A 55,538-nucleotide genomic window follows, 5' to 3' on the forward strand; every position below is an offset into this window, starting at 1 on the left:
GTGACCGCCAAGTCGCGACCGCCCGGCGTGACCGCCAAGTCGCGACCGCCCGGCGTGACCGCCAAGTCGCGACCGCCCGGCGTGACCGCCAAGTCGCGACCGCCCGGCGTGACCGCCAAGTCGCGACCGCCCGGCGTGACCGCCAAGTCGCGACGCCCCGGCCTGACCGCCGGGTGGCGACCGCCCGGCGGGACGATCAGCGGCAGCGGACCGGAAAAGCTTCCGCGCGCCGGTGTGCACAGCGCTGTGGAGGTCGGGCTTCGTGTGGTGGACAGCGGTCCGCGGGTCGGCAGAAGGGTGGAAGCGTTGAGCTGAAGTGCTTGTGGCGGCTCGCCCGACCAAGCGAGCCCGTTGCGGCTGAATGCGCGTGGCCACAGCGTCCGAATGCGACAGTCGCGTGCGTCCGGATGCGCGTAAAGGGCTTGGTTGCGCGGATTTCGGAGGTCGGGTGCCGTCGGTCGAGTTCGCTGGGCGTGGCCGCTGGCCCCCGATTCCATTGTCCCACAGGGGTACGACAACGCGGATCTTGCGCCCCCTGGGGCTCATCCTGCCAGGTGGGTACGACAGTCCCTCGTGGCGACAGCGTGGCAACGACAACGTGGAAACGGCCCCCGTTGTCCGCGCGGGAGGGGCGGGCAACGGGGGCCGATGTGGTGCCCGCGGACCAGTGCCGGTCGGGGAGGGAAGGTGCACAGCACCGGCCCGCGGATGTCTGTTGAGTTGTTAGCCGGCCGGCGGTCCGTTCGTCGCGGTCGGGGGTTCGCACGTCCCGGACCGCCGGCCAGTAGGCGGGTGCTCGACCGTGTCGCGTCGGGGGAACGACAGGTCGGGGCCGCCCGTCAGTGGGCTCGGAGCACCGCGCGTCTGGTCCGGGTGACCGGAGGGGTCACCGGGGCCGAGCGCAGGTGTCGAGCCGGGCGCGGGGCGAGGCCGCCCGCGACCAGGTGTTCGTACGCGGCGCGCCACACCGAGCAAGGGCTCTTCTGCTGCCGCCAACGACCGGAGCACTCCGGGCAGTTGCCCTTCTCGTCCGGTTCGTGCGCGGCGAGCAGTGCCCGCCAACCCTCGGTCAGCCGAGGGAGCTCGGACCGGGCCACCGACAGGAGGGACGGGGCGTCGGCCTCGTTGGCCAGCTCGGTGAGCAGGTCCAACCTTTCCCACACCGCGTTGCGAAGAACTTGTCCGAGGATCTCGTCCACCGAAACGTCACCGTCACCTTTCCGCCTGCTCGGCGGCCTCGCGCAGCGCGGCCCTGAGCTGTACGAGCTGGTCGGCCGACAGCACCGCGGTCTCACCCGGCGGACCGACCAGGACCACGCGGCCCTGGTCGACCAGCACGGTGAGGCAGCGCTCCCGGTCGACCACGTCGCTGCAGCGGATCCGCCACCAGCGGCGTTGCCCGGTCGAGCCGCGCCATCCGGAGTCGAGGTCGGTCGACTCCCGGACAGTCGGGGAATCCGGAGAAGGGGCCGTGGCGACGGCGCGCGCTGCCGACCCACCCGTGGTGGTCACCGCCCGCTCGATCAGGTCCACTGCCGGTTTCCTCTCCGTGTTCGCTCGCTTACCGAGACTCAGATTGCGATGATTCAACCCGGATCGGGACGTCACAGCGCTAGCCGGTGGCCGTTCCACGGTAAGCGGTCATCGGAGTTCGGCAGGGCCGATCAGCCTCGCCGATCGACACTTCCTGCGGTTGGGGGAGTGCCCCTACTCTGCCGTTGACGCCCGAAGGACTGTGAGGGGGCGCAATTGAACACCATCGGTTCGCAAGGCTCTCCTGTTACACCCGACGTGTGGGACCAGCAGGAGATGCGGGACGCGCTGGCCAAGCGCGAGATCAGCTCGGTGTACCGGCTGCTCCGCAGGCACGGCGTGTCCCAGCGCCAGATCGCGGCGCTCACGGGCCAGTCGCAGTCCGAAGTCTCGGAGATCCTCAAGGGACGTCAGGTCATGGCCTACGACGTCCTGGCGAGGATCGCCCAGGGCTTGGGTGTCCCCAGGGGATACATGGGCCTCGCCTACGACGAGGCCACGGCAGTGCGGGTGGCCGCGACCGCGGAGGCACCCCAGTCTGAGGAGGACGAGTCGGTGAAGCGAAGGAAGTTCCTCGCGCACGCCGCCGCCATCACCGTCGGCGCGGCCGTGTTCGGTACGGACTCCGGGTCTTGGGCCTCGTCGCCCGCGCAGACGCCGGCTCCCGGCCGGATCGGCATGACCGACGTCCGACAGGTGGAAGCGGCCACGAGGGCGCTCCGCACATTGGACTACCAGTACGGCGGCGGCTCGTGCCGCGACGCCGTGGTCGCGCAGCTGTCGTGGGGGCAGCAGATGCTCGGCGCCAACGCGACGGACCTGGTGAAGGAGCGGCTCTACGTCGCCCTCGCCGACCTGCACAACCTGGCCGGCTGGACCTCGTTCGACACCGGCCTCTACGACTCCGCGCGCAACCACTTCGGCCAGGCCCTGGGGCTTGCCAAGCAGGGCCGCAAGGAGGAGCTGGTCGCCAACATCCTGTACCGGATGGGCCGGGTCTACCTGCACCAGGACGCCCCGGACGACGCGTTGAAGGTGTTCCAGCTCGGCCAGCTGGCCGCGCAGAACTCCGGTTCCGAACTCGCGGTCGGCATCTTGTGCGCCAACGAGGCCTGGGCCTACGCGAAGATGGGCTCCGACGACCAGGCGCTGAAGCTGCTGGGCCGGGCGCGCGACGAGTTCGCCCGGGCCAACCTGAACGAAGCGCCCGCGTGGGCGAAGTTCTTCGACGCCAACGACCTGTCCGCCATGATCGGCACGGTGCACACCGAGCTGGCGCAGACGGTGGACGCCCGCAAGTACACGCGCACCGCGATACCGGCGCTGACCAAGGCCATAAACGGTTATGGCGAGGACATGAGCCGCAGCCGCTCGTTCAACCTGACGTCGCTGTCGATCAACCACCTGCTGGAGGGCGACATCGACCACGGCGCGAAGATCGGCCGCCAGGCGATCGACCTGTCCGAGGGCCTGAAGTCGGTGCGCACCAAGGACCGCATGCGCCCGCTCCAGCTGGAGGCGGAGAAGCGCAGCAACAACGCCGACGCGCGCGAACTGGCCGACCGCCTGGCCAAGTTCACCGGCAACGACAGCGCGGCCTGACCCCGGGGAGTCTCGCCTGGACGGCAGGTTCAGCCCGGCCGCGCTCACCGGAGTGCTGGAGCGGCTGTGCGCCCAGCTCGGGTTGACGCACCAGTCGGCGCGGCTGGTGAAGTTCACCTCCAACGCGGTGTTCGACCTCCCCGCCGACCGGGTCGTGGTCCGGATCGTCGGGTCGATGGCGTTGCGGCACCGGGCGGAGAAGGTGGTGCGGGTAGCGCGGTGGCTCCAGGCCCACGACGTGCCCGCGGTGCGGCTGGTGGAGCAGTTCCCGCAGCCGCTGGCCGTGGGCGAGCACCTGGCCACGATCTGGCACACCGTGCGTTCCGACGGCCCACCCGTGGACGGCCGCGACCTCGGCAGACTGCTGCGCCGGGTGCACGAGCTGCCGCCGCCGGACTTCCCCTTGCCGCGCTGGTCGCCGCTGGACGACGTGCGCAAGCGCATCGCGGACGCCGAGGAGCTGTCCGCGCCGGACCGGTCGTTCCTGGAGGAGCGGGTCGCGCTGCTGGAGGACCGGCTCGACGGGCTGCGGACTGTGCTGCCCGAGGGCGTCGTGCACGGCGACGCGCACCTGGGCAACCTGATCCCGAGCCCGGAGGGGCCGGTGATCTGCGACTTCGACTCGACCAGCGTGGGGCCGCGCGAGTGGGACCTGAGCACCCTCCCGGTGGGGGTGGCGCGCTTCGGCCACCCGGACCGCTGGTACCGGCAGCTGGCCCGGGAGTACCGGTTCGACGTCACCCGATGGGTTGGTTTCGGGGTGTTGCGGGACGTGCGGGAGCTGAAGCTGACCACCAGCGTGCTGCCGATCCTGCGCAGTCACCCCGACGTGCGGGGCGAGTTGCTCCGACGCCTCGCGGCCCTGCGCGCGGGCGACACCACCACCCCGTGGACCCCTTACCGCTGAAACCGGGGGGCTTGGGGGAACGAAGCGGTAACGCCCGGGCCGGTTTTTCCGACGCACGCAGCGACGACAGATGCGGGACGTGCGGTGAGGTGCGCGTGATCGGACGGCTGGTGGGTGCACGGCTGGGCGCCTTGGGCGGCGCGCGGCGGTGGAAGGGCAAGCGCGCCTTGGAGGCCGCGCGGATGCTCGACGAGGTCGTGGACACCCAGTTGCCCCTCTTGGCGTCGTTCGACGAGGAGCGCCGCCGCAGGTCCGCCGACTACCTCGCCGAGCTGGTGAAACTCGCCCAGGACTACCGCTACTACGCCCACGGCTGGATCGACGCCCGCGAGCTGGACCGCCGCGGCCACGCCGCCATGGCGACGCTGAGCAAGCTCCGCGAGGACCCGACCGCGCGACTGATCACCGACTAGACCGTTCGGTGCAGCTCGCCGCACCGAACGGTCCACTCACCGACGAGCCGCGTGGCGAACCCGGCCGCGCGCCGTCACGTCATGTCGCCCACGCCCTCGTCGCGTAGGTGGCGAAGTCGACGGCCGCCCGGCCGGTCACGTTCGGCACGTCGTCGGTCGCCTCCCCGTCCTTGAGCTGCGCGAACGCCTCGATCTCGGCTTCTGTCCGCTCCCGGGGCATCCCGATCGCGTCCTGCTGCGCCCGGTACTCGTCCGGGGTGCCGCCGAACCGGATGGGCCGCCCCGACGCGTCGCTGATCAGCGCCAACGCCTCCCCGAAGCTCAACGCCCGCGGCCCGGTGACCTCGTAGGTGCGCCCCGCGTGCCCGTCTTCGGTCAACGCCACGGCGGCCACGGCCGCGATGTCGTCGGCGTCGACGAACCCCTGCCGGATGTCGCCCACCGGCACGGCCAGCGCCCCGGCCTCGATCGCGGGCCGGAAGAACCCCTCGTCGAAGTTCTGGTTGAACCAGTCGGCCCGCACGACGGTCCACTCCACACCGGACTCCCGCACCAGGGCCTCGGCGCCGAGCAGCCGTTCGTCGCCCATCTCCTCGATGCCGCGGCTGGAGAGCAGCACGATCCGCCGCACCCCGTGGGCCACCGCCTCGTGCACGAACTCCGGGTCGACCGGCAGTTCGTGGGGCGCCATCAGGTAGACCGCGCCGGCCCCGGCCAGCGCGGGCCCCCACGTGTCCCGTTCACCCCAGTCGAACCGCACCCGTCCACGCCGCGAGGCCGCACGCACCGCGAGCCCCCGAGCTTGCAGTTCCCGCACCACCCGCTTGCCGGTCGTGCCCGTCGCGCCCAACACCAAGATCTCGTCCATGGTCCGAGTAGACCACCGGGGTACGACATTTTCAGTGCGGCCGGATCGCACCGACTTGGACCAATTCACGAAGGTGTCCCGGTCGGCCTGCTCCTTGATGCCGGTGTAGGTCCTGGCGCACTCGGCGACGAAGATGCTGATGGTCGACTTGGTGTTGGCGACGATCGACGCGAACGACTCGACGCGCGCTCCAGCATCGGCCGGTCGGACGGGACGCGGGCGGACGTGGCCGGCTGCGGCCTCAGGCGACGGGTGCGCGGGACAGGACGACGGCCAGGCCGAAGGCGATGCCCATGATCGTCACCTCGACGGTGGCCCAGCCGACGATCGCGGTCGCCTTGTGCTGTGCGATGTGCGGCAGCAGGCGCCAGCGGATGTTCGCGCCCAGCAACGCGAGGATCACCGCGCACACGACCTTTCCCAGCAGCACCAAGCCGTAGGAGGTGGTGAACAGCGAGCCGGGCAGGGCCACCACCGGGTTGAGGAACAGTTCCAGCAGGCCGTTGAACAGGCCGGTCACCGAGACCAGCACCAGGCTGATCGTGGCCAGCTTGGAGAACTTCGGCAGCGCCTCGGCCAGCAGGCCCCGGCGGTGGGCGACGAGCACGACCAGCGCCGCCAGGCCGCCGGTCCACGCCGCCGCGCCGAGGACGTGCAGCTCCATCGAGATCATGGAGTAGTCGTGGTACTTCCAGTTCGACGCGTGCCCGGTCACCGGCAGCGGCAGCAGGCCGAACATGGAGATCAGGATGCGCAGCTCCGCCGGCACGGACTCGCCGCGCCGCACCGCCATCACCCCGACCACCAGGTACGCCAGCGCGCACACCGCGCTGAACAGCAACCCCTGACCCGCGCCGACCCGTTGGACGTAGTCGACCACCGAACCCATGGTCACCGGCACGTCCGGCCGCGTCTCGTACGCCCTGATCACGATCGACATCAGCGCCGTGAACGCCCACACCGCCGCCGCGACCACCGCCGCCGGCCGGGCGACGCGCATCACCGGCTCGGTCACCGCGGGCCGGCCGAACCCCAGGAGCTTGGGCAGCAGCGACAAGCCGACGACGACCGTGGCGGCCAGGTCCAGCAAGGTCCTGACCAGCGGATGCGCGAACCGGACCACCGCCCCGGGCTCGGCCACGCCCACCGCTTCCGGCGTGGTCGACAGCCCCAGGCCCAGGAACACCCCGGCGAACCCGCCCGCGAGCAGGCCGCCGACGACCCAGGCCCGGGAGGTCGGGGTGGTGGTCCGGTTCACGGTCACCGCCTGGCGCCCGTCCCGCCGCGCAGCGCGAAGTACACGCCGCCGCCCAGCAGCACCACGGCCCCGGCGATCCACACCCAGATCGGCACGCCGCCGTCGTCGGGGCCGGAGCCCGGGGACGGCGCGGCGGCCGTGGACGCGGGCGCCGGGGTGCCGTTGCCGGCGGTGGTGAGCGTGAACTTCAGCGACCCGGTGACGGGGTGGCCGTCGGCGGACAGGATCCGGTAGCCCACCTTGTACTCGGCCGCCGGGCCGAGCGGGCGGACCTTGAAGATCACCGAGTTGTTCTTCACGGTCGGCTCGTCCGGGGCTTCCCAGTGCGTCTCGTCCGGGCCGATGACCGTGATGGTGTTGAACTTCTCGCCCGCCTGGACCGGCTGGTCGAAGGTCAGGGTGATCTCCGCCGGACCGGTCGCCAGCGCCTCGCCGTCCTTCGGGTTGCTGCTGACCAGCACGTTGTGCGCCAGCGCGGTGCCGGACGCGGCCAACGCGAGGCCGCCCGCGAGCAGGGCGGCCAGCAGGAGGGAGAGCGCGCGCCTCATGCCGAAGGAGTACCCGTCGAACGGCGGGACCGCAGGACGGCGCCGATGCCGATGCCCAGGCCGAGCGCGCCGACGGCCAGGCCCGCGCCGCCCAGCCAGCGGGCGGTCTTGTCCGAGGACGGGGCCGCGGCCTGCGGCTCGTCGTGCGAGGCGGCGGTGACGGGGCTGCCGTGCGCGTCGCCGCCGGACTTCTTCACCAGCTTGAGCACGGGCGCGGGCTTGTCCGGCTCCGCGCCGCCCTCGGCGGGCGGCGGCGCGTTCCAGTCCACGACCTCGCCGCTGTCGTAGGTCTGCTTGGTGGGCAGGAGCAGCTGCTCGGTGTTGTCCGGCAGCGGCCCGATGGACAGGTCGAACTCGTTGAACTGGCCCGGCTCGATGCGCACGCCCGGGTCGGCGGTCCAGATCACCGTGCGGACGGCCTCGGTGACCTCGCGGCCGTGGCTCTTGACCGGGGTGTCGAGCTTGGCCTTGATCGCCTCGACCTTCCAGCCCGGCGTGGGCTTGGTGCTGACCGACGCCAGCGGGTACTCGGCGGGCAGGGTCAGTTCGAGCTTGACCGTGCCGTTGTCGGGCCGCTCGTTGGGGACGCGCAGGGTGACCTTGGTGTAGCCGCCCTGGACGGCGTCCTTCGGGGTGGAGGCGGTGACGTGCGCGGACGCCAGGCCCGCGGTGCCCGTGAGGGCGAAAGCGGCGGCGGCCAGCACGGCGCCGCCCTTGGCGAGCGTGCGCACGCCAAAGCGATTTGTCGACATGAAGATGTGGCTCCTGGTGCCAGAGGGATGTGGGTGTCCGTCGGTTCAGGAGCGGTGAGGAGGACCTCGTCGGCCGTGCACGCGTCTGAGCAGCACCGACATCCACACGTCCGGGACGGGGGCCACCCGGACGGATGCCGTCGGCGCGCCGGCGGGCGCGAACGACCACAGCACCGGCAGCAGCCGCGACACCGCCCACACCAGGGCGTCCAGCACGGCGTCCGCGCGGACCAGCAGCAGGCCGGTCAGCAGCGCGGCGACCACGTGGGCGGCGGTCATCGCGGCCGGGCCGAAGCCCAGACCGGTGCCGACGTCCTCGTGGTGACCCAGGTTGAGCAGCGTGTGCTGGGCCACCTGCGCGATGCCGAGGGTCGGCAGGAGCGTCCACGGCCCGCGTCCGCGCATCGCCGTGCTCGCCAGCGCGATGAGCACGGTGAGTGGCAGAGCGGGCGCGAACTCGGTGACCTCGCCGCCCGCGGCGCCGTGTGCGGCCACGCTCAGTGCCGCCGACGTCACGGCCAGCAGCGAAGCCCGCGCGAAGCGGGTCGGAGCCGGACGTCGGGTCATGCACAGAGCGTAGGAGACCGCTGCTCGAAGGTGTGAGTCGCCGGCGTTAACCGCATGTTTGGATTGCTCCACTAGGGGGAACAGGCGTCCGGTGAAAACCGCACAACACTCCATCGACCAGTCGCTGCCCGGCGAGCCCCGCGCGGACCGACCCGGCCGCACCGATCCCGTCGTGTTCGGGGTCGCGGCGGCCGTGGCCCTCGCGTTCGTCGCGTGGGGCGTGTTCGGCACCGACTCGCTCGCGGGTGTGTCGAAGACCGTCCTGGACCGGGTCATCGGCCACCTCGGGTGGGCGTTCGTGCTGGTGGCCTCGGGTTTCGTGGTGTTCGCGCTGTGGCTCGCGGTCAGCCGGTACGGCCGCGTGCCGCTGGGCCGCGACGACGAGCAACCCGAGTTCCGCACGGTGTCCTGGGTCGCGATGATGTTCAGCGCGGGCATGGGCATCGGCCTGATGTTCTACGGCGTCACCGAGCCGCTGTCGCACTTCGTGAACCCGCCACCGGGCACCGCGCCCGCGCAGTCCGACGAAGCGTTGCGGACGGCGATGTCCACCACGTTGTTCCACTGGACGGTCCACCCGTGGGCGATCTACGCCGTGGTCGGCCTGGCCATCGCCTACGGCAGCTTCCGGCGCGGTCGCAGCCAACTCGTCAGCGCCGCGTTCGCACCCCTGCTGGGGACGCGCCGGGCGAACGGTCCGGCGGGCCGCGCGATCGACGTGCTGGCCATCTTCGCCACCCTGTTCGGCTCGGCCGCGTCACTCGGGCTCGGCGCGCTCCAGATCGGCAGCGGCCTCCAGGCGGCGGGGCTCGGCGGGGTCGGCACCGCCGTGCTCGTCGGCGTGATCGCCGTGCTGACCACGGCGTTCGTCGCGTCCGCGGTGTCCGGGGTGGCGCGCGGGATCCAGTGGCTGTCCAACACGAACATGGTGCTGGCCGTCGTGCTGGCGGTGTTCGTGTTCGCGGTGGGCCCGACGGTGTTCGTGCTGAACCTGGTGCCCGCCGCGATCGGCGGCTACTTCGGCGACCTGGCCGAGATGGCGGGCCGGACGGCCGCGTCCGGTGGGGACGCGACGGCGACCTGGTTGTCCGGCTGGACGATCTTCTACTGGGCGTGGTGGATCTCGTGGACGCCGTTCGTCGGCATGTTCATCGCGCGGATCAGCCGCGGCCGGACCATCCGGCAGTTCGTGGCGGGCGTGGTCGGCGTGCCCAGCCTGGTGAGCCTGATGTGGTTCTGCGTGTTCGGCGGCACGGCGGTGTTCCTGCAGCGCGAGGGCGTCGACGTGGCGGGCGCGGCCACCCCGGAGAGCCGGCTGTTCGCGGTCCTGGAGCACTACCCGCTGGCGGGGGTCGCCGTGGTGGTGGTCATGGTGCTGGTCGCGATCTTCTTCGTGTCCGGCGCGGACGCGGCCTCGGTGGTCATGGGGACGCTGTCGCAGCGCGGGTCCATCGCGCCCACGAAGGGCGTGGTCGTGTTCTGGGGCGCGCTGACCGGCGCGGTCGCGGCGGTGATGCTCCTGGTCGGCGGCTCGAACGCGCTGACCGGGCTGCAGAACCTGACGATCATCGCGGCACTGCCGTTCGCCCTGGTCATGGTCGGCCTGTGCGTCTCCCTGGCCCGAGACCTGCGCAGCGACCCGCTGATCCGGCGCGAGGAACGGGTCGCCGAGGTGATGGAGGAGGTCACCGCCCAACTCGGTCCCGAGGAGACGGCGCTGCGCACGGTCGAGCAGCTGGTCAAACCCCGAGGCGTTTGAGCAGTTCGGCTTCCAGCGCGTCGAGGTCGGTGGAGACCGCGCGGTGGGCGGCTTTGCGGCGCGGTGCGGGCATCCGTTCGGAGGCCCGCACCGCAGCCAGCAGCTGGGCCAGCCGGGTCTCGGTGGCCTCGACGAACGGCCGGTCGGTGGCATTGAGCTGGTCCAAGGCTTCCGTGAAGCCGGCGATGCGGGCGTGCAGCCGCGCGCCCCGGCCCGAGTAGCGGGTCAGCTGGTCGACCGGCACGCCGAGCCGGCGGGCGCGGTAGTGGTCGTAGCGGTCGCTCACCAGCGCGGCCGCGCGAGCCGCGAGCGGCGCCACCACCGGGATCAGCGCCGGTGCGACGACCTTCGCCACACCGACCAGGTTCTTCGCCCTGCCGGGGGTCAAGCCCTTGCTCCGTTCGCGTGCCATCGCCCGCGCCACCTCCTGGGAAGTCCCCCCGAACCCTAGAGGTCAACGGGTGCCCGCGCACAAAAGATCCACTGCCGTCCACGAGGTTGCCGGTACAAGTGTCGGTGCGTCGTCATACGCTTCAGCTGTGACTTCCCAGGTGCAGCTGGACGCCGGCGTGGTCACTCGTTGCCGGCGGCGGGTGCACCTCGAACACGATCCAGCGATGCGGGACGCCCCCAAGGCGGCCCCGGACCCCACCGGCCAGCTCCGCAAGGCCGACGCCACCGAACACCGGCGCGCGGTCGCGACCGCCCTCGGCCGGGTCGTCGGCTCGGACCTCATGGAGATCCCGCACGACGTCCCGACCGCCGACCGCGAGCGCGTCACCGCGTCCGCGATGCGGGCGGGCGTGCCCTACATCTGGGGCGCCGCCCTGCCCCGCGACGAACGCGGCGGCCGGCGCGGCGGGATCGACCTGCTGGTGAAGGACTCCACCGGTTACGTGCCGGTGCTCGTCGTGCGGCACAAGGTCACCGACCCCGGTTCGGGCGCGCGCACGTCCCCGCTGTCCCACCCGCTGCCCGGCGGCGCGCGCGTGGACCCGCTGCGCAAGGTCCGGCCCCAGCCCCGCGACCAGCTGAGGTTGGCGCACGCCCAGCGGCAGTTGCAGGCGTCCGGGTTCGCCGCGCGCGGGCGGTCGTACGGCGGCGTGGTCGGCATGGACGGCGACGTCGTGGTGTGGCACGACCTGGAGGCCCCGACGTGGCCCGGCGGCCGGACCGCGCTCGCCGAGTACGACTCCCGGTTCTCGGACCGGTTGGCGGTGGCCGCGGCGGCGGTGTCCGGCGCGACCCCGTTGGCGCGGCCGTCGCGGATCGTCGAGTGCCGGAGCTGCCCGTGGTGGCCGGTGTGCGAGGTCGACCTGCGGTCGGCGCGGGACGTGAGCCTGGTGGTGCGGGGCGAGGACGCGGTGGCGCTGCGGAAGGTCGGAGTGTCCACAGTGGACGAACTGGCGGCACTGGACCCGCAGGACGAACCCGCGACACCGCTGGTCGGGATGCTGTACTCGGACGCGGTCATCCTGGCCCGCGCGTGGCTGCGGGACCTGACCGTCGTGCGGCGCGTGCCGTACATGGACGTGCCGCGCGCCGACGTCGAGGTGGACGTCGACATGGAGAGCTTCGGCGACCTGGGCGCGTACATGTGGGGCTGCTGGCTGTCCGGGGAGGACGTGGGCGAGGAGCACGGGTACCGGGCCTTCGCCACGTGGGACCCGTTGCCGTGCGACGACGAGGCCCGGTCGTTCGCCGAGTTCTGGGGCTGGCTGACGGGGATCAGGCTGCGCGCCCGCGCGCGTGGTTTGACGTTCCGGGCCTACTGCTACAACGAGCTGGCCGAGAACCGGTGGCTGATCGGGTCGGCGGAGCGGTTCAAGGGGCGGCCCGGGATTCCGACGGTGGGGCAGGTGAAGGAGTTCATCGCGTCGGACTCGTGGGTGGACCTGTTCGGCATCGTGCAGGACCAGTTCCTGTGCGCCCACGGGAAGGGCCTGAAGACGATCGCGCCGGTGGCGGGTTTCGCGTGGCGCGACCCGGAGGCGGGCGGCGAGAACTCGATGCGCTGGTACCGGGATGCCGTCGGCATGGACGGCGCACCCCCGAACCCGGCCCAACGCCGCCGACTGCTGGAGTACAACGAGGACGACGTCCGAGCCACCCACGCCCTCCGCGAGTGGATGACCTCGGACGCCATGAACAACCTCCCCTTCGCGGGCGACCTCTGAGGCACGGCGCTGCTGCCGGAGCCCGGATGCTGCTCCGCGCGGAGACTCCGGTTTCGGGCGTTGTCGCTGGTAGAGTGGTTACTGGGTGATCTTCCGACATGTCACCCCATCGTGTGACATGTCGGATCGGGAACCGATCGCCGACTCGCGCATCCCGTAAACAAGGAGCGCGGGACCACGGCAGGCAACGCCCTCCGGAGACCCGGCCGGCGCGATGCCGGAGAAACCGGCCGGCGCAACCCGGCTCCGGCCCGGCCCGGCTCCGGCCCAGCCGCGGCCCGGCCCAGCCCAGCCGCGGCCCGAGACCAGCGTGTCCGCGGCCGTGGCCCGAACCCGGCACGCCCGGTCAGGTGTCAGCCCACTCAAATCGGGCTGGCCCGGATAGGACCGGCCCACCTGGGGGCCAGCGCGTGCCGGGAGCCCGGGCTGGCGGGAGCGCCCGGCCTCGCGGGAGCCCGGCCTCGCGGGAGTCCCACCAGGCGCGGGGAGTGCGTGAGCCGCGCCGGGGGGACATGCCGGCGCGGGTCACCTGGGTGTGAGGGCTAGCGGGGGGCCATGCGGAGGGCGCCGTCCATGCGGATGACCTCGCCGTTCAGGTAGTCGTGTTCGACGATCGACACGGCCAGCTGGGCGTACTCCTCCGGCAGGGCCAGGCGCTTCGGGAACGGCACGCCCGCCGCCAAGCCCGCGCGGAACTCCTCCGAGACCGTGGCCAGCATCGGGGTGTCGACGATGCCCGGCGCGATCGTCATCACCCGCACGCCCACCGACGACAGGTCGCGCGCCGCCGGGAGGGTCATGCCGACGACCGCCGCCTTCGACGACGCGTACGCCACCTGGCCGATCTGCCCGTCGAACGCCGCGATCGACGCCGTGTTGATCACGATCCCGCGCTGGCCGTGCTCCAGCGCCTCCGTCTTGCCCATCGCCGCCGCCGCCAGGCGCAGCACGTTGAACGTCCCCACCAGGTTCACGTCGATGACCTTGCGGTACAGGTCCAGGGGGTGCGGGCCGGACTTGCCCACCGTCCGCGTGGACGGGCCGATGCCGGCGCAGTTCACCACGATCCGCAGGGGGTGGCCGGAGCCGGCGGCCGTGTCGACCGCGGCCTGGACGTCCTCCTCCGACGTGACGTCGGCCGCGAGGTACGTGACGCCCTCGACCGCCGGGGCGTCCTCCACCTTGAGGTCCAGGGCGTACACCGACGCGCCCTTCGCGGCCAGCGCCCGGGCCGTCGCCAACCCCAGGCCGGACGCGCCGCCGGTGACGACCGCCGCGGTTCCCTCGATCTTCATGCCAACCTCCATCACCCGGCCGCAGTGCCGGAAAGGGAGGTTAACGGTCGTTCAGCGGTTTGTGCTCGGAGAGGTGCAGCAATGCGACCAACGGCACGGCCGCGAGCAAGGCCAGTCCCGCGAACAGCAACGTGATCAGCAGGAGTTCCATACCTGCACGATGCCCCGCCGACCCGCATAACCGCGTCCGCCGCGAGTGGGGTCTCCATGTACACCCAGGGGACTACCCACCTCACTCTCCGCATACAACTGTTGTTTGACCCACGGCAAACTTCGGCTGCGACCGTCACAAGCATGTTCGTCCGACGGATCGCGGTCGTGGGAACGGGTTACGTGGGCCTGACGACGGGGGCCTGCCTGGCCTCCCTCGGTCATCGGGTCGTGTGCGCCGACGTGGACGTGGTCAAGGTCGCCCGCCTGCGCGCCGGGCAGGTGGACATCCTCGAACCCGGCCTCACCGAGCTGGTCGGGGAGGGCCAGGCGGCCGGCCGCCTGCGCTTCACGCCCGACGTCAAGACCGCCGTCGCGAACGCCGAGGTGGTGTTCCTCTGCCTGCCGACGCCCATGGGCGCGGGTGGCGCGGCGGACTTGTCGGCGGTCGAGTCGGTCGCCCGTGACCTGCGCGAAGTGCTCCCCTACGGGACGGTCGTGGTGTGCAAGTCCACGGTCCCGGTGGGCACCTCGCAGCGGGTCGCCGAGCTGCTGGGCCGCGAGGACGTGGCCGTCGTGTCGAACCCGGAGTTCCTGCGCGAGGGCAGCGCGGTGCGCGACTTCCTGCACCCGGACCGGATCGTCGTCGGCTCGGACTCGCCGCAGGCCGCCGAACGCGTCGCGGCGCTGTTCGCCAAGCTGGGCGCGCCCACCGTCCTGATGGACGCGGCGAGCGCCGAGATGGTCAAGTACGCCGCCAACTGCTTCCTGGCGATGAAGCTGTCCTACGTCAACGCGGTGGCCGAGCTGTGCGAGCTGGTCGGCGCGGACGTGTCGTCGGTGACCGACGGCATGGGCTACGACCGGCGCATCGGCCAGTCGTTCCTCAAGCCGGGACCGGGCTGGGGCGGGTCGTGCCTGCCCAAGGACACCCACGCCATGGTCCGGATCGCCGAGTCGGTCGGGGTGGACTTCGCGCTGGTCAAGGCCACCATCGACACCAACCACCGGCAGCAGCGCCGGGTCGTGGACAAGGTCCGCGAGGCGGTCGGCGGCACGTTGGCCGGCGCGCGGATCGGCATCCTGGGGCTCGCGTTCAAGGCGGGCACGAACGACCTGCGCGACTCGCCGGCCCTGGCGGTGGCCGAACTGCTCGCGTTCGAGGGCGCGGAGCTGGTGGCCTACGACCCGGAGATCCGCGAGCCGCTGGTCGGGATGACCGTGGTGGACGACGCTTACACGGCGGTGCGGGACGCGGACGCGGTCGTGCTGCTCACCGAGTGGCCCGAGTTCCGGACGCTGGACTGGGCGCGGGTGGCCGGCCTGATGAACGGCGTGCTGGTCCTGGACACCCGCAACCACCTCGACGAGGACGCCCTGCGCCGGGCGGGCCTGCTGCGCGAAGGCCTCGGCCGGAAGCTCCCGGCGGCGGCGAGCTGACCGGGAGCGAACTGCGCGACCGGCTGACCGGCGCCGGCCGCCTGGCTGAAGGTGGACTGAACCGTCAGGACACAATTTAGTTAGCCGGGTTAACCAACCGGGTGACGCCAACGTAGGTTGTGGCCCGTGTTCACCACCCGACCCGAACTCGTCGGCACCCACGGCATGGTCGCCTCCACGCACTGGCTCGCCTCCAGCGCGGGCATGGCGGTCCTGGAGGACGGCGGCAACGCGTTCGACGCCGCGGTGGCGGCGGGCTTCGTGCTCCAGGTCGTCGAACCGCACCTGAACGGGCCGGGCGGCGAGGTGCCCGTGCTGTTCGCGGCGGCCGGCGAGTCGACGCCGCGGGTGCTGGCCGGGCAGGGCGTCGCGCCCGCCGGGGCGACGGCGGAGCACTACCGGTCGCTGGGCCTGGACCTGGTGCCGGGCAGCGGGCTGCTCGCGGCGACCGTCCCGGGCGCGTGGGACGGCTGGCTGACCCTGTTGCGCGACTACGGCACCAAGACGCTGCGCGAGGTGCTCGACCACGCCATCGGCTACGCCCGCGACGGATTCCCGCTGCTGGAGCGCGTGTCGGCGATCGTGGACACGGTGTCGGACCTGTTCCGCGACCACTGGACGTCCTCCGCCGCCCTCTGGATGCCCGGTGGCGCCCCGCCCAAGCCCGGTTCCCGCTTCCGCAACCCGAAGCTCGCCGACACCTGGGAGTGGCTGCTTGCCGCCGGCGAGGCGGCCGGGTCGGACCGCGAGGCCCAGATCGAGGCGGCGCGGCGGGCGTGGTCACAGGGGTTCGTGGCGGCGCAGGTCGACGAGTTCTGCAAGACCGCGTTCCGCGACGAGTCCGGCCGCGACCACGCGGGCGTGCTGACCGGCCAGGACATGGCGTCGTGGCAGGCGACCTACGAGGACGCCGTCGCGGTGGAGTTCGGCGAGTGGACCGTGGCCAAGGTCGGCGGCTGGTCGCAGGGACCCGTGCTGCTGCAGCAACTGCTGCTGCTGGAAGGTTTCAGCGACCGACTGTCCTATGTGGACGGTGTGCCGACGGCGGAGACCGTGCACATCGCGGTGGAGTGCGCCAAGCTCGCGTTCGCCGACCGGGAGGCCTGGTACGGCGACACCGGCGAGGTGCCGCTGGACGTGCTGCTGTCCCGCGAGTACGCCGCCGAACGGCGCAGCCTGGTCGGCGACACGGCCTCGATGGAGCTGCGGCCCGGTTCGCCCGGCGGGCGGGAAGTCCTGCTGCCCGAGCACATCCGGGCGGGCCACGCCGCCGCCGGCCGGGAGCGCGGCGGCGGCGCGCTGGGCGAGCCGACGGTCGAGCGGACCGGGGTGTCGCGCGGGGACACCGTGCACGTCGACGTCGTGGACCGGTGGGGCAACATCGTCTCGGCCACCCCCTCGGGCGGCTGGCTCCAGTCCTCGCCGACCATCCCGTCGCTCGGGTTCTGCCTGGGCAGCCGGGCGCAGATGTTCTGGCTCGACCAGGGCCTGCCGAACTCGCTGGTGCCCGGCCGCCGGCCGCGGATCACGCTGTCCCCCTCGCTGGCGCTGCGCGACGGCCTGCCCGCGCTGGCCTTCGGCACCCCCGGCGGCGACCAGCAGGACCAGTGGCAGCTGGCGTTCTGGCTCGCGCACACCGCGGGCGGGATGAACCTCCAGGAGGCGATCGACTCGCCGATGTGGCACACGAACGCGTTCCCGAGTTCGTTCGCGCCACGGGGCTGGACGCCGGGCGAGCTGGTCGCCGAGACCAGGATGGGCACCGCGGCACTGGCGGAGCTGAGCGCGCGCGGCCACCAGGTGGTCGAGGCGGGCCCCTGGACGCTCGGCCGCATGTCGGCCGTCGCCCGGGACGCCCGCGACGGCTTCCTGCGGGCCGCCGCCAACCCGCGCGGCAACCAGGGTTACGCGGTCGGCCGCTGACGGGAGGGGTTCCGGTGGGGGACGGGGTTGGAACGGCCCCGACCCGAGGGGGAGGGGGCCGGGACCGTTCCGGCTCTAGGGGTGCGGCGGGCTCAGATGCCCAGGCCGGTGTCGATGTGCGACGTGGCGTTGTCCTTGCCGTAGCCCAGCATCGAGGCGACCTGCTGGGCGTCGAGGTCGGTGACGACCGCCTTGACGTCCGGCTGCTGCTGGTTGACCAGCTGGAACTTGCCGTGCGGGTCGTCGGTGTCGACGCTGGCGAGCTTGCCGACGCCGCCGACCTTGCCCAGTTCGGTGTCGAGAGTGGGGTCGCTCTGGAGGTCCACACCGGACGCGTGCGCGGTGCCGCCCAGGCCGAGCATGACGGCGGTGCTGCCGAGGGCGACAGCGGCCCCCGAGATGGTCTTCCTGAGGTTCATGGGCGGGAAAGTTTCGTAGTTCGGGTGTCCGGTTCAAGCTCGCTAACTCCAGCGAGTGGATTTCTTCACCCGTCCCGGTGGCGCGTACGTCGGCTGACGTATGCCGGACGCCCGCCTGCGGACCGATGTCCCGGGCGGTCTCCCTCCCGTACGGTCGGCTCGTGGATTGGCTGGCGTGGGTCTGGTTCGCGGCGACGTTCGTGCCGCTGCTCCTGCGTCGCCGCTTCCCGATCGCGGTGGTGGCCGTGACCGGGGCGTCCACGTGGCTGTACTACGTGACCGGGCACTGGGGTCCGCTCATCGCCGCGCCGGCGATCGCGCTGATGTCCCTGGGCCGGGTCCGCAACGCCGAGCGCCGGGACCGCCAGGTGGAGGAAGAGCGGTTGCGCATCGCGCGCGAGGTGCACGACGTGGTCGCGCACAGCCTCGCCATGATCAACGTCCAGGCCGGGGTCGCGGCGCACGTCGCCGACCGGCGCCCGGAGGAGGCCGTGAAGGCGCTCAAGGCGATCAAGGAGGCGTCCGGCCACGCGCTGGAGGACCTCCGCGCGACCCTGGGCGTCCTGCGCACCGGCGAGGGCACCGCCCCCGTGCCGTCGCTGGCCAGGCTCGACGAGCTGGTCGGGCCGGTGCCCAAGGCGCGCGTGGTCGGCGAGCCGGGCGAGCTGCCCGTGCCGGTCGACGCCGCCGCGTACCGGGTGGTGCAGGAGTCGCTGACCAACGCCCTGCGCTACGCGCCCGACGCCACGGCCGTGACGATCACGTTCACCCGGTCCGACGACGCGTTGACCCTGTCCGTCCGCGACGACGGGTCGGGCGCGCCGGGCGGTCGGCAGGGCGCGGGCACCGGGCTGCGGGGCATGCGGGAACGGGTGGAGGCGCTGGGCGGCCGGTTCGACGCCGGTCCCCACCCGGAGGGCGGGTTCGAGGTCCGTGCGGTTCTGCCGTGGGAGGGCAGTCGTGATCAGGGTGCTGCTGGCCGACGACCAGGTGCTGGTCCGGGCGGGTTTCCGGCTGCTGCTGGACACCGAGGACGGGTTCGAGGTGGTCGGCGAGGCGGGCGACGGGGCGGAGGCGGTCCGGCTCGCGCATGAGCACCACCCGGACGTGGTGGTGATGGACATCCGGATGCCCGGCACCGACGGCTTGGCCGCCACCCGGCAGGTGAAGGCCGAGCTGCCGGACGTGAAGGTCCTCGTGCTGACCACGTTCAACGTGGACGAGTACGTCTTCGAGGCGCTCAAGGGCGGCGCGTCCGGGTTCCTGCTCAAGGACACCGACCCGGTCGAGCTGCTGCACGCCCTCCGCGTCGTCGCGGAGGGTGACGCCCTGCTGGCCCCGAGCGTGACCAGGCGCCTCGTCGAGGAGTTCGCCGCCCGGCCCGAGCACCGCCGCCCCGACCCGGCCGCGCTGCGCGAGCTGACCGCCCGCGAGCGGGAGGTGCTGGTCCTGGTCGCGGGCGGGCTGTCGAACGAGGAGATCGCCGATCACCTGGTCATCAGCCCCGCGACGGCGCGCACGCACGTGTCCCGGGTGATGACGAAACTGGGCGCCCGGGACCGGGCGCAGCTGGTCGTGCTCGCCTACGAATCCGGATTGGTGACACCGCGCAGGGCATAACCGGATGGTATGAGCAATTGTTATCGCCGCGGTAACCGGGCGTATTGGTCGCGTCGGACGCAACATTGTCTTGTGCGCAGTGAAAGGGTGCATATTCTCGTCACGCAAGGCAAGCGAAAGTCCACGAAAATGTACGCTCAGTCACCACGACGAAGAGCCCCGCGTTCTCCACGCGGGGCTGCGCAACTGTTGCGTGCTGCCTAGGCGATGGCGCCCGGGGGCAACTTCAGCTTGAACGGCAGCGTTGTGACGACGGCCAGGTCGGACGCCGTCCGCTTCATCAGCGTCGGCGCGTTGCGCGTGCCCGGCTCCGGCAGGTCGAGCAGCCGGTCGACCGCCTCCACGAGCGGACCCTCGTAGATCCAGACCGCCTGCGCGCCCCGCGTCGAGTCCCGAACCGCAGGTAGACGCCCCGCGCGGGCCTCGGTCTCGGACCAGAACAGGATCGAGTCGATGAACCCTCTGCGCTGCTTGAACGCCATGATGCGATCGAGCTGCCCGTCCTCGTCCCGGAGGTGGAGGAACTGGAAACCGCTCTCGCGCAGCTCGATCACCTTGCTCAGTGCGAGATCCATGACGCACCTACCTCTGTTGTGAGGTCCCCTAGCAGGCACAGGTCGTGCGACCCGAAAAAGATCGTACGGCATTCGCACAATCCCCCATAGGGCCTAGGTGGACGTTGTTGTCCCAATGGGCGGGTGGCTCCGGTCGGTTTTCTGTACGGACCGCAGCACCCGAACGGTTCGCACGGAAAATGCGACCGCTCCCAAAGTGACCAGGCTCACAGCGAACCACATGGCCGCTCTCCGGGTTCATCGGGTGGTTCGGGGTCACCTCTACAGACGCCGCGCATGGCGCGGGGGTTGCCGCGGCGGGCCATGATCCAACCCCTACCTCGGCGAATCCGCCGCATCGGGTGAGGGGGCGCGGGTAAGCGGGCCGGCCGCGCGTGGCATCCTTGCGCGGTGGCGCGTGCATTGATCACCGGTATCACCGGTCAAGACGGCAGGTATCTCGCCGAGCTGCTCAACAGCAAGGGCTACGAGGTGTTCGGCCTGGTCAAGGGGCAGAACAACCCCCGGGTCGAACTCATCCAGCAGGAGTTGCCGTTCGTCGAGCTGGTGTCCGGCGACCTGCAGGACCTCCCGAGCCTGGTCGCGGCGCTGGAGCAGACCCAGCCCGACGAGGTCTACAACCTCGCGGCCATCTCGTTCGTGGCGCTGAGCTTCAAGCAGGCCGAGCTGACCGCGAACGTCACCGGCCTGGGCGTCCTGCGGATGCTCGAGGCCATCCGCATGGCGGGCGGCAGCCAGAACAACCCGATCCGCTTCTACCAGGCGTCCAGCTCGGAGATGTTCGGCAAGGTCCGCGAGACCCCGCAGCGCGAGACCACCCCGTTCTACCCGCGCTCGCCCTACGGCGTGGCCAAGGTGTTCGGCCACGACATCACGGTCAACTACCGGGACAGCTACGGCCTCTACGCCTGCTCCGGCATCCTGTTCAACCACGAGTCCCCGCGCCGCGGCCTGGAGTTCGTGACCCGCAAGATCACCAACGCGGTCGCGCGCATCAAGCTGGGCCTGCAGGACACCCTCGTGCTGGGCGACCTGGAGCCGCGCCGCGACTGGGGCTTCGCCGGTGACTACGTGCAGGCCATGTGGCAGATGCTGCAGCAGGACGAGCCCGACGACTTCGTCATCGCCACCGGCAAGACCCACCGCGTCCGCGACTTCGTGGCCGCCGCGTTCACCCACGCCGGCATCGAGGACTGGGAGAAGCACGTCACCCAGGACCCGCGCTTCTTCCGCCCGGCCGAGGTCGACCTGCTGGTCGGCGACGCCACCAAGGCGCACGAGAAGCTGGGCTGGAAGCCCGAGGTCGACTTCGACGGCCTCGTCGCGATGATGGTCGAGAACGACATCGAGGTGGAGTCCCGCAAGGCCGGCCTGGCGTGACCCGGGCCGCCCCGCGGCGAAACCGGCTCACCCCGTGACCGCGCCCCATTACCCTCACGGGGTGAGCACCGACCAGGCGGAGTCCTCGAAGCGGACCACGACGTCCCTCCCGGCCCTGCCCGAGTCCTTCCTGCCCGTCGAACACGCCCTGTACCGGCCGCGGCACAGCGCCCGCCAGCGCACGGCGCGCTACGCCGCGGTCCTGTACTTCTTCCTGCCCCTGGCCATGCTCGCGGTCGGCCTGCGCCCCGCCGAGTTCGAGAACCGCAAGCTGGCCGAGTTCCCGTCGATCACCGACGGCTGGGGCTTCTTCACGGGCCTGGAGAAGTGGGCAAGCGACCACCTCCCCCTCCGCGACCGCGCGGTGGCCGCGGCCGATGGGATCAGTCGCGGCATCTTCGGCGAGGCACCGAAGTTCGAGCGCCCCCAGGGCCCGGTGGGCCCGGTCCAGACGACCCCGCCCAAGGACCCGTCCCTGGACAAGCCGGAGCCGACCGCGTTCGTCCCGGTCGTGGAGGGCAAGGACGACTGGCTGTTCCTCGGCTCGGACGTCAAGCACGCGTGCCGGCCGCTCGTGCCGCAGGCGGACACGCTCGCCCGCATCGAGCAGCTGCGCACGGCGGTCGAGGCGTCCGGCCGGAAGTTCATCCTCGCCGTCGCGCCGAACAAGAGCACGATGGTCGCCGACTACCTGCCTTCCCGCTACTTCGGCAAGGACTGCGCCCAGACCGCGCGCGACCAGTTCTGGCGGGACATCGTCACCAACCCGAGCACGCTCGACCTGCGGCCGGGGCTGCGCGAGGCGGAGAAGCGCGAGGGCCGGTCGGCGTACTCCAAGACCGACAGCCACTGGACGCACGACGGCAGCCTCGTGGTGGCCGAAGCGGTCGCCGAGGCGGTCGAGCCGGGCACCACGAAGACGTGGCAGACCAAGCAGGTGGCCACGCACGACCGGCCGGGCGACCTGTCGGCGCTGCTCGGCCGCCAGACCACCGACCCGGTCCCGAACTTCTCCATCGCGCCGGACGGCGACAACGGCCGCGTCATGCCGCCCCCGTTCGGCGACCGCGACCCCAAGCACCTCACCCAGGACCCGGGGCGCGGCGTGCTGTCCATGAAGGCCGGCGTGGTGGGCGACTCGTTCGGCTACTACTCGGCGCCCTACGTGGCGGCGGCGTTCACCGACGTCCGCATCCAGCACGTCGAGGGCGCCGCCAAGGACCCGCACGCCCTGGGCCGGCTGCTCGCCGAGACCGACGTCGTCGTCGTGATCGCCGCCGAGCGCAACCTGGTCGGCGGCGTGTACCCGATGTTCCGGCCCGCCGCCGTCGAGGCGATCTCGGCGGAACTGGCCGCGAAGCCGCGGCGCTAGCGGCGGTCCCGGTTCTCCCGGGCCCGCTCCGCGAGCAGGGACTGGACCGTCACGGTGGCGTTGCCGTCGTTGCGGCGCCGTCTTCGGGGCTCCGGCGGCTCCACCACCGCGTCGATGACCTGCGTCGGGTGCTCGACCGGCGGGGCGACGCGGCGGGGTCCCCGGATCTCGTCGGTGCGTTCCTCCGGGGCCTCGTCCAGCGCCACCGCGCGGGCGACCGGACGCTCGCGAGCGTCGTCGTGGTCCGGCCACTCGACCGGGTCGTCGCGGACCTCCACCCGGGCCTCGTGGACCTCGGTCCGGTCTTCCCCGGTCCGGTTGTCGCGCCGTTCGGCGGCCTTGGCCTGCTCCGCCCGCAGTTCGGCCAGTCCCCGCTCGACCTCGCGCGCCACCGCCTCGGGCCGGGGCGCCGCAGGCCTCGGTCGGGACAGCTTGCGGGCCAGCACGTGGCTCGGCCGTTCCACGAACCGGTAGCTGACCTCGACCGCGCCGAACGTCGCCGCGACCGCCACCGGGATCGCCAGCGCCAGCGGCACGGCCGGCCGCAGCAGGTCCAGGGTCGCGAACGCCACCAGCCCGTGCAGGAGGTAGATCGAGTAGCTGCGCTCGGACAGCGCCACCCAGATCCGGCGCTCCTTGAGCTTCGGCTCGGCGAACATCCCCAGCAGGAAGAACAGCACGGCGCAGGCCAGGGCCAGGCTGTAGGACCGGTCGAGGCGGCCCATGTCCGGCTCGTCGGCGAACACGTAGAGCACCCAGGCCAGGCCGCCGAGGACACCGCCCAGCCACAGCGGGATGCGTTTGGCGGTCGTCGCCCAGACGATCATGCCCAGGATCGGGATCGGCAGGTAGGACACGTTCACCGAGAACAGGAACCACGACGTCCCGAACTCCCGCGCGCTCATCAGCACGACGAACACCAGGGTGAGCTGGACCAGGATCGCGAACCACACCCACCGCCGCAGCACGGGCAGCAGCAGCACCAGCAGCGCGTAGAAGATCAGTTCCACGATCAGCGTCCACGCGACGCCGACCAGCGCCACCTGCGGGACGATCACGTAGTTGATCACCAGCATGTTGGTCAGGATCGTCCACCAGGACAGCTCCGGCCGCTGCCCGGTCAGCGGCTCGACGCCCAGCCACAGCGCCAGCGCGGTCAGCAGCACCACGAAGAACATCGGGATGTAGACCCGGATGAGCCGGTTCACCGCGAACCGCCGCTGCCCCATGCGCATCGCGATCGGCGTCACCACGAACCCGCTGACCAGGAAGAAGAACGGCACGCCGATCTGGCCGATGCCCTGCGCGCCCATGTGCATCGCGTCGCTGCTGACCGAGTCGACGGCGTCGATGACCGGCGTCGGGCCGACCTCGCGCTTGGCGACCCACTGCTCCGCGATGTGGCTGTAGAAGACGAGGAGAGCCGCCACGGCGCGGCCGATGTCGATGAACGCGATGCGCGTCTTCTGCTCGGCGTCCAGGGGTCCGCCCCTCTCCAGTCGCCCCCGAGTGACTGTCAGCACCGGAGCGTAACGGAACGGACTCGGACGCTTGGCCGATTCGGACCTAGCCCACTCGGCCGGCCTCCCGCCGCTCGCGGTGGCGGCGCTCCCACTTGCGGATCGCGCGGTCGGCCGGCGCTTCCACGAACCGGTGCATCACCTCGGTCAGCAGGGCGACCGACACCAGCCCGAGCACGACCAGCAGGGTGCCGTCGACGTGCGGCAACAGCAGTTGGAAGAGCGGGTACATGGCGAGCATGTGCACCAGGTAGACCGCATAGGTCCGCTTGGCCCAGTTCTTGATGAACGCCGACCGGCACACCGGACCGTCCATCCGCACCAGGAGCACCGTGAGCAGGATCGCGATCAACAGGGTGCGCGGGATCGCTTCGCCCATCCCCGCGTAGCGGTACAGCTTGTCCACCCACACGACCACGGCGAAGTGCGCGGCGCCGATCGCGGTGCCCACCAGGGGGCTGATCTTGCGGGAGTGCACCAGGGACACCAACTGCCCGATGCACAGCAGCGGCAGGTAGCCGATCAGGCCGCCGATCTGGCCGAGCGCGGGGACCTCGAGGTCGAAGGTGGACAGGATGACCACGAAGCACAGGGGCGCGGCGGCCAGCGGCGGGATCCAGGGCTTGCGGCGCAGCACCGGGATGGTGGCGGCCACGTAGGCGTAGAAGCCGACCTGGATCAGCAGCGTCCAGGTCACGCCGATCAGGATCACCGGCGGTTTGATGAAGAACGCGGCGAGGACCATGTTGCTGAACAGGTCGCCGATGCCCGCGGCGGCCGGCTCGACCGTCGAGTAGTGGGCGCCCAGCTTGAGGGCGATCCAGGAGACCAGCGTGACCGCCCACAGCAGCGGGATCAGCCGGACGACCCGCCGGCGGAGGAACTGCCCGGGCGCCTCGCGGTCGGCCACGTGCGTGACCACCACGCCGCTGACCACCAGGAAGATCGCGACGCCGAGGAAGTGCATGTCCTCGTTGATGTGCAGCGGTCGCACGATGGCGTGCTCGGTCCACGAGACCAGCCACAGGTCCCGGTCGTAGACGCGGAACCACGCGATCAGGTGGGTCAGCACCACCGCGCACGACCCGACGACCCGCAGCAGGTCGAGGCCGTGCATGTAGTTGTCCTTGCGCGCGGCGGTCACGGGCCGCTCCGCGGTCGCGGTCACGCCGACCACCCCACCCTCCGGTGCAGAGCTTCGGCGGCCGCGCCGGTGGCGGCCACGGCGACCGGCAGCGCGAGCGCGAACGGCAGCGCGGCGAGCAGGCCCAGCACCGGGTACCCGACGACGGGCACCGCCAGGGCCAGCGGCCACGCGCGATCGGCCACCCACCGAACCGGCCGGGTGGCGGCGAACGCCTCGCCGCGCGGCAGGGCGATCAGGAACAGCAGGGCCGCCACCACCCCGCCGAGCGGGCGCCAGAACCCGGTGTACTCCGGGAACAGCAAGTCCGAGGGCACGGTGAGGGCCAGGCACAGCACGCCGAGCGCGACCCCGTGCGCGGCGGGCAGCCGGTTCGCCCGGAACAACCAAGAGAGCTGGCCGAACGCGAGCAGCGGCACGAGTGCCGCCGCCGCACCGGCCGCGCGCGCCGCCGCGGACCCGCCGTCACCGCCCAGCCACCCACCCACCAGGGCGATCACGCAGGCGACTTCCAGCAGCACGAACACGGCCAGCACCGGGTGCACGCGCAGCAGCGGCAGCACCGCCGCGGTCAGCGCGGTGAACAGCAGGACCGCCCCGACGGGTGCGGCCACCGCGACGTCCACCAGGGGTTGCGCCCCGACCAGGAACAGCACGCCGCCGAGGGCAGCCGCGGCCACCAGCGGCACGGCCGCCCGGACCAGGAGGGCACGCCGGCCGGTGCACAGGGCGCCGGTGATCGCGTACCCGGCGATCAGCACCAGCAGGGCGGTGCCCAGGTACCCGAAGTCCTCGCCGAGCCCGGTCGGCTTGTTCAGCCAGGCCCGCACGACCGCGACGAACTCGGGAGTCGAACCATGGCGGCTCGGCCACAGGCCGGCCAGGTAGCTGTAGGCGACCAGGCACACGCCGGCCGCGGTGGCGACGCGGAGGCCGGGCGTGGTGAGCGCCGGGGCGCGGGTGGGGGTGGCGGTCTCAGCCATGGGCGGGCAACGCCTTCGTCTGCCGCTCGAGCAGCCCGTCGAACGCGGCCAGGCCGTCCGGGGACTTGGCGTCCCACTGCAGCCGCACCAGCAGGTCGCCGTTCGAGTAGTGCGCGCGAGCGGTCGGCCGGGTCGGCTCCTCGGACCCGGCGGGCGTCGACACCGCCCTGGTCACGCCGTGCACGGCGGGCCTGCGCTCCAAGCCCCACCGGAGCTGCACCTCGTCCAGGCGGTCGGCGGCCCGGCGCGCGGCGTCCGGGTCGGCCATCCGGACCACGGCGGCGATCACCCGTCCCTGCGGCAGGTCGGAGCCCATCGTGAGCCGCGCGGGACCGGCGCCCTCCTCGGTCAGGATCGCGATCTCCGCCTCGTGCAGGAATTCCAGCCGGACCAGGTCGGGGAGGGCGCGGACGCCGGCGTCCACCCCGGGGTGCGCGTGGAAGTCGCCGAGGGCCAGCACCAGCGGGTCGTCGGCCATCCGGCCGGCCTCACCGGTCGGTGCCACGTTCCACGCGCTCGCCGGCACCGGCTTGCCCCACACCGCCCACGCGCTGACGCACACCGCCGCGAGCACGACGACGACGAGCAGCGAACTCAGCTTCGAGGCGCGTTCGTCCGCCACTCGACCCCCCTCAGGACCAGATCAAGGCGCACGCGGAAACCGGCGCCGTCGGGATTGTCGCGATCCCGACGGCGCGCGTTACACGTTTCTGCTGATCAGAGTGGGCGAAGCCACAGTGTGACGAACTTCGTCCCCGACTCGTTGGCGATGGCGACGAGGTCCTCGTCGGCGTGGTCGCCGGACACCGGGCCACCTTCGAGGACCGGGGCCGGGGCGTAGCCGAGCTTGCGGTAGCCCAGCAGGACCTCGGTCGGGTCGTCGCCCAGTTCCGCGATCGCGTCCGGCGCGAACTCGCACACCACGTGCGGCCGGTCGCGGTCGAGGATCGCGGTCAGGCCGGCGATGGCCCGGTGGTCGCGGCCCTGGAGGTCGACCTTCACCAGGGAGACCCGGCGGTCCTGGAGTTCCGGACGGCCGTCCAGGCGCACCGCCGGGACGACGACGCCGCCCGCCGTGCCGTCGGACAGCTCGTGGGCGCGGTGGTCGCCGCTGTTGTCGCCCTCAGGCACCAGGCGGATCTCGGTGTCGGTGTCCCACGCGGCGATCGGGAGGACCGTCACCAGGTCCGCCGCCGCCGGCGGGAGGTTCGCGGCCACGTTGCGGCGCAGGTAGTCGGCGTTCACCGGGTTGGCCTCGACCGCGACCACGGACGCGACGCCCGACGAGCGCTGGAGCAGGCGCAGCGAGTGGTAGCCCACGTGGGCGCCGACGTCCAGGAACGTGCCGTTGCCGACGAGTTCGGCCATCAGGTCGGCCTCGGACTGCTCCCAGCTGCGGTAGTAGGCGAGCCACGGCAGCATCACGCGGTCCACGGGCAGCAGCAATGCGCCGGCGTCGCACACCACGACGTCCGCGCCTGCGGGCACTGGGGCGTGCTTGAGCCGCGCCGCGTCGCGCACCGCCGCGAGGTCCCGGGTCAGGTCGGCGATCCGCTGGTCGCGGGCGTCGTGGGCGCGGTCGCGTTCCACGAACATGTCGAAGGACTTGCGCTCGCCCTCGTCCAGGCGCGCGGTCAGCCGGTCCAGGCTGCCGTCGAGCTTGCGCTCCAGGCCCGACAGCGCCTCCTCGACGCCGTCCAGGTCCTTGACCTTGCCCTCGACCGCGGCGAGGCGGGTGCGCACGCCGTTGTCGGCGTAGCGGGCCGCCTGCTGCGCGGTCTCCAGCGCGGACAGGCGGGCGACCACGTCGCTGAGCGTGCCCTCCACGCCGTCCACGATCGCGCCCATCACCCGGCGCTGGTGGACGTCGTAGTGGTCGATCGCGCGCAGCACGGCCTTGCGCAGCGCGGGCGCGAGGGGCGTGCGGGACGCGGTGCCCGCGTCGGCGCGCCACAGCAGGGCCTGGCGGGAGTCGTGCAGCGGGCGCAGCGGGTTGTTCACCCCGGCGGCCGGCGCCACGCCCGCGCGGGCGGTGGTGCGCTTGTCGTAGGCGAGCTTGAGCTGCTCGCGCATCCACTCGGCGCAGTTCGCCATCGAGCGGGTGCGCAGGATGTGCTCGCGGGCCGCGCGGCCGCGCCGGTCCGCCTCGGCCGGGTCGTCGGCGACCTCCCGCATGGCGCGCGCCGCCGCGTCCAGGTCGGGGTCGGCCCACAGCGAGGTCGCCTCGTACGGGTCGTTGCCCTTGCCGACCGGGACCAGCTCGTACGGGATCGGCCAGCCGGTCGTGGCGTCCACGAACTCCGCGGTGCTGGAGTAGTCGGTGGAGATCACCGGCATGGCGCGGGCCATCGCCTCGGCCACGGTCAGGCCGAAGCCCTCGCTGCGGTGCAGCGACACGTAGGCCATGCTCGACGCGTACAGGTCGTTCAGCTCCTGCACGGTCAGGTACTTCTCGACCAGCTCGACCCGCGGGTCCTCCATCGCGCGGACCCGCAGCCGCTCGGCCACGTCCGGGCGCTTGTTGCCGTTGATCGCCTTGATCACCAGGCGGACGTCGTCGCGGCCCGGGAACGCGCGCTGGAACGCTTCCAGCACGCCCCAGGGGTTCTTGCGCTCGCCGATGCTCAGGAAGTCGAACGCGAACAGGAACCGGACCGGGTCACCGGGCTTGCGGGCCGGGCGGTCGACCTCGCCCGGGTCGCGCACCGGCATCGGGATCGCCTTCACCGGCTTGTCGGTGTGCTTGGCGATCGCCTCGCGGCAGAACTCGCTGATCGTCCACACCTCGTCGACGAGGTGGAACGCCGAGTGCATCCAGCCCGGGAACTCCTCCAGCTCCCACGCCCACAGGCCGATCCGGTACCGGTGGTGGCCGACGTGCGGCCGGTTCTCCAGCACGGCCTGCGTCTGGTCGGCGTTCACGCACAGCAGCGTGATCGGGTAGTGCGGGTCGCCCTTGGTGCCCGGCTCCGGCATGCCGGTGCGGCTGGACACCAGCCGGTCCTCGACCACGGAGCTGATCGGCACGCCGGCGCGGGCGATCGCGTCGTGCGCGATCCGGCCCAGCTCGCCGACGCCCAGCTCCGCGGTCAGGTAGCCGACGACGTTGACGCCGAACTCGTCACCCGGCTCGGCCGGGTCGACCGGCTCGCGGGGCAGCGCCCAGTCCGGCAGCGACTCCTCGGTGACCCCCGAGGTCTGGCACCACGCCCGGAACGGCTTGGCGTCGCGGCCGTGCGGGCGCGGGAACGCGGTCTTCAGGTCCGGCCGGCCCTCCCACACGGCGGCGGTGAGGCGGTTGAGCACGGTGCCCGCGGGGGCGTCGTCCGGCGGTCCGGCCAGCCACTCGCGCAGCGCCCGGCCACCGTCCGGCCCGAAGGCGTGCGGCGGCAGCGGGTCGCCCTTGCGCTCGGCCTTCACCCACGCCTCGCGGAACAGGGTCCGCACGGTCGGGGTGACGCGGGTGCCGTCGGCCATCTTCGCGAAGCCGTACGGGATCGACTCCAGCGACTCGGCGTACCCGTTGTCCTGCAAGGACTTCCGGTACGAGTCGCAGAGCTGCTTGACCACCGGGTGCTCGGACAGCACCACGCGCGGCTTGGCCGGCGTGTGCACCGACAGCAGCCACGGGCGCTCCGGCCGGTAGCCGGAGAAGTGGAAGAACCGCAACGGTTTCCCGTCCGCGGTGAGGTTGCCGTCGGCGTCCCGCGCGACGGGGCGCTCGTGCACGTTCCAATAGGCGACGTTGAACCCGGGGTCGCGCAGCACGTGGTTGTCGAACAGCGCGGGCACCTGGTCCACCCACCGCTGGTCGGTGAACAGCTGCTTCTCCGGCGCCACCACGGCGTCGTGCCGCAGCCGCTCGGCCCAGAAGTCCAGGAACGGCTCCGAACCCGGACCGGTCGCCACGAAGCCCAGGTTGAAGATGCCCGAGCCCATGATCACGGCTTCGCTCGGGTCCTTGCCGTCGCGCGGCAGCGGGCGCAGGTGGTGCGGCGTGAGCACGATGCCGTGCGCGGACGCCAGCTCGGCCAGCTCGGGCATCGGGGCGAACACCTCGATGTCCGGGTCGAGGTAGATCACCACGTCCGAGGTCTTGCGCTGCTCCCGCAGCAGGTACGGCTTCACGGCCGTGGCCAGCTCGGTGACGTTGTAGGAGGTCGCCATCCGGAGGTAGTCCTCGGGGTCGATCCCGAACGCCTCCGGGCCGACCGTGCGCAGGCGGCCCTGCGTGGTGCCGGAGTCGCGCGGCGCGTCGATCACCGCGATGACGAAGTCGTGGTCCTCGTGGTGCGCCAGGTAGGAGGCGGCGAGGACGCGTGCGGCGGGCAGGTAGTTGCGCGCGACCACGGTGCACGTGGTCACGGTGGGGCGGTCAGCCATCGGCCTTGAGCACCTTCAGCTGGGCGTCGAGGACTTCCTTGAAGCCCTTCTGGGCGGCGGCCAGGTTCGGGGCGGCCACGTCCACGCGGACGATCAGGCCTTCGCTGCCGTAGTGGCCGCGGACCCGCGCGTTGCCGCCGTTGGCGGCGTCGATCTGGCCCGCCAGGACGGTGGCGGGCGCCTCCGCGAACGGCGTCATGCTGTTGCCCAGCTGGATGTCGTGCAGCGCCGTGGCGGCGGCGTTGGCCGCGGTGGCGTCGGAGGCCTCGACGATCAGGATCACGCCCGTCGCGCCGCCGTCGAGGGTGAACTGGGCGAGCTTGGCCTTGCCCGCGCCCGCGGTCGTGTAGGCCTGGACTTCCGAGTCCAGCAGGTACTTCAGGTTCGGGACGGCGGAGAACGCGGTGACGTTCTTGTTCTGGTTGACCTTGCCGGAGAACTTGCCGATCGGCATCGGGTCCGGCGGCGCGCTCGGCGTGGTGCTGGTCGACGTGGTGGACTGCGCGGTCGTCTGGTCGCCGCCGGCCGTGGGCGACGAGCCGTCGCGGCCCCAGATCATGTACGCGCCGAACGCGATGCCGGCGAGCAGCACCACGGCCAGCACGATGCCGATGACCTTCTTCTTGCCGCCGCCGCTGTCCTCGTCGAAGACCTCGGGCCCTTGGGCGATCCAGGACGGGTTCGGGTCGCTGTACCCGCCGAAGCCGTCACCCGAGCCCCACGGCGTGCCGCCGGCGGGAGCACCACCCTGGGCGCCGCCCGGCCAGCCCGGCTGGGCCTGCTGCGGGGGCATGCCACCGGGCGGCGTGACGGGGCGCACGTACTGGGTGCGGTCCGAGTCCACGGGCGGGCGGACGCCTCCCGAAACCACCTGGGTGGCGTCCGGGTTGGCGGGCTTGCCGCCCTGGACGACCTGGGTCGCGTCCGGGTTGGCCGGCTGCTGCTGGGGCGGGGTGGCCTCCCACCGGAACGGCGGGGCGAACGGGCTCTGCCCCTGCTGACCCTGGGGCTGCGCCGGACCGCTGCCGCTGCTCGCGGAGGCCAGCAGCTCGTCCCGGCGACGGCGGTAGTCGTCGGCGCTGATCCGACCCTCCGCCAAGGTCCGGTCGAGTTCCGACAGCTCGTCTTGCCAAGACATCCCTGCTCCTCCAGTGTCAGCGCGCGAGCGCCATTGTGACGCATGGCCGTCGTGGGCCCACCGGGATCGGTCACTTGTGATCCGGTCGTTGCCGCTGTGCGGTTCGGTCACGTGGTATGGACCGGTGCGGGCGCACTGAGAGCATCGCCGGGACACGGGTCGACGGTTACAGCGGCACTGCTCAACCGGGGTTCGGGGAGCCTTTCGCCCGTACCGCGCCGTCCCGCAGGCTACCGGGGGCCGCCGTTCGGCCGACAGGTGAGCACCGCGGAGAAGCGTCGAGGACGCGGGGTCGAGGTGTTCGGCACGGTACGTCGTTGCCGGGGGCGGCGCCGGGGGATGACGCCGCCCCCGAGGGGTCACTTCTTGGTCAGGATCGTCGGGCCGACGATCCGCCGCGCGAGGCGGCGCAGGGTGCTCTTCTTCGGCTGCTGCGGGGTGGGCTGCTGCTTGGCGGGGGGAGGGGTGGTCGCGACGGGGCTGATGCGGAGGGTCGGTGCGTCGTCGCCTGGCTGGGACTGGGGGGAATCCTGGCTGAACGTCACGCGGCGATCCTGCCAAACCACGCTCCGTGAGCGCGTAGGGGAGATCAGCAGAAGATCAAACCGCAGGGCTTGGTCGTCGTGGTGGTCGTGGTCCGCGACGTGGTGGGGGGTCTGGTGGTCGTCGGCGGCTTCGTCGTGGTCGTGGTCGGGGCCGCGGTGGTCGTGGCGGACGACTCGGTGGTGGTCGTGGCGGACGACGACGACGACGTCGTGGTGGTGGACGACGCGCTGCTGGACGACGACTGCGTGGTGGTGGCGGCGGTCGTGGTGGTGCGGCCGGGCTGGGACGCGCCGGTGACCACGACGATGTCCGCGCCGTCGGCGGGCAGGCCCGAGGGCGGCAGCGGAGCGTCCGTGGTGCCGTTGGCGAACAGGGCGGCCATCACGACGCCGATCAATGCCCCGACGGCGAGTCGCGCCGGGCCACCCGCAGCGGTGAGCATTGACCTTGACTACCGGCCTCACTCAATCGGGTCAAATCGTTCGGCACATTTGGTACCGGGTCGGTACGCGTGGTACCTGCCCGGTACCGGTCCGTGCCTACGCCAGTTCGGCGGTCAGCGTGATCGTCGTGCCCGCCAGCGCCTGGCTGACCGGGCAGTTCTTCTTGGCGTCCTCGGCCGCGGCGGCGAACTGGTCCGCGTCCACGCCCGGCACCGCGCCCCGCACGGTCAGGTGGACGCCGGTGATCCCCTTGCCCGGCTGGAAGGTCACCTCGGCGGACGTGTCCAGGTGCGTCGGCGGCGTGCCGGCCTGGTCCAGGGCGTGCGAGAACGCCATCGAGAAGCACGCCGAGTGCGCGGCGGCGATCAGTTCCTCGGGGCTGGTCCGGCCGTCGGCCGCGGTCTCCGTGCGCGCGGGCCAGGACACCGCGTACGAGCCGAGGCCCGACGACTCCAGCGCCACGGTGCCGTTGCCCTGGAGGAGGTTGCCCTCCCAGTGGGTGCTCGCCTTGCGGGTGGCGGACATGGGAACTCCGTTCGCAGCGGGAGGAACCGGTTCGGGGCCAAACCTATCGGCGCCGGCGCGAACCCGCCCGCTGGAGGAAAGCGAAGAGGCGGGCACCCGATGGGTGCCCGCCTCTTCGGCAGCGAGCGGATGACGAGACTCGAACTCGCGACCCTCACCTTGGCAAGGTGATGCGCTACCAACTGCGCTACATCCGCCGACACGAAGAACTATACAGGAGGCTCAAACCGCGTTTCGACCGGGGGGTCGAACCCCCTCCAGCAGGCGGTCGACCTCGGCCAACCGCTCCGCCGGCCACCGCCACTCCCACAGCGGCCGGACCCGGTCCACGACCTCGCCCGGCAGCCACGGCGCCACCAGGTGCCGCAGCTCCCACTCGTCGAACACGTGCTCGTAGAAGCTGACCACCGACGCGTTGGACAGGAACTGCTCCTGCTGGAAGCACCAGTGCGCGAAGCCGTACACCCGGGTCAGCGTGTCCCGGTCGTCGTCCCGGTGCGCCTCGAGGGCGAGCTGCCACAGCTCCGACAGGAACACGTGGCACGACCAAGACTCGCGCTCGATGACGGCGCCCAGCTCGGGGAGGAGGGCGGAAGCCCTTGTGCGCCAATCGACCACGCGGCAGGAGACTACTCGTCGCAACGGCCCGCGGGACGGGTTCCGCAGCCACCTGACGCCTTCCCGTAACCGGCTCGTCACCGACCGCGATCCGGTGGCCGGCGGCGCGGACTGCTCCGAACGGCCCACGCCGACCGTCTGGTCTTCGGTATCGGGTCGCTATCGCTTCGGGGCGGGTCGAGCCGGCTGTGGCATCTTGACCGGGTACGACTGAAGGCGGGCGGGAGGTGCCGGGCGGGATGGCAGGAGATGCCGATTTCGACCGGGAACTGCTCGCCAGGGTCAGGGCGGGCGACGACGCGGCCTTCGGCGAGCTGTTCAGCCGACACGCCGACGCCGTTCGTCGGTTCGCCCTCCGGCACGTCCGTGAACACGCGGAGGCCGACGACCTGACCGCCGAGGCGTTCTTCCGCGTGCTCCAGGCGATCCGCCGCGGCACCGGCCCGACCGACCACGTCCGGACCTACCTGCTGACCGTCGCGCGCCGGGTGGCGTGGGAGTGGAGCGGGCGCCGCCGGGACGTGCCGGTGGAGGACGAGGAGCTGTCCCGCCGGGTCGAGCCGTCCCCCGACCTGACCGCCGCGCGCGCCGAGCACACCCTGATCTCGCGGGCGTTCACCAGCCTGCCCGAGCGGTGGCGCAGCGTGCTGTGGCAGGTCGAGGTCGAGGGCGCGCGGCCGGCCGCGGTGGCCCCGAGCTTCGGCCTGAGCCCGAACGCGATGGCCGCGCTGGCCCGCCGGGCCCGGGAGGGGCTGCGCGCCGCGTACCTCCAAGCGCACCTGGCAGAGGACTCCGGGCCGCGCGCCTGCAGCTCGGTGCTGTCGAAGCTGGGCACCTACACCGCGGGCGGGGTGCAGGGCGCCGAGCAGCGCCGCATCCGCAAGCACCTCCAGACCTGCGCCTCGTGCAACGCCCTGCACGCCGAGCTGACCGAGGTGTGCTCGTCGCTGCGGGCGCACGCGGCCTCGATCGCGGTGCCGGTCGCGGTGACCGCCCTGGCCGCCCCGGTGGTGCTGGGCAAGGCCGCGTGGCTCACCGGACGGGTGAAGCTGGTGCTGGCCGCCACCGCGTCGGCCGCCGCCGTGGGCCTGTTCGGGGCGCTGGCGGGCGCGTTCACCGGCGGTCCGGGGCCGGCGCTGGTGGAGTCCGGGCCCAACGGCACCGACGGCGAGAACGTGCTGGCCCTGTGCTCGACGAGCGCGACCGTGACGGGTGCGGCGACCAGCGCGCCGTCGCCGTCGCCGTCCGCGCCGCAGGTCCACCGGGTCGACCACACGCGGGTGGTGACCAGCGTGGTGACCGAGACCGTGTCGGCGCCGACCACGACGTCCCAACAGGTCCTGGCCGTGCCGCTGCCCTCGGGGGTGCCCACGACCTCCAGCGGCGTCCGGCTGTTCCAGGACCCGCCGAGCGAGCCGGTGACCACCAGCACGACCACCGCCGAGCCGACCAAGACGGTGTTCGTCAGCACCACCTCGCCCACGCCGACGGTGACACCCACCACGGTGACGCTGACCCCCACCTCGTCGAGCCTCAAGCCCACCTGACCACGAACCGCGACCGCCCGGTTCACCCACTGGATGCAGGGGTTTGCCGGTAGCGTTGAGATCGTTGAAGGTCAGGCGCTGGCATAGGAGACGGTGATGACGCGGCTGGTGCGCGGTGCGGACGGCCGGATGTGGACGGTGCGCAGCCAGATCGAGTGGCGCAACCCGGCGAAGGACGCCGACTTCGAGCACGACGTCAGCGGCGGGCAGGGTCCGGGCGTGCTCATGCTCGCGATCATCATCGTCATGGCCGTGGTCCTGGTCGCGTGGACGCCCGAGCAGGTCGTCGTCCCCGGCTGGCTGATCTTCGCGCTGGTCCTGCTGTTCCTGTTCTTCCCGGCCCGGTGGGCGGTGCGGCGGCCGTGGCTGGTGGCGGCGGAGTCGAAGAAGACCGACGAGCTGCCGCCCGAGCGCTGGGTGGGCACCGTCCGCGGCTACCTGACCGTGCGCAACGAGATGGCGAACGTGGCGCGCAAGATCGAGATGTACTCGCTGCCCGACCTGGAGGGCCCGCTGCAACCGGTCGACTGATCGCGGCGTTCGGGTGACACTGGTCGGGTGCCGGAACTACCCGAGGTCGAGGCGCTGGCCGAGCACCTGCGCGAACACGCCGTGGGGCGCGTCGTGCACCGCTTGGACGTGGCGTCACTCCAGGTCCTGAAGACGTTCAGCCCGCCGTGGACGGAGTTGCAGGGCCGCACCGTGACCGGCGCCGGCCGGCACGGCAAGCACCTGGACCTGGACTGCGACGGCCTGCACCTGGTGGTCCACCTGGCCCGCGCGGGCTGGCTGCGCTGGTCGGACACCCTGTCAATGGCGCCGCCCAAGCCGGGCAAGGGGCCGTTGGCGCTGCGCGTGCACCTGGGTCCGCCGGGCGAGGGGCCGGGGTTCGACCTGACCGAGGCGGGCACGAAGAAGGGCCTGGCGGCGTGGATCGTCACCGACCCGGCCGACGTGCCCGGCGTGGCCCGGCTGGGTCCGGACGCGCTGTCGGTGTCCCGGGAGCGGCTGGAGGAGCTGTTCAAGGGCCGCACGGAACGCCTGAAGACCGCGTTGACCGACCAGACCCTCATGGCGGGCATCGGCAACGCGTACTCCGACGAGATCATGCACACCGCGAAGCTGTCCCCCTACGCCACGGCGGGCAAGCTCGACGCCGACGCCCTGGACCGCCTGCACGTCGCCATGCTGGACGTCCTCAACGACGCCGTCGCCCGCTCGGTCGGCCAGTCGGCGGCCCGGTTGAAGGGCGAGAAGCGCTCGGGCCTGCGGGTGCACGCCCGCACCGGCCTGCCGTGCCCGGTGTGCGGTGACACGGTCCGCGAGGTCTCGTTCGCCGACAAGGCGTTCCAGTACTGCCCGACCTGCCAGACCGGCGGCAAACCCCTGGCCGACCGGCGGCTGTCGCGCCTGCTCAAGTGAGCGGGCTCAGCGGATGATCAGGACTTCCAGGCGGCGGGGGCCGTGGACGCCTTCGACGCGGTCCAGCTCGATGTCGCTGGTCGCGGACGGGCCGCTGACGAACGTCAGCGGTCGGAGCGGGTCCAGGCGTTCGAGGGCTTCCGGGACGGTGCCGGCGATCTGGTCCGCCCGCACCACGCACACGTGGTGGTCGGGCAGCAGGGTCAGCGCTCGCCTGCCCTGGCCCGGGCCGCCGTCCAGGACGATCGTGCCGGTCTGGGCGATGGCCACCGCGCACCCCGTCAGCGCGCCGTCCGCCGCGTCCAACTCCGCCACGGTGAGCGGGTCGCGCAGGGCGGTCATGCCGGGCACGTCCCACGCCAAGCCGTCCGGCACGACGATCCGCTTGCCCGCCAACAACTCCCCCAGCAGCGGCACCACATCGGGCTCCGCCACCACGTGCACGGTCGCGCGGTAGTGGGCGACGCGTTCGGCCAGCAGTTCCACCGAAGCCTCGCCGGAACGGACGTAGTCGCGGGGCACCGGAGGCGCAGTGGGCTTGTCCCGCAACGCATCCCGCACCCGACCCAGGATCTCCGCACGGGCACTAGCCACGGTTCTTCCTCCACCACTCGCGGAACGGCTCACGGGCCGGCACCGGCGCGTCCCGGGACGACGTCCACGCCGCACCCGGCCCCGGCAGCCACGAGATGCGGCCGTCGCGGGCGAACAAGCGCGCCAGCGAGCCGAGCTTCTGCGCCTTCTCGTACCGGGACGCCGACGCGAACACCCACGCTGCGGCGGCCATCGCCACCGACTCGGCGCTGCGCCCCTTGGCCTCGACCGCCTGCGCCCGCAGGTGCGTGAGCACGGACGGGATGTCGATGCGCACCGGGCACACCTCGAAGCACGCCCCGCACAGCGAAGACGCGTAAGGCAGTGACGCGGCCTGCTTGTCGTGCGGGTCGTCGACCAGTTGCGGCGTCAAAATCGCGCCGATCGGGCCCGGGTACACCGAGCCGTACGACTGGCCGCCGGTGCGCTCGTAGACCGGGCACACGTTGAGGCACGCCGAACACCGGATGCACCGCAGCGCCTGCCGCCCCACCGGGTCGGCGAGGGTCGCGGTGCGCCCGTTGTCCAGCAGCACCAGGTGGAACTCCTCCGGGCCGTCGCCGGGCGTCACGCCGGTCCACACCGACGTGTACGGGTTCATCCGCTCCGCCGTCGACGAACGCGGCAGCAGCTGGAGGAACACCTCCAGGTCCTGCCACGTCGGCACGACCTTCTCCAGCCCCATCACGGTGATCAGCTTGCGCGGCAGGGTCAGGCACATCCGGCCGTTGCCCTCGGACTCCAGCACCACCACCGAACCCGTGCCGGCGACGGCGAAGTTGGCGCCCGAGATCGCGACCTCGCAGGACAGGAACTTGCGGCGCAGGTGGGCGCGCGCGGCCTCGGCGAGCACGCGCGGCTCGTCGGAGGCCGGGTCGAGCCCGGCCGCGCGGAAGATCTCCCGGATCTCGCTGCGGTTGCGGTGGATCGCGGGCACCAGGATGTGCGACGGCCGGTCGTCGCCGAGCTGCACGATCAGCTCCGCCAGGTCGGTCTCGACGGCGTGGACGCCCGCCTCCGCGAGCGCCTCGTTGAGCCCGATCTCCTGCGTGGCCATGGACTTCACCTTCACGACCTCGCGCGCGTCGCCGCACAGCCGCAGCACGATCTCGTTGGCCTCGGCCGCGTCCCGCGCCCAGTGCACGACCCCGCCGCGCGCGGTCACGGCCTCTTCCAGCTGCTCCAGGTAGCGGTCGAGGTGGTGCAGGACGTCGTCCTTGATCGCCTCGCCGGCGCGGCGGAGCTGTTCCCAGTCGGGCAGTTCGCCGACCGCGTCGCGGCGCCGGCCGCGGATGGTCGTGGTGGCGTTGCGCAGGTTGCGCCGCAGCTGGGTGTCGGCGAGGGCGGTGCGGGCCGCCTCCGGGAACGCGGGACTGCCCAGCCAGGTCACCGGGTTTCGGGTGCCCACGGCTCCTCCTCGGTGCTCGCCAGGATCTCGGCCAGGTGGACGGGGCGTACCCCGGTGCGCAACCGGGACAGCCCGCCGCCGATGTGCATCAGACACGAGTTGTCGCCCGCCGTCAGCACCTCCGCGCCGGTGTCGAGCACGCAGCGCATCTTGTCGGCGAGCATGGCCGTCGACGTGTCGGCGTTCTTCACCGCGAACGTGCCGCCGAAACCGCAGCACTGCTCGGCCTGGGGGAGCTCGACGAGTTCGAGACCCCGAACCTCCCGCAGCAGCGCCAGGGGCTTGTCGCCCGCACCCAGCATGCGCAGAGAGTGACAGGTCGGATGGAAGGTCACCCGATGGGGGAAGTATGCACCCACGTCGGTCACGCCGAGCACGTCCACCAGGAATTCGGACAACTCGTAGGTGGGCGGCGGGACCGTCCCGAGGTCGGGCTGGACGTGCCGCACCATGCCCGCGCACGACCCCGACGGCACCACCACCGCGTCTTGCCCGGCGAACACCGAGGCGAACCGTTCGGCCAGGTCAACGGCGTGCGCGCGGTAGCCGGTGTTGAAGTGCACCTGCCCGCAGCAGGTCTGGTCGAGCGGGAAGTCCACGGTGCAGCCGAGGCGTTCCAGCAGCCGCACGGTCGCCCGGGCCGTGGCCGGGAACAAGGTGTCCGTGAGGCAAGTGGCGAACAGGGCGACCTTCTTCACGGCGCTCACTCTGACCGGATATTCATCGGATGTCTACCCGATCCGGTGGACGCCCCCTTGCCGAGAGGGCACGACACGGAACAGCATGGACGCCGTGCGTGACCTCCTGACCGAGCGCGCGGTCCTCGGTGTCATCGCGACCCTGGCCGTCTTGGGCCTCTTCGTGATGCTGTGCCGCGCCCGCAGGGTGAGCACCAGCGTGGAAGACGCCGTGATGGACATGCTGCACCGCATGTCCAAGGCGTCCGCCGACCTGCGCGAGGGCCTGACCCAGGAAGCCGCCGACAAGGCCACCCCGCACCTGCGGGAGATGCTGCGCTGCGTGGCGGTCGGGATCACCGACGACGAAGGCACCCTCCTTTCGTGGGACGGGGGTGCCAACGACCACTACGAGTTCCTGCTGCCCTACATCGAGCGCGCGATCGGTGAAGTGCACAAGGAGCACGTCGAACACCGGAAATTGGACTGCGAACTGCCGGGGCCGTGTTCGTTGCACTCGGCGGTGATCGTTCCCCTGATCGTGGAATCAGAGGTCGCCGGTACGCTCATCGTGGTCAGCGGCGTGGCGAACAAGAGGCAGATCCGGATGGCCGAGGAGACGGCGAGGTTCGTTTCCACGCAGTTGGAACTGGAAGTCCTCCAGAAGTCCCGCCAAGCCCTGGCGCAAGCCGAGGTGAAGGCGCTGCGCGCGCAGATCTCGCCGCACTTCGTCTACAACGCCCTGAACACCATTTCGTCGTTGATCCGCACCGACCCGGCCCACGCGAGGGAACTGTTGCAGGAATTCGCCGAGTTCACCCGCTACTCCTTCCGCACGGACGGCTTCTTCACCACGCTGGCGGACGAGCTCACCAACATCCACCGGTACCTGACCATCGAGCAGGCCAGGTACGGGGCCAGGCTCAACGTCCGGCTGAAGATCGCCCCCGAGGTGCTCCAGGTCGTGATGCCGTTCCTGGTCCTGCAACCCCTGGTGGAGAACGCCGTCCGGCACGGCCTGGCGAAGAAGCCGGGCGGCGGCCTGCTCACCATCATCGCCGAGGACAACGGCGCCGAAGCCCTGATCTCGGTCGAGGACGACGGCGTCGGCATGGACCCGGACCGCCTTTTCGAAGACCTGAAGGACGCCCACCAGACCGGCGCGCACGTCGGTTTGGGCAACATCAACCACCGCATGCGCGCCGTCTTCGGCGACGCCTACGCCCTGGTCGTGGAAACCGCTCCCGACGCCGGCATGAAAATCATCCTGAAGGTCCCGAAGTACGCGCCGGGTGTTCGCACCAACCTGCCGCTCGTCCCGCCCAGGCTGGACGAAACCGCCGAGCAGCCGGTCGTTCGCGCGTGATCCGCGCTCATGAAGCGGCGAGGGAAAGCGTGGCGAAAGCCATGACGGCGACGACGGCCCAGATGATCCACATCCAGTAGATGTGCATGGGCGAGGGGCCGTCGGCGTTGCGCCGACCCCGCTCGTCCCACCACTCGACGTACCGCTCCAGCCACCGGATCGGGTTGAACGTCACCGACCGATGTTAGCTCTACCACCAGGGGTCCTGGGCACACGTAAGGTCGTGGCATGAGCGTGACCGACAAGATCGCCGCCCGCCTGCCGAAGATCGTCGCCGACCGGGCCGACCGCGGTCCCGTGGTGGCCGCGGTGCGCCTGCACGGGGTCATCACGCCCACGCCGACGCCGATGGCGCGCAACACCATCAACGTCCAGAACGTCGAGAGCGCCCTCACCCGCGCGTTCGACCACGACCGGCTGGTCGCGGTAGCGCTGCTGGTCAACTCGCCGGGCGGGGCGCCGACGCAGTCCGCGCTGGTGGCCGAGCGCATCCGCGAACTCGCCGCGAAGAAGCGGGTGCCGGTGCTGGCGTTCTGCGAGGACGTCGCCGCGTCCGGCGGCTACTGGCTGGCCTGCGCGGCCGACGAGATCTACGCGCACGGCACCTCGCTGGTCGGCTCGATCGGCGTGGTGAGCGCCGGGTTCGGCCTCAACGGCCTGCTGGAGCGCCACGGCGTCGAACGCCGCGTCTACACCGCGGGCGAGCACAAGGTCCGGCTCGACCCGTTCAAGCCGGAGAAGCCCGAGGACGTCGAGTGGCTGAGCGGGCTGCACCAGGACCTGCACGGCCAGTTCGTCGACTGGGTCAAGCAGCGCCGCGGCGGCAAGCTCGCCACCGACACCGACCTGTTCTCCGGCGAGGTCTGGACCGGCGCCAAGGCCGCCGAACTCGGGCTCGTGGACGGCGTCGGCACCCTGCGCAGCGTCGTCGCCAAGCGCTACCCGGACGCCGACGTGTCGATCGCCGAGCCCCGCCGACCCCTCCTGGCCCGCCTCGGACTGGCCGGCAGCGCCACCCGATCGGGGGACTTGGTGCTGGAGGGCCTGGCGGCCCTGGAAGAGCGGGCGCGCTGGTCGCGATTCGGCTTGTGAACGTTAACCCAGGTCATTGAGGGGTCGGACGCCGCGACCCCGCGTAGACACGGCCCGGCGCGACTGGGCAAGATGCGCTGCACAGTGAGTACCCAGGACAACGCCGGCCTCCTCGTTCTGGCGGTGGACGACGAGGCGCCCGGTCTGAGCGAGATCAAGTACCTGCTCGAGAGCAGCCCGCACATCCGCCGCGTGCTCACCGCCTTCGACGCGGCGGAGGCCCTGCGCATCCTCCGGGGTGACTACGACGTCGAGGTGATGGACCGCACCCGCGCGGGCCGCCCGCCGGTCGACGCGGTGTTCGCCGACATCAACATGCCGGGGTTGTCGGGCACCGACCTGGCGCGGGTGCTGGGCGCGTTCAGAGCGCCGCCCGCGCTGGTGTTCGTCACCGGCGTGGAGCACTCCGAGGCGGTGGTGGCCTTCGAGGTCGGCGCGCTGGACTTCGTCACCAAGCCGATCAACGAGGACCGCATCAACAAGGCGATCTCCCGCGTCGTGGAACGCGTCTCGGCGACCCCGGTCGCCCAGCCGGAACCCGCGCCGCAGGAACCCGCCGACGAAGAGGTCATCCCGGTCGAGTTGGGTGGCACCATCAAGCTCGTGCCCCGAGCCACCGTCCGGTACGTCGAAGCGCAGGGCGACTACGCGCGCCTGCACACCAACGACGGCCAGAGCCACCTCGTGCGCATCCCGTTGGCCCAGTTGGAGGAGCGGTGGGAGAACGCGGGTTTCGTGCGCATCCACCGGTCGTTCCTGGTGGCGCTGCCGCTGGTGACCGAGCTGCGGATGACGTCCAACGGCTACGCGGTGGTGATCGGCTCGGGCGACGACGCGAAGGAGCTGCCGGTCAGCCGGCGGCACACCCGTGAGCTGAAGGAGCGGATCGTGCGACCCCCCAAGAGCAGCTGGGGATGAGCAGGCACTCCGGGCCGCCGGGCCAGCCGGACCAGCCGCAGCCAGGGGAGCGGGACGCCTGGCCCGCGGTGTCGGCGCGCAAGAACCGCCGCCGGCGGGTCGTGCTCGCCGACCCGCGGGGCCGCGGCCGGGTGCTGCGCACGATCATCGAGCTGGAGGAGCAGACCAGCGTCGGGGAGAAGCTGATCCGCGACCTGATCAAGCAGCAGCTCAAGACCGCGTTCCTGCTCGGCGGCGGCACGTTGCTGCTGCTGGCGTCGCTGCCGGTGCTGTTCTACCTGCTGCCGGGCCTGGCGGACGTCGAGCTGCTGGGCGTGCGGCTGCCGTGGGTGCTGCTCGGCCTGCTGCCGTTCCCGCTGCTGTACGGGGTGGGCTACGCGTACCGGAGACTGGCCGAGAGCCACGAACACGACTTCGTCAGCTCGGTGGACCGGTGACCGGGAACCTGTGGAGCCTCGGGCTGGTGGTCGTCGTCGCGGCGCTGACCTTCCTGCTGGGCTACGTGGGTTCCCGCCGCGCCAACACGACACCGGACTTCCTGGTCGCCCGCCGCGCGATCCCCGCGACCCGCAACGCCGCCGCGATCTCCGGCGAGTACCTGTCCGCCGCGTCGTTCCTGGGCGTGGCCGGGCTGGTGCTCAAGGACGGCATCGACGCGCTGTGGTACCCGATCGGCTTCACCGCGGGCTACCTGGCGATGATGCTGTTCGTCGCCGCGCCGCTGCGCCGGTCGGGCGCGTACACGCTGCCGGACTTCGCCGAGGCGCGGCTGGGGTCGGCCAACCTGCGGCGGTTCTGCACGTTCTTCGTGATCTGCATCGGCGTGCTGTACCTGGTGCCGCAGCTGCAGTCCGCGGGCCTGACGCTGAACACGATCACCGGCCTGCCCACGTGGCTGGGCGCGGTGGCGGTGACCGTGATCGTCGGGGTGAACGTCCTGGGCGGCGGGATGCGCGCGATCACACTGGTGCAGGCGTTCCAGTACTGGGGCAAGCTGTTCGCCATCGCCGCGCCGACGTTCGTGCTGTTCACCGTGTTCCTGGCCAGTCCGGGCAACGGGGCGAAGAGCGTCGACGAGGGCGGGGTGCTGCGGTTCCACCAGGACGTCGAGGTGACCACCGCGGAGCAGGTGCGGGTCCGGGTGGTCGAGCCGATGGAGCTGACCGCGGTCGGCACGGTCAACGGCGCGCCCGCCGACGGCCACGCGCTGTGGGGCCCCGGCACCTACACCCTGGGCAAGGGCACGACGCTGAGCTTCGCGGAGGGCTCGCCGGTCCCGGTCGTGGAGGGCTCGCCGACCGGCAACGAGCAGTGGCTGCGCCCGCAGACCGGCGGCCTGGGCGGGCTGTTCGAGACCTACTCGCTGATCTTCGCGACGTTCCTGGGCACCATGGGCCTGCCGCACGTCCTGGTCCGCTTCTACACCAACCCGGACGGCAAGGCGGCCCGCCGCACGGCGCTGCACGTGATGTACCTGCTGGGGTTGTTCTACCTGTTCCCCACGGTGCTGGGGGTGATCTCCCGCCAGTATCTGCCGCAGCTGCTGGTGACCGGCAAGACCGACGCGGCGGTGCTGCTGCTGCCCGGCACGATGCAGCCGAACCTGCTGGGGCAGGTGCTGGGCGCGATCGTGGCGGCGGGGGCGTTCGCGGCGTTCCTGTCCACCTCGTCGGGGCTCGTGGTGAGCGTGGCCGGGGTGGTGTCGACGGACATCCTGCCGGGCAAGGTGCGCGACTTCCGGTGGGCGACGGTGTTGACCGGCGCGGTGGCCATCGGCTTGGCGCTGCTGCTGCCGCGCGGTGACGCGTCGCTGACCGTGGCGATGTCGTTCGCGCTGGCCGCGTCGACGTTCTGCCCGTTGCTGCTGCTGGGGATCTGGTGGCGCGGCCTGACCTGGGTGGGCGCCATGGCGGGGATGCTGGTCGGCGGTGGGCTGGTGCTGACCGCGCTGGCGGTGAACGTGGTGAGCACGCTGTCCGGCTGGGTGGCGCCGGCGCTGTCCACGCAGCCGGCGCTGGTGACGGTGCCGGTGGCGTTCCTGACCATGATCATGATCAGCAAGCTGACCGGCCGGCGGCGGCCGGACGACGTGAACCAGATCCTGCTGCGCCTGCACGCCCCCGACCCGCTGGGTTTCATGCGGGACCGCGACGTGCAGCGGTTCGGGTCGGCGGAGGAGAAGCCGCGGGAGGACTCGCGCGACAGCGCCCGGCCGTGGAACTAGTCGAGCGCTTTGACCGTGCGCAGGACCGGTGACGTTTGGACGGCGTGGACGTGTTCCAGCGCGCCGAGGCGTTCGGTGAGGTAGCGGTGCAGGGCGGCCGGTGTCGGGCACAGGGCTTGCGCGCACAGGTTGGTCGGGCCGGTGGTGGCCACGACGACGGCGAGTTCTTCGTGCTCCGCAAGGGTTTTGGCCACGGCGTCGAGGTGCGCCGGCGCGACGGACATCCACAGCAGCGCGTGCGCGGTGGGTTCGAAGAGGTCCGGGTCGACGCGGACGTCGAAGAAGATCGCGCCCGCGGCCTGGAGGGCGTTGAGCCGCCGCGCGACGGTGACCGGTGACCACCCGGTGGCCTCGGCGAGCGCGGCCTGGCCGGTGCGGCCGTCTTCGGCGAGTGCGGCGAGCAGCGGGGCGTCGGTGTCGGCGAGCGGACGGCCGGGGTCGTCGGTGCGCGGGGGCGAGAGCGCGACGATCTGCTTCCGGGCAAGGGCGTTCGCGCGGCCGTGCCACGCGGTCGGGCCGCCGAGGTAGGTGTTGAGGACCAGGTGCGCCGACACGGCCGTGATGCTGGACGGGACGTGTTGGAGCACCGGCGAATCTCCGGTCACGACCGCGAACACCTCGGTGCCGCCGGACGCGGTCTTGACCCACGACGTGTCGGCGCGGCGGGCGAGCGACCCGGCGACGTCGCCGGCGGTCGCGGGATCGGCGGTGACCCGGGTGAGCCAGCGCGGACCGCCGGCGTCGGGCCGCCCGACCACCCGCAGGCCCGCCTCGGCGCGCAGCCGGCGGTAGCGGCGGATCACGGTCTGCGTGGACACGCCGAGCACCGCGCCGAGCCAGTTGAACGGGGCGCGGCCGTTGACGTGCAGCGCGTGCACCAGCGCGCGGTCGAGGTCGTCCAGCACAAATCCGCATCGTAGCGGGGTCGGATGGAAAATATCCGCACGTCGACGACGTCTGGTGGAACGGGTTCGGCGGTTCGGTCCAGTGGTCCGCGATGGGGTCGGGCGTGGAGCCACGAAAGATCTCGATCGGGTGACGTTGTGTCCGCCTATCCGGTCATCGGTGAGGTCCGTCACCCGAACGGCGCTTCGTCTCAGCATTCCTACCGCTCATCGCATCACTCGACTGTTGAGCGCAAGTCCACGTCCGGGGTCTTTCAGGCGTGACCCACGTCTCCCTACGGTGCTGCGCGTATCAGGAACGCACCAGGAGGGTTTCGTGCCGTTCACACCGCCGACAAGTGCGAGGAGGGGAAAGTGAGCACCACTGAAGACGCTTCAGGGGGCGCCACCCCCGCTGGGGCGACCCACGACTGGGTCGCAGTGCAGGACAGCGCGGACTTCAAGGAGTTGCGCCGCAGGTTGCGCACCTTCGTGTTCCCCATGGCCGGTCTCTTCCTGGCCTGGTACCTGCTGTACGTCCTCCTCGCCGACTACGCGCACGGCTTCATGTCGCAGAAGGTCGTCGGCAACATCAACGTCGGCCTGATCCTGGGGCTGCTCCAGTTCGTGTCCACGTTCGCGATCACCACGCTGTACGTGCGCCACGCCAACAAGAACCTCGACCCCCGTGCGGAAGCCATCCGCGAGGAACTCGAAGGGGGCCAGGCGTGACCAACAACAACGCCCTGCTCAACATCGCCATCTTCGGCATCTTCGTGGTCGCCACGCTGTTCGTGGTGATCCGCGCCAGCCGCAACACCAAGACCGCCGCCGACTACCTGGCCGCCGGCCGCGCGTTCACCGGTCCCCAGAACGGCATCGCGATCGCGGGCGACTACCTGTCCGCCGCGTCGTTCCTGGGCATCGCGGGCGCCATCGCGGTCAACGGCTACGACGGGTTCCTGTACTCCATCGGGTTCCTCGTCGCCTGGCTGGTCGCGCTGCTGCTGGTCGCCGAACTGCTGCGCAACACCGGCAAGTACACGATGGGCGACGTCCTGAGCTTCCGGATGCGCCAGCGCCCGGTGCGCGCGGCGGCGGCCACGTCCACCATGGCCGTGTCGTTCTTCTACCTGCTGGCGCAGATGGCGGGCGCGGGCGGTCTGGTCGCGCTGCTGCTGGGCATCACCGGCAAGGGTGGCCAGGCGGTCGTGATCGCCGTGGTCGGCGCGCTGATGATCGCGTACGTGCTGATCGGCGGCATGAAGGGCACCACCTGGGTGCAGATCATCAAGGCCGTCCTGCTGATCGTCGGCGCGGGCATCATGACCCTGTGGGTGCTGGGCAAGTACGGGCTCAACCTGTCCGGCCTGCTCGGCGCGGCGGTCGAGAACGCCCCGAAGGCGGGCGAGAAGCTGCTCGGCCCGGGCCTGCAGTACGGCAAGACCGCCACGTCCCAGCTGGACTTCCTGTCCCTGGCGCTGGCCCTGGTGCTGGGCACCGCCGGCCTGCCGCACATCCTGATGCGCTTCTACACCGTGCCCACGGCCAAGGAGGCGCGCCGCTCGGTGGTCTGGGCGATCTGGCTGATCGGCCTGTTCTACCTGTTCACGCTGGTCCTGGGCTACGGCGCGGCGGCCCTGGTGGGTCCGGACAAGATCCTGGGCGCACCCGGCAAGGCCAACTCGGCGGCCCCGCTGCTGGCCGAGGCGCTGGGCGGCCCGCTGCTGCTCGGCCTGATCGCGGCGGTGGCGTTCGCGACAATTCTGGCGGTGGTGGCCGGTCTGACGATCACCGCGTCGGCGTCGTTCGCGCACGACATCTACGCCAACATCATCAAGAAGGGCGAGGCCGAGGACAAGTCGAACGAGGTCAAGGTCGCCCGCATCACCGCCATCGTCATCGGCATCGTGTCGATCCTCGGCGGCATCGCGGCCAACGGCCAGAACATCGCGTTCCTGGTGGCCCTGGCGTTCGCGGTGGCGGCGTCGGCGAACCTGCCGACCATCCTGTACTCGCTGTTCTGGAAGCGGTTCAACACCTCCGGCGCGCTGTGGAGCATCTACGGCGGCCTCTCGGTGACGATCGCGCTGATCGTGTTGTCGCCCGCCGTGTCCGGCAACGCCAACGCGATGTTCCCCAAGGCCGACTTCGACGTGTTCCCGCTGTCCAACCCGGGCATCGTGTCGATCCCGGTGGCGTTCTTCCTGGGCTGGCTGGGCACCGTGCTCTCCAAGGAGGACAACAAGGCGAAGTACGCCGAGATGGAGGTGCGCGCGCTCACCGGCGTGGGTGCCGAGAAGGCCATCTCGCACTGAGTTGATTGGCGCGACTCCGTCGCGCGGCTCGGCTGTGTTGGATGGCGCCGCCTCCGGCGTCGCGGCTCGGCTGTGTTGGATGGCGCCGCCTCCGGCGTCGCGGCTCGGCCGCCCGTAGGGTCGGCTCATCGCGCCGCCTTTCCCGACGATCGGAAAAGCTGATCGTCGGGAAAGGCGGCGCGACAAGCCGACGGCGGCCTCGCGGTGTTGGGTGGCTCGGCCGGCCCTGGGGTTGGCTCGTGGTCTGTTCTCGTCTGGGCCGCCTCCGCTGTTCGCGGGGGCGGCCCTTTGGCGCTTATCCCCTGTTTACCGGGGGCATGGCAGCATGGTGGGCGTGATCCCGAGCGTTGAAGTGTCGTCCGTGCCGGCCGAGTTGCCGGAGGGCCAGGTCCTGCTCGACGTGCGCGAAGCCGACGAGTGGGAGGCCGGGCACGCCCCCGGCGCGCTGCACATCCCGATGAGCGAGCTGGCCGGGCGGCTGTCCGAGCTGCCCGAGGCCGAGCTGCTGGTGGTGTGCCGGGCGGGTGGCCGGTCGGCGCGGGTCACCCAGTACCTCAACGCCAACGGCTGGGACGCCAAGAACGTCGACGGCGGCATGCAGGTGTGGGCCGCCGAGGGTCGTCCGCTGGTGAGCGAGAAGGCCGGCGCGCAGCCGGAGGTCATCTGACGTGGCGTTCCAGCCGATGCGCGTGGACTGGGTGGCGAGCCCGCCGCCCGGCGCCTACCCGCACCGTCGGCTGGCCCCGCCACCGCGCCCGTACGCCGGTCCGCCGTCCTACCCGGTGCCGCCGCGGTGGGGGTTCCCGCTGCTGGCGTGGCGCTGGCCCACGTCCGTGGCGGGCGAGGCCGCCGAGGACTCGGTGGAGCAGGTCCAGCGGCTGGCGCGCACCGCGTTCCACGTGCTCGGGCTGGCCGCGCTGACCCTGCTGTGGGCCGCGGGCAGCGAGATCTGGCGGTACGCGCTGCTGTTGCAGAGCCGGTACGGGGCGTTGTCGCCCACGACGGTGAACGTGTCGGACGCGATGCTGCGGTCCGCGTCGATCCTGGCGCTGATCATGGTTTTGGGCGGCGTGGTGTTCACGTTCCTGTGGCTGCGCCGGGCGCGGGCCGCCGCCGCGTCGGCCGCCGGGTACGCGCCGTCCCGGTCGGACGCCGAGGTCCTGGTGGGCCTGCTGGTGCCGGGGCTGAACCTGGTGATGGCCGGGTCCATCGCGGCCGAGCTGGAGCACGCGGCGCTGCGGCTGCCCGCTACGGCGCGGCCCTCGCCGTCGCGCCTGGTGCGCTGGTGGTGGGGGCTGTGGGCGGCGGCCGGCCTGTGGGCGGTGTTCACCGTGGCGTGGTCGTTCCGGACGAGCGTGCAGGCGCTGGCGGACGGTGTGCTGCTGCACGCGGTGTCGGACCTGCTGGCCACCGCGGTGGTGGTGCTGACCATGGTCCTGGTGCGCCGGATCACCACGTTGCTGCTGCCCGTCGCGCCGTCGACGCTGCGCCGGATGCGGGTGGTGGAACTGCGCGACGCGCCCGCTCCCGAGCTGAGGGCCGTCCGCTCGCACGCTTCGCCCAGGTAGACCGGGTTCGAGGACGGGCCGGCCGCGGATCGCGCAGCCGGCCCGTTTTCGGTTCTAGCGCCGCGGGGACGTGGTGGTGGTCAGCGGCGGCCGGGTCGTGGTCGGCCACTGCGGGGTCGTGGGCAAGTGGGTCGTCGTGGTCGGGCGCTGGGTCGTCGTCGGGTACTGGGTGGTGGTCGGGTATTGGGTGGTCGGGTACCCGGTGGTCGGGTACGGCGGCGTGGTGGTGGGTCGCTGGGTGGTCGTGGGCCACTCGGTCGGCTCGCCCGGCCGCGTGGTGGTCACCGGCGGGGCGGTGGTGGACGCCGGGCTCGTCGTGGTGGTCGTCGGCTTGGTCGTGGTGCTGACCACCACGTCCTGCGGCGACCCCGACGCGAGCGCGGTCCAGGTCACGCCCCCGGCGGCCACCACGCCGAGCGAGAGCGCGGTCGCGACCGCGGCCCGGCGGGAACGCAAGGTGAAGCGCATGGAGTCCTCCTCGTGCTGGTGGGCCCTCCTGCCCACGTGATCTCCATGCGTCCCGGCCCGGATCCGTTGCACTTCACCGGGTCGTGGTGGGCGTCGGGTAGCCGCTGCCCGGGTCGGGGCTGGTCGTGGTGGGGCGGAACGTCGTCGTGATCGTCCCGGTCGTCGTGGGCACGAAGGTCGTCGTAGCCGGGTTCGTGGTGGTGCCGTGGCCCGTCAACGTGGGCCACGGGGTGGTCGCCGGCGGGGTCGTGGCCGTCACCGTCGTGGGGCGCGGGTCGCCGCCGGCGGGCACGCTCGTCGCCGGCCGGTGCCCGCCGCCCGGCGCGCGCGCCAGCAGCAGGCTCGCCACCACGACCGCGAGCACCACGACCACGCCCGTCACCAGCGGCGCGAGGCGGCGCAGGGTGTGCGGGCGGGCGGCGGCCCGGGCGCGGATGGCCGGGCCGGACAGGTGCGAGTGGACCAGGTCGGCGCGCGCGGCGAGCACGCGGCGCAGCTCGTCCTCGGTGTCAGTCATGGCCCCTCCACGCGGTTTCCGGCATCGCCGACCTCAGCGCCGACAGCCCGCGGCTGACGTGCGCGCGGACCGTGGGCAGCCGGCACCCGAGCACCTCGGCGATCTCCGCGTCGGCCAGGTCCTCGTAGTACCGCAGCACGACCGCCGCCCGCTGCTGCCGCGGCAACCCCTGGAGCAGCCGCCACAGCCGTTCGTCCCGCTCGTGGTACGGCGGGTCGTGGTGGGCGTGGTCGGGCAGGTCGTCGCCGGCCGGCCGGACGTTGCGGGTGTGCCACCGCCGCCGCCACGACAGGTACTCGTTGGTGACCGCCCGGCGGACGTACGCGTAGACCGGGCCGTCCAGCGAACCCCACCGCTGGTAGACCCGCACCAGCACGTCCTGCACCAGGTCCTCGGCCTCGGCGCGGCTGCCGGACAGCAGCGCCGCGTACCGGACCAGACCCTGCTGGTGCTCGTGGACGAACTCGTCGAAGGACGCCCCTTCGCCCAACACCGACCCCGTTCCTGTCGTGACACACCCCGGCACCACCTACACGCGGCCCGCACCGTTCTTGTTGCACCGCTCGCTGACCAGCCGAAATACACCCGTTGCGGTGAAGTTTTCGGACGATCACGCCGGCATACTCGTGTTGTGAGTACGCAACCACCGTTTCGTAGGCGCAGGCTGGGCCGCAAGCTGGCCCGGATGCGCGCCGACGCCCGGCTGACCCTCGACGGCGCCGCCACGGCCCTGTTCAAGACCAAGTCCGCGCTCCACCGCATCGAGAAGGGGGAGACCCTGGTCGACCCGCACCTGGTGAAGTCGATGATGGACCTCTACGACCACTACGACCCGGACATCGTGCTGGAGGCCCTGCGCGCCCGGGAACGCGGGTGGTGGACGGCGCTCGGGGTCGAGGACCAGGGCTACATCGACGTGGAGTCCGAGGCCGCGGAGGTCCGCGACGTGTCGCTGCTGCTGATCCCCGGCCTGCTCCAGACCGCGGACTACACGCGCGCCCTGTGCGCCGCGCGGCCGTTCGCGGGCACGAAGGAGCAGGACGAGCAGAACGTCCGGGCGCGGCAGGTCCGGCAGCGAAGGCTCACCGACCCCGACCACCTGCTGCGGCTGGAGGCGATCGTCGACGAAGCGGCGCTGCGCAAGGGGCCGGGCGGTCGGGAGGTGATGCGCGCGCAGTTGGAACACCTGCTGGAGGTGGCGGAACTGCCGAACGTCAGCTTCCGCGTGCTGGCCCACGAGTGCGGGGCGCACGGCGCGATGGGCGGCGGGTTCGCGCTGCTGAACTTCCCCGACCCGGCCGACCCGCCGGTGTTGTACGTGGAGCACCCGTTCGGCGCCGTGCACATGGAGGACGAAGGGCTGACCATCGAAGCCAGGCTCGCGTTCGAGCACTTGACCACCCAGGCGCTGGGGCTGGACGAGTCGGTGGCCCTGGTCCAGCGGATCCTGGCGGAGTGAGGGGGAATGCTCGTGTCCACTGTGGACTTCACCGGCGCGGTGTGGCGCAAGAGCAGCCGCAGCACCGCGGCGACCAACGCCAACTGCGTGGAGGTCGCGCGCGCGGGGGCGGCCGTGGGTGTGCGCGACTCGAAGAACAAGGCCACACCGCTGACGTTCCCGGCGGTGCGCTGGGCGTCGTTCCTGCGGTCGTTGGGCTGATTTTCCTGCTGTTCAAGCACACTTCGCCGGGACGGCCTTGGGGCGCGCGGCGGGGGCGTGCCACGGTGGTCGCATGCGGGCACTCGTGGTGGCGGTCGTCCTGTTGCTGGTCCCCTCGGCGTTGCTGGTGCCTGGCGTGGCGAACGCCGGTGGGCACAAGAAGTTCGACCTCCAGGCGCACCGGGGCGGGATCGGCCTGACCGTCGAGAGCACCCTGGCGGCGTTCGCGAAGGCGCTCGAACTCGGGGTGAGCACGCTGGAACTGGACGTCCAGATCACCAAGGACGGCCGCGAGGTCGTCACGCACGACCGCAAGACCAACCCGAACAAGTGCGTCGACACGGCACCGGCGTTCCCCGGCGACCCGGCGTTCCCGTACGCGGGCAAGTACGTGAAGGACCTGACCTTCGCCCAGGTCCGCACGCTGGACTGCGGGTCGCGCCGGTGGTCGCAGTACCCGGACCAGGAACTGTCCCCGGGCGCGAAGATGCCGACCCTGGCCGAGGTCTTCGCCCTGGCCCGCGAGTACCGCGCGTTCGGCGTGAAGTTCAACATCGAAACGAAGGTCGAAGCCGCCGCACCCCACGAGACCGCGCCACGTGAGCAGTTCGTCGAGGTGACCAGGCGCGAGATCCGGAAGTCGGGCTTCTACCGCAACGTGACGATCCAGTCCTTCGACTGGGGCACCCTGATGCTGTGGCGCAAGACCGAGCCGGGCCTGCCGTTGGTGGCCCTGACCCAGCCCGAGTTCCTGCGCCCCGGTTCCCCGTGGACCGGCGGCCTGAACCTGGCGGACTTCGACGGCAGCATCGTGAAGGCGGTGAAGTCCTTCGGCGCCTCGGCCCTGTCCCCGGTTCACGGCAATCCGCAAAACGGCAAGGTAGGCGACCCGAACTACATCCCCTTCACCACCAAGGCCCTGGTGGACGAGGCCCACGCCCACGGCCTGAAGGTGGTGCCGTGGACCATCAACGACCCGGCCACTATGCACAAACTCATCGACGACGGCGTAGACGGCATCATCACCGACTACCCAGACCGCCTCCGCACGGTCATGTCGGACCGCGGCTTCAAACTCCCCAAGCCCTACAAGCGCCACTGACCTACTCCACGCGCTCGCCGCCGTCGTTTGTCGGTGCCCCGTGAGATCATGGAACCGGGGGCCGGAGGCCGGACCGCGCTGAGCCGCAAAGCCTCCGCAACCGGCCCACCTGATCGCCCGGCACGCTCCCAAATCCGCCAGCCGACAAGGCTCCGCTCGACGCGCCTCGCCCAAGCGCTCGTCCGGCCTTCCAGCGCGGCTCGGCGTGGCTTGGCTCGGCGCGGGGCGGGGCGGGGCGGCGCGGGGCGGGGCGGGGCGGGGCGGGGCGGCTCTGTCCAGCTCGGCCTAGCCCGGCCCGCCCTGCCTGCCCGCCCGCCCTGCCCGCCCTGCCCGCCCGCCCGGCCTGGCTCGGCCCGCCCAGCCCAGCCCGCCCGGCTCAGCTCGACCGCCCAGCCCGGCCTGCCCAGCCGACCTGGCCCAAGCCCGCCCGGCTCAGCTCGGCCTGGCCAGGCCCGCCAGGCGCAGCCCGACTGGTCCGGCCACCCCCACCCTCCCTCCCGCGCTTTTTCCGCGACCCGTGCAACGGTTCAGGCTGTTGCAGCGTTGAGGGGCGTGATCACGAGTCGGGAGTGTGCCGATGGAGTTCGCTGAGTACGTCGCGCACCGGCGTCCGGCGTTGATGCGGTTCGCCACCGTGCTGACCTGTCAACCCTGGCTGGCCGAGGACCTCGTCAGCGACGTCCTCGGCCGCGCGTTCGAACGGTGGGACCGGATTTGCCGGTTGGACGAGCCGCACGCCTACGTCCGGCGGATGGTCGTCAACGAGTACATGTCGTGGCGGCGGCGGTTGGCGCGCACCTCACCGCGGGCCGAAATCACCGACACCGGGCTCGGGGACGGCGCCGACGAACGTGCCGAGCGGGACGCGATGATCCGGCGGCTCGCCGGGTTGCCGCGTCGCCAACGGGCCGCGGTGGTCCTGCGCTACTACGCCGGGCTGCCGGACGCGGAGATCGCCGCCGCGCTGGGCTGCCGGGTCACCACCGTGCGCAGCCAGATCTCCCGGGCACTCGCGAGCCTGCGGGTCGACCTGACCGCCAACCCCCACGTCTACCAGGAGACGACATGAGCGACCTGCGTGCCCTGAACGACGCGTTCGGCGAGTTGGAACGGCGTGCCGACGCCGTGACCGCCGGCCTGCCGCCGAACGTGCCGCCCCGGACCAAGTCCCGGCTGGTGCCGGTGGCCGTCGCGGTCGCCGTCGTGGCCGGTCTCGCCACCGCGACCGCGTTGCTGGTGCCGGGCAACGAGCCCTCCACCCAGCAAGTCGCGGCACAGCCCACCACCACCACCACGACCATGACCACCGAAACCCCGAAGCCCGCCCCGCCCGCCACACCGGAAGAGCTGGTCGAGCGGTTCAAGGCGGTCCTCGGCGGCACAGCGACCTTCACCGTCACCGAGAGCGGCCCCGGGGTGTACCGGATGACCGCGCCGCCGCCCCCGCCGACCGTGGCCAGGCCGACCGACGTCCCCCTCGGCAAGGGCGAACCGGCGGGAGCGGCCCTGGTCGGCCAGTTGACCGCGGGCGGGGTCACGGGCGGCTACGACCTCGTCGTCTACCCCGGCAGCCACCCCGACCAGCACGCCCAGTGCGACCTCGAGACGCCCACCTGCACCACCCGCACCCTGCCCGACGGCTCGACGCTGGCCACCGACACGACCCCGCTCGAAGGCGGCGGCGTCACCCACCTCGCCCGCCTGCAGCGCGCCGACGGCCTCTCGATCACCATCCACGTCAGCAACCGCCAGAACCCCAAGGGCATGGGCGGCCTCACCGCCGACCAGCCCCCGCTCACCGTCGACCAGCTCGTCCAGATCGTGACGTCCGACCGCTGGTGACTACGCGGACGTGAGCGGCAGTTCGTGCAACCCCCGGATCACGAACTCGGCCCGCCGCCGGGGCACGGCCGCC

At 71.8% G+C, this 55,538-nt stretch carries 58 protein-coding genes, 1 tRNA gene and 1 pseudogene (1 of these 60 only partly in view); 30 read left to right on the forward strand and 30 right to left on the reverse strand.

Annotation, left to right across the window (positions count from 1 at the left end):
* A pseudogene (locus RIN75_RS02380) lies at positions 1-315 on the forward strand (hypothetical protein); the annotation flags it as partial.
* Positions 316-839: 524 nt separating this feature from the next.
* Here the strand turns inward: RIN75_RS02380 and RIN75_RS02385 are convergent.
* Both RIN75_RS02385 and RIN75_RS02390 read right to left on the reverse strand, forming a co-directional pair.
* A complete protein-coding gene (locus RIN75_RS02385; RefSeq protein WP_121223852.1) occupies positions 840-1,199 on the reverse strand; it encodes a hypothetical protein in 360 nt (119 codons plus the stop codon).
* A 13-nt stretch (positions 1,200-1,212) separates the two neighbouring features.
* Positions 1,213-1,533: a hypothetical protein gene (locus tag RIN75_RS02390; RefSeq protein WP_309110054.1), complete on the reverse strand. Its 321-nt coding sequence runs from the start codon at positions 1,531-1,533 to the stop codon at positions 1,213-1,215.
* A 276-nt stretch (positions 1,534-1,809) separates the two neighbouring features.
* Between RIN75_RS02390 and RIN75_RS02395 the strand changes: the two genes are divergently transcribed.
* The 3 genes from RIN75_RS02395 (at position 1,810) to RIN75_RS02405 (ending at position 4,455) form a co-directional block, all read left to right on the forward strand.
* A complete protein-coding gene (locus RIN75_RS02395; protein WP_375295904.1) occupies positions 1,810-3,135 on the forward strand; it encodes a helix-turn-helix domain-containing protein in 1,326 nt (441 codons plus the stop codon).
* A gap of 16 nt (positions 3,136-3,151) precedes the next feature.
* Entirely contained in the window at positions 3,152-4,042 is an 891-nt protein-coding gene (locus RIN75_RS02400) for an aminoglycoside phosphotransferase family protein (RefSeq protein ID WP_309110428.1), read from the forward strand.
* A 95-nt stretch (positions 4,043-4,137) separates the two neighbouring features.
* A complete protein-coding gene (locus RIN75_RS02405; protein ID WP_309110056.1) occupies positions 4,138-4,455 on the forward strand; it encodes a hypothetical protein in 318 nt (105 codons plus the stop codon).
* Between the two features lie 79 nt (positions 4,456-4,534).
* Here the strand turns inward: RIN75_RS02405 and RIN75_RS02410 are convergent, their stop codons facing one another.
* From RIN75_RS02410 to RIN75_RS02430, 5 genes are all read right to left on the reverse strand, one after another.
* On the reverse strand, positions 4,535-5,323 hold the full coding sequence (locus tag RIN75_RS02410) for an NAD(P)H-binding protein (protein WP_309110057.1): 789 nt from the start codon (positions 5,321-5,323) through the stop codon (positions 4,535-4,537).
* A gap of 241 nt (positions 5,324-5,564) precedes the next feature.
* Entirely contained in the window at positions 5,565-6,587 is a 1,023-nt protein-coding gene (locus tag RIN75_RS02415; protein ID WP_375295889.1) for a copper resistance D family protein, read from the reverse strand.
* The gene (locus RIN75_RS02420) at positions 6,584-7,129 is read right to left on the reverse strand and encodes a copper resistance protein CopC (protein ID WP_309110059.1); all 546 of its coding nucleotides are present in this window, start codon (positions 7,127-7,129) and stop codon (positions 6,584-6,586) included. Before RIN75_RS02420 ends, RIN75_RS02415 begins: the two co-directional genes overlap by 4 nt.
* Positions 7,126-7,881 (reverse strand): YcnI family protein, encoded by a 756-nt coding sequence (locus RIN75_RS02425; protein WP_309110060.1) that lies wholly within the window; start codon positions 7,879-7,881, stop codon positions 7,126-7,128. The genes RIN75_RS02420 and RIN75_RS02425 overlap by 4 nt, the downstream gene beginning before the upstream one ends.
* 45 nt (positions 7,882-7,926) lie before the next feature.
* Positions 7,927-8,448 (reverse strand): hypothetical protein, encoded by a 522-nt coding sequence (locus RIN75_RS02430; RefSeq protein WP_309110061.1) that lies wholly within the window; start codon positions 8,446-8,448, stop codon positions 7,927-7,929.
* 91 nt (positions 8,449-8,539) lie between these two features.
* On the opposite strand from RIN75_RS02430, the gene RIN75_RS02435 reads away from it, so the two are divergent.
* Complete coding sequence (locus RIN75_RS02435; RefSeq protein ID WP_375295890.1) at positions 8,540-10,207, forward strand: BCCT family transporter; 1,668 nt, start codon at positions 8,540-8,542, stop codon at positions 10,205-10,207.
* Here the strand turns inward: RIN75_RS02435 and RIN75_RS02440 are convergent.
* Positions 10,188-10,619, reverse strand: a complete 432-nt coding sequence (locus tag RIN75_RS02440; protein ID WP_309110062.1) for a DUF6474 family protein — start codon at positions 10,617-10,619, stop codon at positions 10,188-10,190. The genes RIN75_RS02435 and RIN75_RS02440 overlap by 20 nt on opposite strands.
* Positions 10,620-10,746: 127 nt before the next feature.
* Between RIN75_RS02440 and RIN75_RS02445 the strand changes: the two genes are divergently transcribed.
* Positions 10,747-12,384, forward strand: a complete 1,638-nt coding sequence (locus RIN75_RS02445) for a TM0106 family RecB-like putative nuclease (protein ID WP_309110063.1) — start codon at positions 10,747-10,749, stop codon at positions 12,382-12,384.
* Between the two features lie 542 nt (positions 12,385-12,926).
* Here RIN75_RS02445 and RIN75_RS02450 read toward each other — a convergent pair.
* Positions 12,927-13,679 carry an SDR family NAD(P)-dependent oxidoreductase gene (locus tag RIN75_RS02450; RefSeq protein WP_309110064.1) on the reverse strand — a complete coding sequence of 251 codons (753 nt, stop codon included), beginning with the start codon at positions 13,677-13,679 and terminating at the stop codon, positions 12,927-12,929.
* Between the two features lie 294 nt (positions 13,680-13,973).
* On the opposite strand from RIN75_RS02450, the gene RIN75_RS02455 reads away from it, so the two are divergent.
* On the forward strand, positions 13,974-15,269 hold the full coding sequence (locus RIN75_RS02455) for a UDP-glucose/GDP-mannose dehydrogenase family protein (RefSeq protein ID WP_309110065.1): 1,296 nt from the start codon (positions 13,974-13,976) through the stop codon (positions 15,267-15,269).
* Positions 15,270-15,395: 126 nt separating this feature from the next.
* Positions 15,396-17,192: a gamma-glutamyltransferase gene (locus RIN75_RS02460; protein ID WP_309110066.1), complete on the forward strand. Its 1,797-nt coding sequence runs from the start codon at positions 15,396-15,398 to the stop codon at positions 17,190-17,192.
* 92 nt (positions 17,193-17,284) lie between these two features.
* On the opposite strand, the gene RIN75_RS02465 is transcribed toward RIN75_RS02460, so the two are convergent.
* Positions 17,285-17,611, reverse strand: a complete 327-nt coding sequence (locus tag RIN75_RS02465; RefSeq protein ID WP_309110067.1) for a hypothetical protein — start codon at positions 17,609-17,611, stop codon at positions 17,285-17,287.
* 161 nt (positions 17,612-17,772) lie between these two features.
* Here RIN75_RS02465 and RIN75_RS02470 point away from each other — a divergent pair, with 161 nt between their 5' ends.
* Positions 17,773-18,705 carry a sensor histidine kinase gene (locus RIN75_RS02470; RefSeq protein ID WP_309110068.1) on the forward strand — a complete coding sequence of 311 codons (933 nt, stop codon included), beginning with the start codon at positions 17,773-17,775 and terminating at the stop codon, positions 18,703-18,705.
* Positions 18,587-19,231: a response regulator transcription factor gene (locus tag RIN75_RS02475; RefSeq protein ID WP_309110430.1), complete on the forward strand. Its 645-nt coding sequence runs from the start codon at positions 18,587-18,589 to the stop codon at positions 19,229-19,231. The genes RIN75_RS02470 and RIN75_RS02475 overlap by 119 nt, the downstream gene beginning before the upstream one ends.
* Before the next feature lie 200 nt (positions 19,232-19,431).
* On the opposite strand, the gene RIN75_RS02480 is transcribed toward RIN75_RS02475, so the two are convergent.
* Positions 19,432-19,806, reverse strand: a complete 375-nt coding sequence (locus RIN75_RS02480) for a hypothetical protein (protein WP_309110069.1) — start codon at positions 19,804-19,806, stop codon at positions 19,432-19,434.
* Between the two features lie 390 nt (positions 19,807-20,196).
* On the opposite strand from RIN75_RS02480, the gene gmd reads away from it, so the two are divergent.
* Positions 20,197-21,186, forward strand: coding sequence for a GDP-mannose 4,6-dehydratase (gene gmd / locus RIN75_RS02485; protein WP_309110070.1), 990 nt, complete (start codon positions 20,197-20,199; stop codon positions 21,184-21,186).
* A gap of 61 nt (positions 21,187-21,247) precedes the next feature.
* Positions 21,248-22,558 carry a hypothetical protein gene (locus RIN75_RS02490; RefSeq protein ID WP_309110071.1) on the forward strand — a complete coding sequence of 437 codons (1,311 nt, stop codon included), beginning with the start codon at positions 21,248-21,250 and terminating at the stop codon, positions 22,556-22,558.
* On the opposite strand, the gene RIN75_RS02495 is transcribed toward RIN75_RS02490, so the two are convergent.
* The 11 genes from RIN75_RS02495 to RIN75_RS02545 all read right to left on the reverse strand — a co-directional run bounded on the left by RIN75_RS02495 (position 22,555) and on the right by RIN75_RS02545 (position 33,858).
* A complete protein-coding gene (locus tag RIN75_RS02495) occupies positions 22,555-24,081 on the reverse strand; it encodes an acyltransferase (protein ID WP_309110072.1) in 1,527 nt (508 codons plus the stop codon). The two genes, RIN75_RS02490 and RIN75_RS02495, sit on opposite strands and share 4 nt — an antisense overlap.
* 43 nt (positions 24,082-24,124) lie before the next feature.
* Positions 24,125-25,246, reverse strand: coding sequence for an acyltransferase (locus tag RIN75_RS02500; RefSeq protein ID WP_309110073.1), 1,122 nt, complete (start codon positions 25,244-25,246; stop codon positions 24,125-24,127).
* Positions 25,243-26,205 carry a hypothetical protein gene (locus RIN75_RS02505; protein WP_309110074.1) on the reverse strand — a complete coding sequence of 321 codons (963 nt, stop codon included), beginning with the start codon at positions 26,203-26,205 and terminating at the stop codon, positions 25,243-25,245. Before RIN75_RS02505 ends, RIN75_RS02500 begins: the two co-directional genes overlap by 4 nt.
* Positions 26,198-26,827: a hypothetical protein gene (locus RIN75_RS02510; RefSeq protein ID WP_309110075.1), complete on the reverse strand. Its 630-nt coding sequence runs from the start codon at positions 26,825-26,827 to the stop codon at positions 26,198-26,200. The genes RIN75_RS02505 and RIN75_RS02510 overlap by 8 nt, the downstream gene beginning before the upstream one ends.
* 95 nt (positions 26,828-26,922) lie before the next feature.
* The gene (locus RIN75_RS02515; RefSeq protein WP_309110076.1) at positions 26,923-30,588 is read right to left on the reverse strand and encodes an FkbM family methyltransferase; all 3,666 of its coding nucleotides are present in this window, start codon (positions 30,586-30,588) and stop codon (positions 26,923-26,925) included.
* Positions 30,581-31,726, reverse strand: a complete 1,146-nt coding sequence (locus RIN75_RS02520; protein ID WP_309110077.1) for a hypothetical protein — start codon at positions 31,724-31,726, stop codon at positions 30,581-30,583. Before RIN75_RS02520 ends, RIN75_RS02515 begins: the two co-directional genes overlap by 8 nt.
* A 359-nt stretch (positions 31,727-32,085) precedes the next feature.
* Positions 32,086-32,271, reverse strand: a complete 186-nt coding sequence (locus tag RIN75_RS02525; protein WP_309110078.1) for a hypothetical protein — start codon at positions 32,269-32,271, stop codon at positions 32,086-32,088.
* A gap of 44 nt (positions 32,272-32,315) precedes the next feature.
* Positions 32,316-32,714 carry a hypothetical protein gene (locus RIN75_RS02530; RefSeq protein ID WP_309110079.1) on the reverse strand — a complete coding sequence of 133 codons (399 nt, stop codon included), beginning with the start codon at positions 32,712-32,714 and terminating at the stop codon, positions 32,316-32,318.
* Between the two features lie 97 nt (positions 32,715-32,811).
* Positions 32,812-33,240, reverse strand: a complete 429-nt coding sequence (locus tag RIN75_RS02535; protein ID WP_309110080.1) for an OsmC family protein — start codon at positions 33,238-33,240, stop codon at positions 32,812-32,814.
* A 124-nt stretch (positions 33,241-33,364) separates the two neighbouring features.
* Positions 33,365-33,437: transfer RNA gene (locus RIN75_RS02540), tRNA-Gly, on the reverse strand.
* A gap of 25 nt (positions 33,438-33,462) precedes the next feature.
* Positions 33,463-33,858: a hypothetical protein gene (locus RIN75_RS02545; protein WP_309110081.1), complete on the reverse strand. Its 396-nt coding sequence runs from the start codon at positions 33,856-33,858 to the stop codon at positions 33,463-33,465.
* A gap of 239 nt (positions 33,859-34,097) precedes the next feature.
* Here RIN75_RS02545 and RIN75_RS02550 point away from each other — a divergent pair, with 239 nt between their 5' ends.
* From RIN75_RS02550 to RIN75_RS02560, 3 genes are all read left to right on the forward strand, one after another.
* On the forward strand, positions 34,098-35,405 hold the full coding sequence (locus RIN75_RS02550; RefSeq protein WP_309110082.1) for a sigma-70 family RNA polymerase sigma factor: 1,308 nt from the start codon (positions 34,098-34,100) through the stop codon (positions 35,403-35,405).
* Between the two features lie 96 nt (positions 35,406-35,501).
* The gene (locus RIN75_RS02555) at positions 35,502-35,936 is read left to right on the forward strand and encodes a DUF983 domain-containing protein (protein ID WP_309110083.1); all 435 of its coding nucleotides are present in this window, start codon (positions 35,502-35,504) and stop codon (positions 35,934-35,936) included.
* 27 nt (positions 35,937-35,963) lie between these two features.
* The gene (locus RIN75_RS02560) at positions 35,964-36,827 is read left to right on the forward strand and encodes a DNA-formamidopyrimidine glycosylase family protein (RefSeq protein ID WP_309110084.1); all 864 of its coding nucleotides are present in this window, start codon (positions 35,964-35,966) and stop codon (positions 36,825-36,827) included.
* Positions 36,828-36,833: 6 nt separating this feature from the next.
* On the opposite strand, the gene RIN75_RS02565 is transcribed toward RIN75_RS02560, so the two are convergent.
* From RIN75_RS02565 to RIN75_RS02575, 3 genes are read right to left on the reverse strand one after another with little or no spacing between them, the layout of a single operon-like run.
* The gene (locus tag RIN75_RS02565) at positions 36,834-37,421 is read right to left on the reverse strand and encodes a lactate utilization protein C (protein ID WP_309110085.1); all 588 of its coding nucleotides are present in this window, start codon (positions 37,419-37,421) and stop codon (positions 36,834-36,836) included.
* Entirely contained in the window at positions 37,414-38,829 is a 1,416-nt protein-coding gene (locus tag RIN75_RS02570; RefSeq protein WP_309110086.1) for a LutB/LldF family L-lactate oxidation iron-sulfur protein, read from the reverse strand. Before RIN75_RS02570 ends, RIN75_RS02565 begins: the two co-directional genes overlap by 8 nt.
* A complete protein-coding gene (locus tag RIN75_RS02575; protein ID WP_375295891.1) occupies positions 38,808-39,527 on the reverse strand; it encodes a (Fe-S)-binding protein in 720 nt (239 codons plus the stop codon). Before RIN75_RS02575 ends, RIN75_RS02570 begins: the two co-directional genes overlap by 22 nt.
* An 85-nt stretch (positions 39,528-39,612) precedes the next feature.
* Here RIN75_RS02575 and RIN75_RS02580 point away from each other — a divergent pair, with 85 nt between their 5' ends.
* A complete protein-coding gene (locus tag RIN75_RS02580; protein ID WP_309110088.1) occupies positions 39,613-40,872 on the forward strand; it encodes a histidine kinase in 1,260 nt (419 codons plus the stop codon).
* Between the two features lie 7 nt (positions 40,873-40,879).
* On the opposite strand, the gene RIN75_RS02585 is transcribed toward RIN75_RS02580, so the two are convergent.
* Positions 40,880-41,047 (reverse strand): hypothetical protein, encoded by a 168-nt coding sequence (locus RIN75_RS02585; protein WP_309110089.1) that lies wholly within the window; start codon positions 41,045-41,047, stop codon positions 40,880-40,882.
* Between the two features lie 53 nt (positions 41,048-41,100).
* On the opposite strand from RIN75_RS02585, the gene RIN75_RS02590 reads away from it, so the two are divergent.
* The 4 genes from RIN75_RS02590 to RIN75_RS02605 all read left to right on the forward strand — a co-directional run bounded on the left by RIN75_RS02590 (position 41,101) and on the right by RIN75_RS02605 (position 45,106).
* The gene (locus tag RIN75_RS02590) at positions 41,101-41,964 is read left to right on the forward strand and encodes a S49 family peptidase (protein WP_309110090.1); all 864 of its coding nucleotides are present in this window, start codon (positions 41,101-41,103) and stop codon (positions 41,962-41,964) included.
* Between the two features lie 72 nt (positions 41,965-42,036).
* Positions 42,037-42,882, forward strand: coding sequence for a LytTR family DNA-binding domain-containing protein (locus RIN75_RS02595; protein ID WP_309110091.1), 846 nt, complete (start codon positions 42,037-42,039; stop codon positions 42,880-42,882).
* Positions 42,879-43,319, forward strand: a complete 441-nt coding sequence (locus tag RIN75_RS02600; protein ID WP_309110092.1) for a hypothetical protein — start codon at positions 42,879-42,881, stop codon at positions 43,317-43,319. The genes RIN75_RS02595 and RIN75_RS02600 overlap by 4 nt, the downstream gene beginning before the upstream one ends.
* On the forward strand, positions 43,316-45,106 hold the full coding sequence (locus RIN75_RS02605) for a cation acetate symporter (RefSeq protein WP_309110093.1): 1,791 nt from the start codon (positions 43,316-43,318) through the stop codon (positions 45,104-45,106). Before RIN75_RS02600 ends, RIN75_RS02605 begins: the two co-directional genes overlap by 4 nt.
* On the opposite strand, the gene RIN75_RS02610 is transcribed toward RIN75_RS02605, so the two are convergent.
* Positions 45,103-46,011, reverse strand: coding sequence for an AsnC family transcriptional regulator (locus RIN75_RS02610; RefSeq protein ID WP_309110094.1), 909 nt, complete (start codon positions 46,009-46,011; stop codon positions 45,103-45,105). The two genes, RIN75_RS02605 and RIN75_RS02610, sit on opposite strands and share 4 nt — an antisense overlap.
* A gap of 354 nt (positions 46,012-46,365) precedes the next feature.
* Between RIN75_RS02610 and RIN75_RS02615 the strand changes: the two genes are divergently transcribed.
* The 5 genes from RIN75_RS02615 (at position 46,366) to RIN75_RS02635 (ending at position 50,384) form a co-directional block, all read left to right on the forward strand.
* Positions 46,366-46,722, forward strand: coding sequence for a DUF485 domain-containing protein (locus tag RIN75_RS02615; protein WP_375295892.1), 357 nt, complete (start codon positions 46,366-46,368; stop codon positions 46,720-46,722).
* A complete protein-coding gene (locus RIN75_RS02620) occupies positions 46,719-48,308 on the forward strand; it encodes a cation acetate symporter (RefSeq protein ID WP_309110095.1) in 1,590 nt (529 codons plus the stop codon). The genes RIN75_RS02615 and RIN75_RS02620 overlap by 4 nt, the downstream gene beginning before the upstream one ends.
* A 325-nt stretch (positions 48,309-48,633) precedes the next feature.
* Positions 48,634-48,975: a rhodanese-like domain-containing protein gene (locus RIN75_RS02625; protein ID WP_309110096.1), complete on the forward strand. Its 342-nt coding sequence runs from the start codon at positions 48,634-48,636 to the stop codon at positions 48,973-48,975.
* Position 48,976: 1 nt separating this feature from the next.
* A complete protein-coding gene (locus RIN75_RS02630; RefSeq protein ID WP_309110097.1) occupies positions 48,977-49,876 on the forward strand; it encodes a DUF4328 domain-containing protein in 900 nt (299 codons plus the stop codon).
* 70 nt (positions 49,877-49,946) lie between these two features.
* Positions 49,947-50,384: a hypothetical protein gene (locus tag RIN75_RS02635; RefSeq protein WP_309110098.1), complete on the forward strand. Its 438-nt coding sequence runs from the start codon at positions 49,947-49,949 to the stop codon at positions 50,382-50,384.
* Between the two features lie 33 nt (positions 50,385-50,417).
* Here RIN75_RS02635 and RIN75_RS02640 read toward each other — a convergent pair whose 3' ends face one another.
* Entirely contained in the window at positions 50,418-50,861 is a 444-nt protein-coding gene (locus tag RIN75_RS02640; protein WP_309110099.1) for a hypothetical protein, read from the reverse strand.
* Positions 50,854-51,354, reverse strand: a complete 501-nt coding sequence (locus tag RIN75_RS02645) for a SigE family RNA polymerase sigma factor (RefSeq protein ID WP_309110100.1) — start codon at positions 51,352-51,354, stop codon at positions 50,854-50,856. Before RIN75_RS02645 ends, RIN75_RS02640 begins: the two co-directional genes overlap by 8 nt.
* A 138-nt stretch (positions 51,355-51,492) precedes the next feature.
* Here RIN75_RS02645 and RIN75_RS02650 point away from each other — a divergent pair, with 138 nt between their 5' ends.
* The 5 genes from RIN75_RS02650 to RIN75_RS02670 all read left to right on the forward strand — a co-directional run bounded on the left by RIN75_RS02650 (position 51,493) and on the right by RIN75_RS02670 (position 55,465).
* Positions 51,493-52,320 (forward strand): helix-turn-helix transcriptional regulator, encoded by an 828-nt coding sequence (locus RIN75_RS02650; RefSeq protein WP_309110101.1) that lies wholly within the window; start codon positions 51,493-51,495, stop codon positions 52,318-52,320.
* Positions 52,321-52,326: 6 nt separating this feature from the next.
* On the forward strand, positions 52,327-52,521 hold the full coding sequence (locus RIN75_RS02655) for a DUF397 domain-containing protein (protein ID WP_309110102.1): 195 nt from the start codon (positions 52,327-52,329) through the stop codon (positions 52,519-52,521).
* Between the two features lie 73 nt (positions 52,522-52,594).
* Entirely contained in the window at positions 52,595-53,623 is a 1,029-nt protein-coding gene (locus tag RIN75_RS02660; RefSeq protein WP_309110103.1) for a glycerophosphodiester phosphodiesterase, read from the forward strand.
* A gap of 577 nt (positions 53,624-54,200) precedes the next feature.
* Positions 54,201-54,692, forward strand: a complete 492-nt coding sequence (locus RIN75_RS02665; RefSeq protein ID WP_375295893.1) for a SigE family RNA polymerase sigma factor — start codon at positions 54,201-54,203, stop codon at positions 54,690-54,692.
* Positions 54,689-55,465: a hypothetical protein gene (locus RIN75_RS02670; RefSeq protein WP_309110105.1), complete on the forward strand. Its 777-nt coding sequence runs from the start codon at positions 54,689-54,691 to the stop codon at positions 55,463-55,465. Before RIN75_RS02665 ends, RIN75_RS02670 begins: the two co-directional genes overlap by 4 nt.
* Here RIN75_RS02670 and RIN75_RS02675 read toward each other — a convergent pair whose 3' ends face one another.
* Positions 55,466-55,538: the 3' portion of a cytochrome P450 gene (locus tag RIN75_RS02675; RefSeq protein WP_309110106.1), read on the reverse strand. It continues 1,160 nt past the right edge of the window; only the last 73 of its 1,233 coding nucleotides appear in the window; the start codon falls outside the window, past its right edge; its stop codon occupies positions 55,466-55,468.

It is taken from the genome of Saccharothrix sp., from assembly GCF_031180885.1.
Lineage (GTDB): Bacteria > Actinomycetota > Actinomycetes > Mycobacteriales > Pseudonocardiaceae > Actinosynnema.

Bases quoted from the DNA above. Each gene is read 5' to 3' on its own strand.
- RIN75_RS02395 (WP_375295904.1), top strand. From the start codon at position 1,810: ATGCGGGACGCGCTGGCCAAGCGCGAGATCAGCTCGGTGTACCGGCTG.
- RIN75_RS02410 (WP_309110057.1), bottom strand. From the start codon at position 5,323: ATGGACGAGATCTTGGTGTTGGGCGCGACGGGCACGACCGGCAAGCGG.
- RIN75_RS02420 (WP_309110059.1), bottom strand. From the start codon at position 7,129: ATGAGGCGCGCGCTCTCCCTCCTGCTGGCCGCCCTGCTCGCGGGCGGC.
- RIN75_RS02425 (WP_309110060.1), bottom strand. From the start codon at position 7,881: ATGTCGACAAATCGCTTTGGCGTGCGCACGCTCGCCAAGGGCGGCGCC.
- RIN75_RS02430 (WP_309110061.1), bottom strand. From the start codon at position 8,448: ATGACCCGACGTCCGGCTCCGACCCGCTTCGCGCGGGCTTCGCTGCTG.
- RIN75_RS02440 (WP_309110062.1), bottom strand. From the start codon at position 10,619: ATGGCACGCGAACGGAGCAAGGGCTTGACCCCCGGCAGGGCGAAGAAC.
- RIN75_RS02450 (WP_309110064.1), bottom strand. From the start codon at position 13,679: ATGAAGATCGAGGGAACCGCGGCGGTCGTCACCGGCGGCGCGTCCGGC.
- RIN75_RS02455 (WP_309110065.1), top strand. From the start codon at position 13,974: ATGTTCGTCCGACGGATCGCGGTCGTGGGAACGGGTTACGTGGGCCTG.
- RIN75_RS02465 (WP_309110067.1), bottom strand. From the start codon at position 17,611: ATGAACCTCAGGAAGACCATCTCGGGGGCCGCTGTCGCCCTCGGCAGC.
- RIN75_RS02480 (WP_309110069.1), bottom strand. From the start codon at position 19,806: ATGGATCTCGCACTGAGCAAGGTGATCGAGCTGCGCGAGAGCGGTTTC.
- RIN75_RS02505 (WP_309110074.1), bottom strand. From the start codon at position 26,205: ATGGCTGAGACCGCCACCCCCACCCGCGCCCCGGCGCTCACCACGCCC.
- RIN75_RS02515 (WP_309110076.1), bottom strand. From the start codon at position 30,588: ATGGCTGACCGCCCCACCGTGACCACGTGCACCGTGGTCGCGCGCAAC.
- RIN75_RS02520 (WP_309110077.1), bottom strand. From the start codon at position 31,726: ATGTCTTGGCAAGACGAGCTGTCGGAACTCGACCGGACCTTGGCGGAG.
- RIN75_RS02530 (WP_309110079.1), bottom strand. From the start codon at position 32,714: ATGCTCACCGCTGCGGGTGGCCCGGCGCGACTCGCCGTCGGGGCATTG.
- RIN75_RS02535 (WP_309110080.1), bottom strand. From the start codon at position 33,240: ATGTCCGCCACCCGCAAGGCGAGCACCCACTGGGAGGGCAACCTCCTC.
- RIN75_RS02550 (WP_309110082.1), top strand. From the start codon at position 34,098: ATGGCAGGAGATGCCGATTTCGACCGGGAACTGCTCGCCAGGGTCAGG.
- RIN75_RS02555 (WP_309110083.1), top strand. From the start codon at position 35,502: ATGACGCGGCTGGTGCGCGGTGCGGACGGCCGGATGTGGACGGTGCGC.
- RIN75_RS02580 (WP_309110088.1), top strand. From the start codon at position 39,613: ATGGACGCCGTGCGTGACCTCCTGACCGAGCGCGCGGTCCTCGGTGTC.
- RIN75_RS02590 (WP_309110090.1), top strand. From the start codon at position 41,101: ATGAGCGTGACCGACAAGATCGCCGCCCGCCTGCCGAAGATCGTCGCC.
- RIN75_RS02595 (WP_309110091.1), top strand. From the start codon at position 42,037: ATGCGCTGCACAGTGAGTACCCAGGACAACGCCGGCCTCCTCGTTCTG.
- RIN75_RS02600 (WP_309110092.1), top strand. From the start codon at position 42,879: ATGAGCAGGCACTCCGGGCCGCCGGGCCAGCCGGACCAGCCGCAGCCA.
- RIN75_RS02625 (WP_309110096.1), top strand. From the start codon at position 48,634: ATGGTGGGCGTGATCCCGAGCGTTGAAGTGTCGTCCGTGCCGGCCGAG.
- RIN75_RS02640 (WP_309110099.1), bottom strand. From the start codon at position 50,861: ATGACTGACACCGAGGACGAGCTGCGCCGCGTGCTCGCCGCGCGCGCC.
- RIN75_RS02655 (WP_309110102.1), top strand. From the start codon at position 52,327: ATGCTCGTGTCCACTGTGGACTTCACCGGCGCGGTGTGGCGCAAGAGC.
- RIN75_RS02660 (WP_309110103.1), top strand. From the start codon at position 52,595: ATGCGGGCACTCGTGGTGGCGGTCGTCCTGTTGCTGGTCCCCTCGGCG.
- RIN75_RS02665 (WP_375295893.1), top strand. From the start codon at position 54,201: ATGGAGTTCGCTGAGTACGTCGCGCACCGGCGTCCGGCGTTGATGCGG.
- RIN75_RS02670 (WP_309110105.1), top strand. From the start codon at position 54,689: ATGAGCGACCTGCGTGCCCTGAACGACGCGTTCGGCGAGTTGGAACGG.